At 64.7% G+C, this 54,576-nt stretch carries 60 protein-coding genes and 1 riboswitch (2 of these 61 cut by a window edge); of the genes, 41 read left to right on the plus strand and 19 right to left on the minus strand.

All coding sequences use genetic code 11. From position 1 onward, the window contains the following. The 8 genes from ureC to ACOIX3_RS04245 all read left to right on the plus strand — a co-directional run. On the plus strand, nt 1-1,618 hold the 3' portion of the coding sequence (gene ureC, locus ACOIX3_RS04210) for an urease subunit alpha (protein WP_420968526.1). The gene continues 98 nt to the left of window position 1, outside the view; 1,618 of the gene's 1,716 nt are visible here — the last part of the coding sequence; its start codon lies beyond the left edge, outside the window; its stop codon occupies nt 1,616-1,618. 49 nt (nt 1,619-1,667) lie between these two features. Next, nucleotides 1,668-1,967 carry a putative quinol monooxygenase gene (locus ACOIX3_RS04215; RefSeq protein ID WP_024581875.1) on the plus strand — a complete coding sequence of 100 codons (300 nt, stop codon included), beginning with the start codon at nt 1,668-1,670 and terminating at the stop codon, nt 1,965-1,967. Between the two features lie 114 nt (nt 1,968-2,081). Beyond that, nucleotides 2,082-2,381, plus strand: coding sequence for a putative quinol monooxygenase (locus ACOIX3_RS04220; protein ID WP_420968527.1), 300 nt, complete (start codon nt 2,082-2,084; stop codon nt 2,379-2,381). Between the two features lie 8 nt (nt 2,382-2,389). Next, nucleotides 2,390-2,998, plus strand: coding sequence for an urease accessory protein UreE (locus tag ACOIX3_RS04225; RefSeq protein WP_420968528.1), 609 nt, complete (start codon nt 2,390-2,392; stop codon nt 2,996-2,998). Continuing rightward, nucleotides 2,979-3,716: an urease accessory protein UreF gene (locus tag ACOIX3_RS04230; protein ID WP_420971970.1), complete on the plus strand. Its 738-nt coding sequence runs from the start codon at nt 2,979-2,981 to the stop codon at nt 3,714-3,716. Before ACOIX3_RS04225 ends, ACOIX3_RS04230 begins: the two co-directional genes overlap by 20 nt. Nucleotides 3,717-3,902: 186 nt before the next feature. Further along, nucleotides 3,903-4,550, plus strand: coding sequence for an urease accessory protein UreG (gene ureG / locus ACOIX3_RS04235; protein ID WP_420968529.1), 648 nt, complete (start codon nt 3,903-3,905; stop codon nt 4,548-4,550). A gap of 426 nt (nt 4,551-4,976) precedes the next feature. Continuing rightward, nucleotides 4,977-6,638: a CHASE domain-containing protein gene (locus ACOIX3_RS04240; RefSeq protein WP_420968530.1), complete on the plus strand. Its 1,662-nt coding sequence runs from the start codon at nt 4,977-4,979 to the stop codon at nt 6,636-6,638. A gap of 203 nt (nt 6,639-6,841) precedes the next feature. Then, the gene (locus ACOIX3_RS04245) at nt 6,842-7,870 is read left to right on the plus strand and encodes a cytochrome-c peroxidase (RefSeq protein WP_420968531.1); all 1,029 of its coding nucleotides are present in this window, start codon (nt 6,842-6,844) and stop codon (nt 7,868-7,870) included. A 30-nt stretch (nt 7,871-7,900) separates the two neighbouring features. Here ACOIX3_RS04245 and ACOIX3_RS04250 read toward each other — a convergent pair whose 3' ends face one another. Beyond that, nucleotides 7,901-8,029 (minus strand): hypothetical protein, encoded by a 129-nt coding sequence (locus tag ACOIX3_RS04250; RefSeq protein ID WP_275949075.1) that lies wholly within the window; start codon nt 8,027-8,029, stop codon nt 7,901-7,903. A gap of 352 nt (nt 8,030-8,381) precedes the next feature. On the opposite strand from ACOIX3_RS04250, the gene ACOIX3_RS04255 reads away from it, so the two are divergent. Continuing rightward, complete coding sequence (locus ACOIX3_RS04255) at nt 8,382-9,365, plus strand: hypothetical protein (protein WP_420968532.1); 984 nt, start codon at nt 8,382-8,384, stop codon at nt 9,363-9,365. Between the two features lie 20 nt (nt 9,366-9,385). On the opposite strand, the gene ACOIX3_RS04260 is transcribed toward ACOIX3_RS04255, so the two are convergent. After that, complete coding sequence (locus ACOIX3_RS04260) at nt 9,386-9,751, minus strand: methylamine utilization protein (RefSeq protein ID WP_092118973.1); 366 nt, start codon at nt 9,749-9,751, stop codon at nt 9,386-9,388. Between the two features lie 214 nt (nt 9,752-9,965). Between ACOIX3_RS04260 and ACOIX3_RS04265 the strand changes: the two genes are divergently transcribed. Beyond that, a complete protein-coding gene (locus ACOIX3_RS04265) occupies nt 9,966-12,875 on the plus strand; it encodes an EAL domain-containing protein (protein ID WP_420968533.1) in 2,910 nt (969 codons plus the stop codon). Between the two features lie 32 nt (nt 12,876-12,907). On the opposite strand, the gene ACOIX3_RS04270 is transcribed toward ACOIX3_RS04265, so the two are convergent. The 3 genes from ACOIX3_RS04270 to ACOIX3_RS04280 form a co-directional block, all read right to left on the minus strand. Then, the gene (locus ACOIX3_RS04270) at nt 12,908-13,354 is read right to left on the minus strand and encodes a YdeI/OmpD-associated family protein (protein ID WP_420968535.1); all 447 of its coding nucleotides are present in this window, start codon (nt 13,352-13,354) and stop codon (nt 12,908-12,910) included. 85 nt (nt 13,355-13,439) lie between these two features. Continuing rightward, a complete protein-coding gene (locus ACOIX3_RS04275) occupies nt 13,440-13,988 on the minus strand; it encodes a sigma-70 family RNA polymerase sigma factor (RefSeq protein WP_092118964.1) in 549 nt (182 codons plus the stop codon). Beyond that, nucleotides 13,988-14,191: a NepR family anti-sigma factor gene (locus ACOIX3_RS04280; RefSeq protein WP_018269610.1), complete on the minus strand. Its 204-nt coding sequence runs from the start codon at nt 14,189-14,191 to the stop codon at nt 13,988-13,990. The genes ACOIX3_RS04275 and ACOIX3_RS04280 overlap by 1 nt, the downstream gene beginning before the upstream one ends. Before the next feature lie 266 nt (nt 14,192-14,457). Between ACOIX3_RS04280 and ACOIX3_RS04285 the strand changes: the two genes are divergently transcribed. Further along, on the plus strand, nt 14,458-15,270 hold the full coding sequence (locus tag ACOIX3_RS04285; RefSeq protein ID WP_212314214.1) for a response regulator: 813 nt from the start codon (nt 14,458-14,460) through the stop codon (nt 15,268-15,270). A 100-nt stretch (nt 15,271-15,370) separates the two neighbouring features. Here the strand turns inward: ACOIX3_RS04285 and ACOIX3_RS04290 are convergent, their stop codons facing one another. Further along, nucleotides 15,371-16,582, minus strand: coding sequence for a cytochrome P450 (locus ACOIX3_RS04290; RefSeq protein ID WP_420968536.1), 1,212 nt, complete (start codon nt 16,580-16,582; stop codon nt 15,371-15,373). 216 nt (nt 16,583-16,798) lie between these two features. On the opposite strand from ACOIX3_RS04290, the gene ACOIX3_RS04295 reads away from it, so the two are divergent. The 3 genes from ACOIX3_RS04295 to ACOIX3_RS04305 all read left to right on the plus strand — a co-directional run bounded on the left by ACOIX3_RS04295 (nt 16,799) and on the right by ACOIX3_RS04305 (nt 18,692). Beyond that, nucleotides 16,799-17,524, plus strand: coding sequence for a TetR/AcrR family transcriptional regulator (locus ACOIX3_RS04295; RefSeq protein WP_420968537.1), 726 nt, complete (start codon nt 16,799-16,801; stop codon nt 17,522-17,524). Between the two features lie 84 nt (nt 17,525-17,608). Further along, the gene (locus ACOIX3_RS04300) at nt 17,609-18,490 is read left to right on the plus strand and encodes a DMT family transporter (protein WP_420968538.1); all 882 of its coding nucleotides are present in this window, start codon (nt 17,609-17,611) and stop codon (nt 18,488-18,490) included. 61 nt (nt 18,491-18,551) lie between these two features. Then, on the plus strand, nt 18,552-18,692 hold the full coding sequence (locus tag ACOIX3_RS04305; RefSeq protein ID WP_173643732.1) for a hypothetical protein: 141 nt from the start codon (nt 18,552-18,554) through the stop codon (nt 18,690-18,692). A gap of 26 nt (nt 18,693-18,718) precedes the next feature. Here ACOIX3_RS04305 and ACOIX3_RS04310 read toward each other — a convergent pair whose 3' ends face one another. After that, the gene (locus ACOIX3_RS04310) at nt 18,719-18,961 is read right to left on the minus strand and encodes a hypothetical protein (protein WP_420968539.1); all 243 of its coding nucleotides are present in this window, start codon (nt 18,959-18,961) and stop codon (nt 18,719-18,721) included. A gap of 179 nt (nt 18,962-19,140) precedes the next feature. Between ACOIX3_RS04310 and ACOIX3_RS04315 the strand changes: the two genes are divergently transcribed. The 10 genes from ACOIX3_RS04315 (at nt 19,141) to ACOIX3_RS04360 (ending at nt 23,934) form a co-directional block, all read left to right on the plus strand. Continuing rightward, nucleotides 19,141-19,317, plus strand: a complete 177-nt coding sequence (locus tag ACOIX3_RS04315; protein WP_420968540.1) for a hypothetical protein — start codon at nt 19,141-19,143, stop codon at nt 19,315-19,317. Between the two features lie 37 nt (nt 19,318-19,354). Continuing rightward, a complete protein-coding gene (locus tag ACOIX3_RS04320; protein WP_420968541.1) occupies nt 19,355-19,477 on the plus strand; it encodes a hypothetical protein in 123 nt (40 codons plus the stop codon). A gap of 57 nt (nt 19,478-19,534) precedes the next feature. Next, a riboswitch (Fluoride riboswitch) is annotated at nt 19,535-19,595 on the plus strand. 72 nt (nt 19,596-19,667) lie between these two features. After that, nucleotides 19,668-19,841, plus strand: coding sequence for a hypothetical protein (locus tag ACOIX3_RS04325; protein ID WP_420968542.1), 174 nt, complete (start codon nt 19,668-19,670; stop codon nt 19,839-19,841). After that, the gene (crcB, locus tag ACOIX3_RS04330) at nt 19,838-20,224 is read left to right on the plus strand and encodes a fluoride efflux transporter CrcB (RefSeq protein ID WP_420968543.1); all 387 of its coding nucleotides are present in this window, start codon (nt 19,838-19,840) and stop codon (nt 20,222-20,224) included. Before ACOIX3_RS04325 ends, crcB begins: the two co-directional genes overlap by 4 nt. Nucleotides 20,225-20,639: 415 nt before the next feature. Then, complete coding sequence (locus tag ACOIX3_RS04335) at nt 20,640-20,861, plus strand: hypothetical protein (RefSeq protein WP_342724787.1); 222 nt, start codon at nt 20,640-20,642, stop codon at nt 20,859-20,861. A 70-nt stretch (nt 20,862-20,931) separates the two neighbouring features. After that, nucleotides 20,932-21,612: a transglutaminase-like domain-containing protein gene (locus ACOIX3_RS04340; RefSeq protein WP_420968544.1), complete on the plus strand. Its 681-nt coding sequence runs from the start codon at nt 20,932-20,934 to the stop codon at nt 21,610-21,612. A gap of 75 nt (nt 21,613-21,687) precedes the next feature. Then, entirely contained in the window at nt 21,688-22,614 is a 927-nt protein-coding gene (locus ACOIX3_RS04345; protein WP_420968545.1) for a DMT family transporter, read from the plus strand. A gap of 82 nt (nt 22,615-22,696) precedes the next feature. Continuing rightward, nucleotides 22,697-22,876, plus strand: coding sequence for a hypothetical protein (locus ACOIX3_RS04350; RefSeq protein WP_420968546.1), 180 nt, complete (start codon nt 22,697-22,699; stop codon nt 22,874-22,876). Nucleotides 22,877-23,008: 132 nt separating this feature from the next. Beyond that, complete coding sequence (locus ACOIX3_RS04355; protein ID WP_420968547.1) at nt 23,009-23,182, plus strand: hypothetical protein; 174 nt, start codon at nt 23,009-23,011, stop codon at nt 23,180-23,182. A 356-nt stretch (nt 23,183-23,538) separates the two neighbouring features. Then, complete coding sequence (locus tag ACOIX3_RS04360; protein WP_420968548.1) at nt 23,539-23,934, plus strand: hypothetical protein; 396 nt, start codon at nt 23,539-23,541, stop codon at nt 23,932-23,934. Nucleotides 23,935-24,071: 137 nt separating this feature from the next. On the opposite strand, the gene ACOIX3_RS04365 is transcribed toward ACOIX3_RS04360, so the two are convergent. From ACOIX3_RS04365 to ACOIX3_RS04375, 3 genes are all read right to left on the minus strand, one after another. Next, complete coding sequence (locus ACOIX3_RS04365; protein ID WP_420968549.1) at nt 24,072-24,521, minus strand: hypothetical protein; 450 nt, start codon at nt 24,519-24,521, stop codon at nt 24,072-24,074. Nucleotides 24,522-24,651: 130 nt separating this feature from the next. Then, complete coding sequence (locus ACOIX3_RS04370; RefSeq protein ID WP_420968550.1) at nt 24,652-24,987, minus strand: DUF883 family protein; 336 nt, start codon at nt 24,985-24,987, stop codon at nt 24,652-24,654. Nucleotides 24,988-25,161: 174 nt separating this feature from the next. Continuing rightward, complete coding sequence (locus tag ACOIX3_RS04375) at nt 25,162-26,274, minus strand: AI-2E family transporter (protein WP_420968551.1); 1,113 nt, start codon at nt 26,272-26,274, stop codon at nt 25,162-25,164. 209 nt (nt 26,275-26,483) lie between these two features. Between ACOIX3_RS04375 and ACOIX3_RS04380 the strand changes: the two genes are divergently transcribed. The 3 genes from ACOIX3_RS04380 to ACOIX3_RS04390 all read left to right on the plus strand — a co-directional run bounded on the left by ACOIX3_RS04380 (nt 26,484) and on the right by ACOIX3_RS04390 (nt 28,328). Then, nucleotides 26,484-27,305 (plus strand): L,D-transpeptidase, encoded by an 822-nt coding sequence (locus ACOIX3_RS04380; protein WP_420968552.1) that lies wholly within the window; start codon nt 26,484-26,486, stop codon nt 27,303-27,305. A gap of 124 nt (nt 27,306-27,429) precedes the next feature. After that, nucleotides 27,430-28,059 (plus strand): DUF2865 domain-containing protein, encoded by a 630-nt coding sequence (locus ACOIX3_RS04385; protein ID WP_420968554.1) that lies wholly within the window; start codon nt 27,430-27,432, stop codon nt 28,057-28,059. Between the two features lie 113 nt (nt 28,060-28,172). Continuing rightward, nucleotides 28,173-28,328: a Thivi_2564 family membrane protein gene (locus ACOIX3_RS04390; protein ID WP_021076357.1), complete on the plus strand. Its 156-nt coding sequence runs from the start codon at nt 28,173-28,175 to the stop codon at nt 28,326-28,328. Between the two features lie 574 nt (nt 28,329-28,902). On the opposite strand, the gene ACOIX3_RS04395 is transcribed toward ACOIX3_RS04390, so the two are convergent. Further along, entirely contained in the window at nt 28,903-31,065 is a 2,163-nt protein-coding gene (locus ACOIX3_RS04395) for a malate synthase G (RefSeq protein ID WP_420968556.1), read from the minus strand. 195 nt (nt 31,066-31,260) lie between these two features. After that, the gene (locus tag ACOIX3_RS04400; protein WP_420968557.1) at nt 31,261-32,496 is read right to left on the minus strand and encodes an MFS transporter; all 1,236 of its coding nucleotides are present in this window, start codon (nt 32,494-32,496) and stop codon (nt 31,261-31,263) included. Between the two features lie 92 nt (nt 32,497-32,588). Here ACOIX3_RS04400 and ACOIX3_RS04405 point away from each other — a divergent pair, with 92 nt between their 5' ends. Continuing rightward, nucleotides 32,589-33,590 carry an AraC family transcriptional regulator gene (locus ACOIX3_RS04405; protein ID WP_420968558.1) on the plus strand — a complete coding sequence of 334 codons (1,002 nt, stop codon included), beginning with the start codon at nt 32,589-32,591 and terminating at the stop codon, nt 33,588-33,590. A gap of 138 nt (nt 33,591-33,728) precedes the next feature. Here the strand turns inward: ACOIX3_RS04405 and cysC are convergent, their stop codons facing one another. Continuing rightward, entirely contained in the window at nt 33,729-35,648 is a 1,920-nt protein-coding gene (gene cysC / locus ACOIX3_RS04410; RefSeq protein ID WP_420968559.1) for an adenylyl-sulfate kinase, read from the minus strand. A 24-nt stretch (nt 35,649-35,672) separates the two neighbouring features. Next, nucleotides 35,673-36,467, minus strand: a complete 795-nt coding sequence (gene cysD / locus ACOIX3_RS04415) for a sulfate adenylyltransferase subunit CysD (RefSeq protein WP_092118904.1) — start codon at nt 36,465-36,467, stop codon at nt 35,673-35,675. 247 nt (nt 36,468-36,714) lie between these two features. Between cysD and cysG the strand changes: the two genes are divergently transcribed. The 12 genes from cysG to ACOIX3_RS04475 all read left to right on the plus strand — a co-directional run bounded on the left by cysG (nt 36,715) and on the right by ACOIX3_RS04475 (nt 48,231). Then, nucleotides 36,715-38,166 carry a siroheme synthase CysG gene (gene cysG / locus ACOIX3_RS04420; RefSeq protein ID WP_420968561.1) on the plus strand — a complete coding sequence of 484 codons (1,452 nt, stop codon included), beginning with the start codon at nt 36,715-36,717 and terminating at the stop codon, nt 38,164-38,166. Next, on the plus strand, nt 38,163-38,480 hold the full coding sequence (locus ACOIX3_RS04425; protein WP_074131355.1) for a DUF2849 domain-containing protein: 318 nt from the start codon (nt 38,163-38,165) through the stop codon (nt 38,478-38,480). Before cysG ends, ACOIX3_RS04425 begins: the two co-directional genes overlap by 4 nt. A gap of 27 nt (nt 38,481-38,507) precedes the next feature. Continuing rightward, nucleotides 38,508-40,163: a nitrite/sulfite reductase gene (locus tag ACOIX3_RS04430; RefSeq protein WP_420968562.1), complete on the plus strand. Its 1,656-nt coding sequence runs from the start codon at nt 38,508-38,510 to the stop codon at nt 40,161-40,163. Beyond that, nucleotides 40,150-40,665, plus strand: coding sequence for a DUF934 domain-containing protein (locus ACOIX3_RS04435; RefSeq protein WP_229172086.1), 516 nt, complete (start codon nt 40,150-40,152; stop codon nt 40,663-40,665). Before ACOIX3_RS04430 ends, ACOIX3_RS04435 begins: the two co-directional genes overlap by 14 nt. After that, nucleotides 40,662-41,390, plus strand: a complete 729-nt coding sequence (locus ACOIX3_RS04440) for a phosphoadenylyl-sulfate reductase (RefSeq protein WP_420968563.1) — start codon at nt 40,662-40,664, stop codon at nt 41,388-41,390. Before ACOIX3_RS04435 ends, ACOIX3_RS04440 begins: the two co-directional genes overlap by 4 nt. Before the next feature lie 193 nt (nt 41,391-41,583). Continuing rightward, nucleotides 41,584-42,573, plus strand: coding sequence for a sulfate ABC transporter substrate-binding protein (locus ACOIX3_RS04445; RefSeq protein ID WP_420968564.1), 990 nt, complete (start codon nt 41,584-41,586; stop codon nt 42,571-42,573). Between the two features lie 87 nt (nt 42,574-42,660). Continuing rightward, nucleotides 42,661-43,446, plus strand: coding sequence for a sulfate ABC transporter permease subunit CysT (gene cysT / locus ACOIX3_RS04450; RefSeq protein WP_249132002.1), 786 nt, complete (start codon nt 42,661-42,663; stop codon nt 43,444-43,446). Nucleotides 43,447-43,454: 8 nt separating this feature from the next. Beyond that, nucleotides 43,455-44,417, plus strand: coding sequence for a sulfate ABC transporter permease subunit CysW (cysW, locus tag ACOIX3_RS04455; protein WP_420968565.1), 963 nt, complete (start codon nt 43,455-43,457; stop codon nt 44,415-44,417). After that, nucleotides 44,407-45,456: a sulfate/molybdate ABC transporter ATP-binding protein gene (locus ACOIX3_RS04460; RefSeq protein WP_420968567.1), complete on the plus strand. Its 1,050-nt coding sequence runs from the start codon at nt 44,407-44,409 to the stop codon at nt 45,454-45,456. Before cysW ends, ACOIX3_RS04460 begins: the two co-directional genes overlap by 11 nt. Nucleotides 45,457-45,662: 206 nt before the next feature. Continuing rightward, a complete protein-coding gene (locus tag ACOIX3_RS04465; RefSeq protein ID WP_076860877.1) occupies nt 45,663-46,160 on the plus strand; it encodes a CAP domain-containing protein in 498 nt (165 codons plus the stop codon). A 106-nt stretch (nt 46,161-46,266) separates the two neighbouring features. Further along, a complete protein-coding gene (locus ACOIX3_RS04470) occupies nt 46,267-47,436 on the plus strand; it encodes a DUF3734 domain-containing protein (RefSeq protein WP_420968568.1) in 1,170 nt (389 codons plus the stop codon). Between the two features lie 12 nt (nt 47,437-47,448). Further along, nucleotides 47,449-48,231, plus strand: a complete 783-nt coding sequence (locus tag ACOIX3_RS04475) for a 3-hydroxybutyrate dehydrogenase (protein ID WP_420968569.1) — start codon at nt 47,449-47,451, stop codon at nt 48,229-48,231. A 361-nt stretch (nt 48,232-48,592) separates the two neighbouring features. Here ACOIX3_RS04475 and ACOIX3_RS04480 read toward each other — a convergent pair whose 3' ends face one another. From ACOIX3_RS04480 to ACOIX3_RS04490, 3 genes are all read right to left on the minus strand, one after another. Then, a complete protein-coding gene (locus ACOIX3_RS04480; RefSeq protein WP_420968571.1) occupies nt 48,593-48,877 on the minus strand; it encodes a hypothetical protein in 285 nt (94 codons plus the stop codon). Between the two features lie 33 nt (nt 48,878-48,910). Next, nucleotides 48,911-50,302 (minus strand): oligosaccharide flippase family protein, encoded by a 1,392-nt coding sequence (locus ACOIX3_RS04485; protein WP_420968573.1) that lies wholly within the window; start codon nt 50,300-50,302, stop codon nt 48,911-48,913. A 150-nt stretch (nt 50,303-50,452) separates the two neighbouring features. Further along, on the minus strand, nt 50,453-51,289 hold the full coding sequence (locus tag ACOIX3_RS04490; RefSeq protein ID WP_420968574.1) for a protein-disulfide reductase DsbD domain-containing protein: 837 nt from the start codon (nt 51,287-51,289) through the stop codon (nt 50,453-50,455). A gap of 136 nt (nt 51,290-51,425) precedes the next feature. Between ACOIX3_RS04490 and ACOIX3_RS04495 the strand changes: the two genes are divergently transcribed. Then, a complete protein-coding gene (locus ACOIX3_RS04495; RefSeq protein WP_176528924.1) occupies nt 51,426-52,085 on the plus strand; it encodes a YqgE/AlgH family protein in 660 nt (219 codons plus the stop codon). Nucleotides 52,086-52,959: 874 nt separating this feature from the next. Here ACOIX3_RS04495 and ACOIX3_RS04500 read toward each other — a convergent pair. Both ACOIX3_RS04500 and ACOIX3_RS04505 read right to left on the minus strand, forming a co-directional pair. After that, nucleotides 52,960-53,847 carry a TauD/TfdA dioxygenase family protein gene (locus ACOIX3_RS04500; protein WP_420968576.1) on the minus strand — a complete coding sequence of 296 codons (888 nt, stop codon included), beginning with the start codon at nt 53,845-53,847 and terminating at the stop codon, nt 52,960-52,962. A 101-nt stretch (nt 53,848-53,948) separates the two neighbouring features. Next, nucleotides 53,949-54,576, minus strand: the 3' portion of a protein-coding gene (locus tag ACOIX3_RS04505; RefSeq protein ID WP_420968577.1) for an SDR family NAD(P)-dependent oxidoreductase. Its footprint extends 152 nt past the window's final position; only the last 628 of its 780 coding nucleotides appear in the window; its start codon lies off the right edge, out of view — the gene reads right to left on this strand; it ends in the stop codon at nt 53,949-53,951.

Here is a 54,576-nt window from a genome sequence, read left to right on the forward strand (position 1 = left end):
GGAGAAGGACCTCACCACCTATGGCGAGGAGGTGAAGTTCGGCGGCGGCAAGGTGATCCGCGACGGCATGGGGCAGTCGCAGGTGACCAACGCGCAGGGCGCGGCCGATACCGTGATCACCAACGCGCTGATCGTCGATCACTGGGGCATCGTGAAGGCCGACGTCTCGATCAAGGAGGGCATGATTGCCGCGATCGGCAAAGCCGGCAATCCCGACATCCAGCCCAACGTCACCATCATCATCGGCCCCGGCACCGACGTGATCGCGGGCGAGGGCAAGATCCTCACCGCGGGCGGATTCGACAGCCACATCCACTTCATCTGCCCGCAGCAGATCGAGCACGCGTTGATGAGTGGCGTCACCTCGATGTTAGGCGGCGGCACCGGCCCGTCGCACGGCACCTTCGCCACCACCTGCACGCCCGGCCCGTGGCACATGGGGCGGATGATCCAGTCGTTCGACGCCTTCCCGGTCAATCTCGGTATCTCGGGCAAGGGCAATGCCTCGCGCCCGGCGGCGCTGGTCGAGATGATCAAGGGCGGCGCCTGCGCGCTGAAGCTGCACGAGGATTGGGGTACCACGCCGTCGGCGATCGACACCTGTCTCTCGGTGGCCGACGATTACGACGTTCAGGTGATGCTGCATTCGGACACGCTGAACGAGTCCGGCTTCGTCGAGGACACTGTGAAGGCGTTCAAGGGCCGCACCATCCATGCCTTCCACACCGAAGGCGCCGGCGGCGGCCATGCCCCCGACATCATCAAGATTGCCGGCCTGAAGAACGTGCTGCCGTCCTCGACTAACCCGACGCGGCCGTTCACCCGCAACACCATCGACGAGCATCTCGACATGCTGATGGTGTGCCATCACCTTGATCCGTCGATCGCCGAGGACCTTGCCTTCGCCGAGAGCCGGATCCGCAAGGAGACAATTGCAGCCGAAGACATCCTGCACGATCTCGGCGCGCTCTCGATGATGTCGTCGGACTCGCAGGCGATGGGCCGGCTTGGCGAGGTGATCATCCGCACCTGGCAGACCGCCGACAAGATGAAGAAGCAGCGCGGAGCGCTGCCGCAGGACAAGGGCAACGACAACGACAATTTCCGCGTCAAGCGCTACATCGCCAAATACACCATCAACCCGGCGATCGCGCATGGCGTGTCGAAGCTGATCGGTTCGGTGGAGAAGGGCAAGATGGCCGATCTGGTGCTGTGGTCGCCGGCGTTCTTCGGCGTCAAGCCGGACTGCATCATCAAGGGCGGCTCGATCGTGGCAGCTCCGATGGGCGATCCCAACGCATCGATCCCGACGCCGCAGCCGGTGCATTACCGGCCGATGTTCGCCGCCTTCGGCAAGGCGCTGACCGCGTCCTCTGTGGTGTTCACCTCGAAGGCTGCGGTCACCGGCGGCCTCGCCCGCAAGCTCGGGATCGGCAAGAAGCTCTACGTGGTGCAGAACACCCGCGGAAAGATCTCCAAGAAGAGCATGATCCACAACGATGCGACGCCCAAGATCGAGGTCGATCCGGAGACCTATGAGGTACGCGCAGACGGCGAGCTCCTGACCTGCGCGCCGGCCGAGGTGCTGCCCATGGCACAGCGCTACTTTATGTTCTAAAACCCGTCCCGGTATCCAAAGCCAGAACAGAAAACCGGGAGGAATTTCCGTGATTTACGTCGTTGCCACGCTGACCATCAAGCCCGAGACCCGCGCCGAATTCATCGCTGCGGCGACGGCCTGCATCAAGGAAACCCGCAAGGAGCCCGGCAACATCGCCTACGACTTGCACGAGAGCGTCACCGACCACAGCAAGATGGTGTTCGTCGAGCAGTGGGAGAACGCCGAGGCGCTGGTGCCGCATCGTACCGCCGAGCACATGAAGACCTTCGGCCGGGTCGCGGTGAAGTGCATGGCCGCGCCGCCGAAGATCGAGGTGATCACGCCCGAGAAGGTCGACGTTCGCTAAAGCATGATCCGGAAAAGTGTGAAGCGGTTTTCCGGAAAGATCATGCTCAAACAAAAAGGAGGCTTCGAGCGCGACCCTCGCGCTTGAAGCAAGAACAAGAACGGGAGAAACACCATGATCTATGTCATCGCCACCACGCCGATGAAGCCTGAGAACAAGGACGACTTCATCAGGGGACACAAGGCGTGCATCGCCGAGACCCACAAGGAGAAGGGCTGCCTCTCCTACGAGGGCCATGTCAGCGTCAACGATCCCAACCTGTATGTGGTCGTCGAACGCTGGGAGACCCGCGACGACCTGACCGCGCACAGCAAGGCGCCGCACATCAAGGTGTGGCGCGAATATTCTGCCGAAATGAAGACCGGCCCGACGGTGATCGAGATCATCAGCGACGCCAAGGTTCAGAAGATCTGAGGCAATCGATGATCCGCGCAACCAAAGTCCTGGGACAGCATCGCTGGACCGAAGCGGCAGCCGACACCGTCGTGCTCGATTTCGACGACCGGCATCGGCGGCGGATGGCGATGTCAGGGACGCGCGGGCTCGAATTCCTGCTCGATCTCGAAAATGCCGTCGCGCTGCGCGGCGGCGACGCGCTGGTGCTGGAGGACGGCCGCCTCGTCGAGGTGGTCGCAGCTCCCGAGCCGCTCGCGGAAATCCGCGGCAGCGATCCGCATCATCTGATCCGGGTCGCCTGGCATCTCGGCAACCGCCATCTGCCGACGCAGATCATGCCGAAGGGCCTGCGCATTCGCAGGGATCACGTGATCGAGGCGATGGTGAAGGGGCTAGGGGCCCGTGTCATCGAGATCGAGGCGCCATTCGATCCCGAAGGCGGCGCCTATGCCGAGCACGCCCATGCCGACGCACCCGCGCATGGTCACGCCGGGCACGATCATGCCCATGGCGACGCGCACGATCATGGTCACCATCACGGCGATGGACATCACCATGGGCACCATCATCATGATGAGCATTGCGACCATGCCCATCATCACCACGACCACTCCCATGCTCATGACCACAAATGAGCCTGATCCCGCTGCGGTGCGCGGCGGGATAGCGGAGGACGAGGCGGCGGCGCTGTACCGGCTGATGACGTGGCTGTCGCCGTCCTTCCCGGTCGGGGCGTTCGCCTATTCCAGCGGCATCGAATGGGCGGTCGAGGCCGGTGACATCACCGATGCCGCGTCGTTGCGCGGCTGGCTCGCGGCGATGCTCACCGACGGCAGCGGCTTTTGCGACGCCGTGTTCCTCGCGCAGAGCCATCGCGCGGCGTCGGAGCCCGGCCACGCCGGATTGAAGGAGATCGCCGAGCTCGCGGCCGCCTTCGTGCCGTCGCGGGAGCGACAACTCGAGACCACGACGCAGGGGCGCGCCTTCATCGAGATCGCCCGCGCGGCCTGGAATTCGTCCGGCCTCGACGCGATGATCGCGGCCTGCGACGGGCCGATCGTGTACCCGGTCGCGGTCGGCGTCGTCAGCGCTGCGCATGGCATCCGCCTGGCGCCGTCGCTGCATGCCTTCCTGCATGCCGTGCTCTCCAACTGGATTTCCGCAGGCAGCCGGTTGATCCCGCTCGGGCAGACCGACAGCCAGCGCGTGCTGGCCGGTCTCGAGCCGGTCGTTGCCGCAACGGCGGCGCGGGCCAACGCGGCCTCGCTTGACGATCTCGGCAGCGCGACCTTTCGCGCCGACCTCGCAAGCCTGCGTCACGAAGCGCAGTATACGAGGCTGTTCCGGTCATGATGCGCGATCGAGCGACGATGTTGGCGCGGCGTCCGCCTCCTCAGCCGTCGTCCCTGCGAAAGCAGGGACCCATAACCACAGGCGCTTGTGGTCGTGCAGAGCTGCGGCCCCAGCGCGTCGCAACAATTCAATTCAGTGGTTATGGGTCCCTGCTTTCGCAGGGACGACTAGGAAAGAGCACCTGATATGGCAACTTCTCATGGCCCGTTGCGCGTCGGCGTCGGCGGTCCGGTCGGCTCCGGCAAGACCGCACTGATGGACCTGCTCTGCAAGGCGATGCGCGAGCGTTACGACATCGCCGCGATCACCAACGACATCTACACCAAATGGGACGCCGAGTTTCTGGTGCGCTCCGGCTCGCTGACACCGGATCGCATCGCCGGCGTCGAGACCGGCGGCTGCCCGCACACCGCGATCCGCGAGGACGCCTCGATGAACCTCGCCGCGGTCGCGGACATGCGGGCGAAATTCCCCGATCTCGATCTGGTGCTGATCGAATCCGGCGGCGACAATTTGGCTGCGACCTTCTCGCCGGAATTGGCGGATCTGACGATCTACGTCATCGATGTCGCCGCCGGCGACAAGATCCCGTCCAAGGGCGGCCCCGGCATCACGCGATCCGACCTTCTGGTGATCAACAAGATCGACCTCGCGCCCCATGTCGGTGCGTCGCTGGAGAAGATGGACACCGACGCCAGGCGGATGCGCGGCGAGCGGCCCTTCGTGATGACCAATCTGAAGAAGAGCGAGGGCCTCGACCGCATCATCAGCTTCATCGAGACCAAGGGTGGCCTTCGGTCGCAAGGCCCGGGCAAGGCGGCCAAGGCAGGCTGACGTTAATCATTGTGGCAGCGGCGGCCAGTCCCGGCATCCCCCGCGCAAAGGCTTCGCCTTTGTCGCTGGAGGTGCGAGCGGAGCGAGCCTCGAAGGATGCACGGCCACCGGGGCCGTTCACCCTTCGAGACGCGCTTCGCGCTCCTCAGGGTGACGGTGAACGGAAGGGCACGCACCCCGCCGCAAAAAAGCTGCGCAATCGCCGGAACAATTTCCAACTTTGACGATTAGCAACCTTTGGTGCCGCCAAAGACCGCCGGATGGCGTCGTCGTTAATGTTGCCGACCGGCTCCTGTTGCGTACCGATGATCGCTATTCCATATTCCTTTGCGGCTGGCGTTCATCGCACCCTGATTTGTCGCCGCCCCCGCAGAAGCCAGATGCCTACCGTCCCCTTTCGCCACCCCCTGATTGCCGAGTAAGCGTGTGGTTCGACTGGGCTTCATCGTTGCATTGATTGCGCTGATCGGAGTTCTGCTCTCCGGTCTTGCCGCCTATCGGGTGCACGATCAGGAGCTCGCAATCGACGGGATCGCGCTGGCGCGGGCGATCGACGTCCATGCCAGCCTGGTGCAGGACCGCCTGACCGAGCGCGAGCTGCTGGCGCGGGTGGCCTCGGGACTGTTCCGGACCCCGTCGATGGTGAAGGCCAATATGCTGCAGCCGCTGCGCTCGGCGATCTACGCCTTCAAGACCGATTTCGTCGTCGCCGCCTGGATCGCGCGGCTCAAGCCGAACGAGCTGACCGCGGCCGAGGCGGAGCTGAAGGCCGCCGGCTTCACCAATCCCTCGATCCGCGATTTCGACGACCAGGCGCTCGACATCAAGGCGCTCGACAAGCCCATCAACGTGCTGATGGACGTCGAGCCGCGCAATCCGGAGACCCTGAGCATCCCGGGCCGCGCGTTCGACCGCCACTCCGTGGTCGGTCCGATGCTGGCGCGGGCGTTGGAGAACGCCAAGCCCGTGGCCTCGGACCCGGTGCCGCTGCTGCGGCAGAACGGCCCGGTCGGGGTCGTGCTCGCCGCGCCGGTGTTCCAGGAGGGTGGGTCCGAGCCGGCCGGCTTCATCACCTTTTCCTACGAGCTGTCGTCGCTGATGCTGACCAACGACGATTCCTCGCTGTTCGCGGTGGCGTTGAAGGACCCGCGCGATTCCAATGACGAGTTCACCGCCAACGAGCAGGGCATCGTCACCTCGCGCGCGGTGCGCCAGGACGGCCCGCTGCCGTCGATGGTGCGCACGGTGACGTTCGGCGGCCGGGACTGGTCGCTCGACTACTACGCCAAGAGCAACGCCACGGTGCGTGCGCAGCAGACCGCGACCATCGTCGCGGCGATCGGCCTCGCACTGACCGGCATCGTCTGCGGCCTGTTCGGCTATGTCGCCTACAACAATTTGCGCCTCAGCCGCGAGATCGAGGTCCGGATCGGCTTCGAGCGCCGGCTGACTGCGGTCATCGACGAGCTCAACCATCGGGTCAAGAACATCCTCGCGGTGATCCAGTCGATCGTGACCCGCACGCTGCGGCACGGCGCCGACATCGACGTCGCGCGCGAACTGTTGATCGGGCGCATCCACGCGATGTCGAACGTCGTCACGCTGCTCAGCGAGAGCCAGTGGCAGGGCGTCAAGCTGAAGGGCCTGTTCGAATCTCGCGCGATTCCGCATGCCGACCGGATCGCGGTGAACGGTCCCGACATCACCGTCAGCGCCCGCGCCGCGCAATCGCTGTCGCTGCTGTTCTTCGAGCTCGCCTCGCATTCGGACGAAGGGCTGTCGCTGGTCGGCAAGCATCCGCACATCGTCGCCAACTGGGAGGTCGCCGGCGAGGATGCGGACGCGGTGTTCCATTTCCGCTGGGAAGAGTTCAACACCAGCCAGGCGACGCGGCGGGCCGACAGTGATTTCGGCCTGATCCTGCTCGACCGCGTCGCGCCGGAGGCCCTCGGCGGCACCGCGAAGCGCTACTTTACCGACGTCTCCTACGTCTATGAGCTCACCGCGCCGATGGGCACCGTGGTCGACATGACCGAGCGCGACCGCACCGAGCAGCTCTCCGCGCCGGTCCGTCCGGCGAAGAAGTAGAGCGGCCCAAGAAGTAGACCGCCGCGGCCGCCTCAGGTTGAGTGGCTATGTTATTGCACGGATTGATCGAACCCAGGTGCGCCGGACGACGCTAAGGTCATCTGGGTCGAAATCCGGCATCCGTAATAGCCCGCAACCGAGTGTTAAAACTTCGTTGAACATGCTTGGGCATATACCGAGCAGGATACCGTCTGAGGACCCCCATGAGGCTTTGGGTCAGCCTGACCTTGCTCGCGGCAGTTTTGCCTGTCGGGCTGTCGCTTGCCTTGACCCCGGCGACGGCGCCGCGCGACCCTGCGACAATTCGAGCCAGCTATCGCCGGCCCGACGTCGTTCCCTTCCCGAGCAGCAATCCCTATTCGGAGGCGAAATCCGCGCTTGGGCAGATGCTGTTCTTCGATCCGCTGCTGTCGCGGTCCAAGACGCATTCCTGCGCGAGCTGCCACAAGCCGAGCCTGTCATGGGGCGACGGCCTGCCGCGCGCCATCGGTGAGGATCCGAAAGGCTTGCCGATCCGCTCGCCGACGCTGATCGATGTGGCCTTCTTCGAGCCGCTGGGATGGGACGGCAAGTTCAAGGATCTGGAATCCGTTGCGTTCGGACCGATTCTGAGCCCGATGAACCTGAATATGACCGAGCCGGAATTGATCGCGCGTCTCGCGGCGATCCCCGGCTATGTCGATGCCTTCACCCACGCGTTCGGCGACGGCGCGATCACGCGGCCGAGGATCGAGCAGTCGCTGGCGACCTTCGAGCGCTCGATCGTTGCCGGCGAAGCCCCGTTCGACCGCTGGATCAAGGGCGACGCGAACGCGATCAGCGCAACGGCCCAGCGCGGCTTTGAGCTTTTCAACGGCAAGGGACGCTGTTCGTCCTGCCACAGTGGCCCGTCCTTCTCCGACGGGTCCTTCCAGGATATCGGCACCGCCAAGGGCCACGACATCGGGCGCGGACGTTACTTTCCGACCTCGGCGAAGCTGAAATATGCGTTCAAGACCCCGACATTGCGCGACGTCGCGCGCCGTGCGCCCTACATGCACGACGGATCGGTCGCAACGCTGGAAGATGTCATCGAGCTCTACAACAAGGGCGGGATCGAGCGGCCGAGCCGGTCGCCCGACATCAAGCCGTTGTCTCTGACGGCAGGCGAGAAGAAGGACCTCATCGCCTTCCTGCAAAGCCTGACCGCCACGGCCCCGCCGGTGGCGGGGATACCCAAATTGCCGCGCTGAGCGCAGCAGAGGGTCTGGAACGGGGGCTTGTCAGGCGAGGTGCGGCAGTGCGGCCCCAAGCAGGCCGAGCCCGACGACCAGGAACGCGCCCGCGCAGGTCTCGAGGGCCGCCGTGCGCGACGGGGACGATTTTGTCACATAGGCGAGGGCTGACCCCACCCCGATACTCACGACGCTCAACACTCCGAACATTTAACCGGCCTCCCGATCCGATTTGTCCGGGTTTCACTACGACAGTTGAATTGAGCGCCCGTGCCGGAATTAGCTAAAATTCGATGGAACCGCCCGGAAAAGATGCAATGAGGGACGGGTTGGGGTCTGCCTGCCGCAATTAACCACAATGCAACCAGCGGATGTCCAGAGGCAGGCGCAAAGCGTAAAATTTGATATAAGTTAAACAAGTCCTTAAGCGTATGTGTGTGTGTGGGCGGTTGGTTCAATGTTTAATGGGCGGGAGCGAGATGCCGCGTCGGCTGTGCGCTCCTTTTTCGCCACGTGCCTTGCAGCGGTTTTGTTTTGCGTCGTAGCCGCGCGCAGTGCCGAGGCACATGTCAAATGGTTTTGCGCTTACGATGTCGCCGGTCAGCCCCGCGGACTCGAGAATGTCCTTTGCCTCGATTTTGAACTGCTGCTCGGTGTCGCCGTCTTCTGGCTGTTTGCGGGCTGCCTGATCGAGCCGACATCGCTGGGCGATGCGACCATTCGCGTGCTGGACCGCATTACCGAGGCACTTCGGCTGCACACCGAACTGATGATGCGCGCGGTCTGCGCGTTCTTCTTCATCTCGATCTGGGCCGTGGGCGGGATCCTGCTGACCCCCGAGTTGAAGACGTCGTCACCGCTGGTGGGCGCGTTGCAACTCGCCATCGCCGCCGGCATGCTGTCGCGGCGCACGCTGCCGCTGTCGGCCGTGGGGATGGCGATCCTGTTCGGCATCGGCGTTCGCGGTTACGGCGTCTTCCATCTCGCCGACTACCCGATTTTTCTCGGCGTTGCCGCCTATTTTGCGCTGATCGGGCTGAACAAGGATCTGTTCGGAATCCGCCCGATCGACGTGATGCGGTACGCCGCGGCGGTGACGCTGATGTGGGCCTCGATCGAAAAATGGGCCTATCCGGAATGGAGCTTTCCGCTCCTGATCGAGCATACCGGGATGACCCTCGGCTTCGACAATGAGTTCTACATGCGCGCCGCGGGCATGGTGGAATTCACGCTCGCCTTTGCCCTGATCTGGACGCCGCTGATCCGGCGCTGCGCCGCCGCCGTGCTGACCGGGATGTTCATCAGCGCGTGCTTCGAATTCGGCAAGATCGACACCATCGGACACTCGGCGATCATCGCCGTGTTGTTTGCGATTCTCGCCGACAACAAGGTGTTGCCGCGCGATCGTCGCGCGGCGTGGCTTGCCCCGGTCGCGCTTGTCGCCGCGCTGTCGCTGACGCTGTTCGTCTACTATTTCGGCCACGCCGCGATCTTCAAGACCTCGGTTCTGTAGATCGTTGATCCCCGAGGGGACTATTTGGCGACGTGGACGGCAAGCTTCATCTTCGGATGAATACCGCACAGCACGGTGTAGTCGCCGGGCACGGAAAAGGTGACGTCGAACTTGCTGCCCGGCTGCTGGTCGCCCGAGTCGAAACTGAACGTATCGGTGCTCAAATAAGCGTGATGCAGCAGTTCGCCGTCATCGTTAATGAATCGTAAAATCTCGCCGCGTTTGATCGAGATCTCTGCGGGCTTGAATTCGCGATCCTTCTGCGAAATGACGTAAGGCGCCGCACCCAGAGCGGCGCCGGCCAGCGCTCCCGTGACAATCGCGGCCACTAAAGGCGCGCCTCCGGACCGGCCGAGGCGCAGGATGCGCAACAAGCCTGACTGCATGAGACCCCCGCTTGGAATTCCGACACCGGCTACTCTGGCGTGCAAATGATGCGTCCCGCATTACCTGTAAGGGTGATTATCGCCAGCTGATCTTAACGATTTCAGCATGAGTTGCAGTCACTACTAAAGCAATTTTGAGCAGACAGTCATTTTTCCGCAAGCGCTGCGCGTTTCTGCGTAGCTTGAACATCGAGCACTACGGCGAAACGCGGGTATGGATAGCCTATTAGGCAATCTCAAGGTCAAGAGCGGTGCAGCCTTTCGGCTCGCGACCGGCGGCCTGTCGCGTCTTGCCCTGACCACGGGTTCGATCCGCACCCAGATTCTGATTTTTTGCGTCGCGATGAGCGCCGTTGCCGTCGCGCTCGGCGGATACTCCATCCTTGGCATCCGCCATGCCGGCGATCTGGTGGCCAAGACGTTCGACGAATCCCTGATGTCGATCAACTACGCCCGCGCGGCCGGTGCGGACTTCGCCACAATGCGGGTCGCGTCGTCGCAGCGTCTCTTGACCACGGATCCGGAAATTCGCGCCAGCCTCGACAGCCAGATCGAAAAGCTCGCCAAGACGCTCTCGGAAGACCTGACGATCGCCGCCGACCGCTCGCAGTCCTCGCGCGCCGCGCAAGCCGCGGCAAAGGTTCAGGAAGCCGCCGACGCCTGGATGGCGCTGCATCGCCGGGCGATCGGATCGTCGCTCGAGGGGAATTCGGCGGCTGAGCCGCATGCATCGGGGACGACGGTCGGCGATGTCGATCGCTACTCCAAGATCGTCAGCCAGCAGGTCGAGCTCTTGGTCAACTATACCGCCGGCGACGGCTTTCTGTTCCGGCAAAAGGCGCTCTCGACGATCAAGCGGGATCTGCAGCTCAACGTCGCCGGGCTGACCGTTGCACTGTTCCTGTCGGCGCTGTTCTCATGGTTGTTGGCACGCCGGATCATCGGGCCTGTCGCCATTGCATCGCGGGCTGCGCGGAGCATCGCCGGCGGCGACCTCGACGCGACCGTCCCCAAGGGCGGCACCGACGAGCTCGGCACGCTGCTGACCGCCATGGAAACCATGCGCGACAACATCAGGCGGATGGTCGATCAGGAAGTGTCGCAACGCCGCTCCGCGCAGGCGCGGCTTTCCGATGCACTCGAAACGTCGCACGAAGGTGTCGTGCTGCTCGATGCGGATGGCCAGATCGCGCTGGCCAACTCGCGCGCCAGCGAATTCATCCGTCTCTCGCCGCAGCTTCTGCAGTCGGATCGGCTCGATGCGCCCAGCCTGGCGCCGGCCGACGGTGACTTCGATGGCTTCGCGAGCGAGGCGCAGCTTTCCGACGGGCGCTGGCTGCGTGTCAGCCGCAGCGAGACGCAGGAGGGCGGCGTCGTTCTCGTCTACAGCGACATCTCCGCGTTGAAGCAGCAGAAGGCCGAGCTGCATGAAACCAATCTGCGGCTCGACGCGGCGCTCACGCACATGTCGCAAGGGCTGTGCCTGTACAACAGCGAGGCGCGGCTGCAGGTCGCCAACCGCAGGTTCTGCGAGATCTTCGATATTTCGCCGGAGCTCGTCGTTCCCGGAATGACCATGGAGGACGTGCTCGGCCTCAGCGTCGCCGCCGACAATCACGGTGACCAGACCGTCGCCGACCTGCTGGCGGAACGCGATCGATCGATGGCCCAGCACGAGGGCAACTATCTGCAGCATCTCAGCGACGGACGGATCATTGCCATCGCGCAACGGCCGACATCCGACGGCGGCTGGCTCGTCACCTGCGAGGACGTCACCGAACAGCAGCGGGCCGAGTCGCAGATCGCGTTCATGGCCCGGCACGATGCCCTGACCCGGCTGCCGAACCGGACGTTGTTGGCCGAACGGATCGAGCTGGCGGTCGCTCAGGTCGGCCGTGGATCCGGCTTCGCGGTGTTCTGCCTCGATCTCGATAATTTCAAGCAGGTCAACGATACGCTCGGGCATCCTGTCGGCGACGAATTGCTGTGTGCGGTCGCCGACCGCCTCAACGCCTGCGTCCGCGAGGTCGACACCGTCGCGCGCCTGGGCGGCGACGAGTTCGCGGTCATCCAGTGTGGCGTCCAGGCCGGAGAGGAGGCCGAGCGCCTCGCCCGCCGCATCGTGGAATGCGTCGGCGCTCCGTACGAGCTGAACGGGCATCGCGTCGTGGTCGGCTGCAGCGTCGGCATTTCAATGTCGCCGGTCGACGGCAGCACCGGAGAGAAGCTCCTGAAGAACGCCGACGTCGCTCTGTACCGCGCCAAGATGGAAGGCCGGGGTACCTGGCGCTTCTTCGAGCCGGCGATGGACGCCAGCCTGCAGCGGCGCCGGGCGATCGAGCTCGATCTCCGCGAGGCGATGGCCAAGGACGAGTTCTCGTTGTACTACCAGCCGCTTTACGATCTCCATCTCGACCGCATCTGCGGCTTCGAGGCGCTGCTGCGCTGGCATCACCCGAAGCGCGGAATGGTGGCGCCGGACCAGTTCATCCCGATCGCCGAAGAGATCGGCCTGATCGGCCCGTTGGGAGAATGGGTGCTCAATCGCGCCTGCGAGCAGGCCGTCACCTGGCCCAGCGAGATGAAGCTCGCGGTCAACGTCTCCGCGGTCCAGTTTCGCGACCCCGACTTCATCGACGTCGTCGTCAACGCGCTCACGGCGTCGAAATTGTCGCCGCGCCGGCTGGAGCTCGAAATCACCGAATCGGTCTTCCTTGCGAACAGCAGCGAGACGCTTGCAACGCTGCACAAGCTGAAGGCGCTGGGACTGCGCATCGCGCTGGACGATTTCGGCACCGGTTATTCGTCGCTGAGCTATCTGCGCAGTTTCCCCTTCGACAAGCTCAAGATCGACAAATCCTTCGTGCGCGACGCGACCGCGACGCATGGATCGAAATCGATCGTGCGCGCCGTCATCAGCCTTGGCAGAAGCCTCGGCATGACCACGATAGCCGAAGGCATCGAGACCGTCGAACAGCTGGACCACATGCGCGCCGAAGGCTGCAACGAGGCCCAGGGCTTCCTGTTCAGTCATCCGGTGCCGGTGACCGAGATCGCGGGCAAGATCCTCGAATTGAGAAACGGCTTCAAGCCGACTGCCGTCAAGCAGGCGATGGCGGGCTGACGGCGCGACCGTCGCGCAACGCGGCGGAAGCTCTAACCTGACGACGGTCGATCGAGACGGGCGACAGTCTGCTCGATCCGGCGTGCGCGCGTCTCCGGCTTTTTGGCTTCGTTGATCGCCTCGACCTGTTCTCGCTGGTGCGTGTAGCTCAGCTGATCCCAGCGGGCTCGCGCAGCGGGGGTGAGTGCCTCGTCCAGGTCTGGCGGGATGTCGACAGTGCGTTTCTCGGCATCGAGTTCGAGCGTGACCTGTAATGTCTCGCCGCCCTTTAGGCCCGCCGCCTCGCGGTTGCTCCCTCGCAAGGGAATGCAGACCTGCCCGCCCATCGAGGCGATGGTGCTTCGATAGGTGTAGCCGTTCAGCGTGACGAGGACCGGAGCGCGAACCTTCCCGAAAACAACTTTCGGATCGAACGTCACCGGTATGAAGCAGGCGCTGCCTTCCAGGACGATGGTGGCTTCAAACGTCTTCCTGGTCATGCTGCGCGATACCGTTATGGACCATCGCCGAATGAAAAAGGCGGCCCGATCGGGGCCGCCCTTCCAATTCTAGCATCGCGCCTGGCTAGCCGCCATTGCCGCCGATCACGGCGCGCACGGTGTTGTCGGGACCGAAATCCTCGGCGCTATCGACATAGAGCAGCGCGGAGAGCTTCGATCGCGCGCGGTTGACGCGGCTCTTGATGGTGCCGACCGCGCAGCCGCAGATCGCCGCGGCATCCTCGTAGGAGAAGCCTGAGGCGCCAACCAGGATCAGCGCCTCGCGCTGGTCCTGCGGCAGCTTTTCGAGCGCAGCACGGAATTCCTCGAACTCCAGATGCGCTGTCTGCGACGGCTGGCTCTTCAGCGTCTTGGCATAGTTGCCCTCGGCATCCTCCACCTCGCGCCGCCGCTTCCGGTAGTCGGAGCGAAACAGGTTGCGCAGGATGGTGAACAACCACGCGGGCAGGTTCGAGCCGGGCTGGAACGAGTCGATATTGGCGATCGCGCGCAGCAGGGTCTCCTGCACCAGATCGTCGGCGCGGTCACCATTACCGGACAGCGAGATCGCGAACGCGCGCAGGCTCGGGACCGACGCCAGGATGTCGTCGCGAAGTTCATTCGTGAGAGGCATTAGTCCCCTCCATTGTTCTTGTCAGTATCGCCCCCGGCCACAGCCGCCGCGGCAGCCTCGGGTCCGTCGAGTTTGCGGATCAGCTCCGCAAAGCGGTCGGGCACCCCCTGCCGCACCACGTCGTCGTACATGGCGCGAAGCTGGTGGCCGATTCTCGATTGAATCTCGGCGTTGAGACCGCCCTGCTTCTTTACTTCCTTCATGATGTGATCCACGCTTCCCCGGGAGTGAAGTCTCTGATTTTCAAGTCGATTCCTCGAAAAAAGAGGCTGGCCGCGTTGCCTCGTCGGTCAGGAGCTAATGCAAAGTTGCGCAGAAAGTTCCGGAAGGCTGGAACTATTTCGTGGAACTTTTTTGGCGCTCGCGCGTAGTCGGGCATGCAGGGGAACCTGGGGCGCCCCAAAATGGTACGCCGCCCCAGAGTACGGGTTTCAGGCCGGTTGGCCTCACGAACAAGGATGGAGTGGGAATGTCCCGATCACAGATCGTTGCCGAACACCTTCCGCTGCTGCGCCGTTATGCGCGCGCACTGACCGGAAACCAGGCGTCCGGGGACGCCTATGTCGGGGCCATGCTCGAGGCCCTGTTGCAGGACGGATCATTGCTGGACCAGAGCCACGGTCCGCGCGCCGGCCTGTTTCGGCTGTTCACCCAGATCTGGAATTCGGTGTCGGTGAACAACAACGACAATGCCGACGTGGCGACGCTCTCGCTGCCGCCGGAGCGCCGGCTCTCCAACATTACGCCGCTGCCTCGGCAGGCCTTCCTGCTGCTGTCGCTGGAAGGCTTCTCGGAGGAGGAGGTCGGCTACATTCTCGGCACCGACATCGCCGAGACCCGCAAGCTGACCGATGCCGCCGGCCGCGAGATGGCCGCCGAGATCGCCACCGATGTCCTGATCATCGAGGACGAGACCTTCATCGCCATGGACCTCGAGAGCCTGGTGAAGAATCTCGGCCACAACGTCATCGGCGTCGCGCGCACGCATTCCGATGCGGTGGCGCTCGCCAAGAACAAGAAGCCCGGCCTGATCCTCGCCGACATCCAGCTCGCCGACGGCTCGTCCGGCCTCGATGCGGTCAATGAGCTGCTGCGCACCTTCGAGGTGCCGGTGGTGTTCATCACGGCCTATCCCGAGCGCTTCCTGACCGGCGAGCGGCCTGAGCCGGCGTTCCTGATCTCAAAACCGTTCCAGCCGGCGATGGTGTCGGCGGTGGCGAGCCAGGCGCTGTTCTTCCAGCGCAACTCGCGCAACCGCACGCCGCGCGCGGCGTCGGCATGACCTGAGTTTAGTTTACGCAAGAGGGCAAAGTGCAAGCCGGCGTACCGAGAGGTACGCCGGCTTTTTCTTGAGCAAGGCTGCGTCGCGCGCGATGTCGAAGCTATTTGCGGGTGACGTGCACCGGCATCGTGCTGAGCGCGCGCAGGCCCGAACTGTCGCGGAAGGCTGTGGGACCCGCAATGTCGAACTGCTTCACGCGGCTGGCGAGCGCTGCGATCACGGCCTCCGCCTCCAGCCGCGCCACCATCTGGCCGACACAGCCGTGGATGCCGACGCCGAAGCCCATGTGTCCGGACAGCCGCCGTCTGATGTCGAACTGGTCGGGATGCTCCCAGCGCGTCGCGTCGCGGTTGGCGGAGGCGAGCAGCAGCAGCACCTTCTCATGCTTGCCGATCGCAACGCCCGCGATTTCGGTGTCGTGCGGCGTGGTGCGGAATACGAACGGCGCCGGTGAATCGAAGCGCAGCGTCTCGTCGAACGCCGCGCGCGCTAACGACGGGTCGGCCGCCAGCAATGCCCATTGCTCCGGATGGCGCGCGAGCGTGTACAGTGCCATGCCGATCGCGCTGATCGTGGTGTCGAGCCCGGCCGAGAGCAGCGAACGCACCAGCAGCGGAGCTTCCTCCGCGCTGATCTCGCCGCTGTCGGCCGCCTCGTAGACCTGCGCACCAAAACTGCCCGGCCGCAGCGCCTCGCGCCGGCAGCGCGCCGCCACCCAGGGCAGCACGCGCGGCGCCTCTTTCATCAGGTCGCGAAAATAGTCGTTCTCGGGCCCGAAGCCGGCGAACACCATCGCGCCATAGGTCAGGAAGTTCTCGCGGCCCTCCTGGTCGATGCCGAGCGCGTCAGGAAACACGCTGACCGGAAACACCTCGGCGATGTCCTTGATCGCATCGAACGATCCGCGCTCGACCAGCCCGTCGATCAGCCGCGTCGCCGTGGCCTTGAAATCATCGGCGAGCCGCCGCATCGCGCCGGGCGAGAGGATCCGCGCCAGCACCGCGCGGGTCCGCGTATGCAGCGGCGGATCGGCTTCCAGCACGATGCTCGGCGGCCGCCACGGCGTTTCCTTGAAGTGGTTCGCAAGCCCGGCGCCGCCGGCATTGCTGAAATTGACTTGGTCTCCGAAGATCGTCTTGACCTCGGCAAAGCGCGGCACCGCCCAGATGTCATATCTGGTCAGGCGAACGACCGGCGCCGCGGCACGCAGCTCCGCATAGGTGCCGTAGGGATCGGCCCGTGTCGCAGGGCTGAACGGATCGAAATCGCTGCGGACGATTTCTCCGGCGAGGGGGCTCGCAAGGGCGCTCATTGCATCCTCCCGTTTCATGATCAGTTAATTGACCATAGTCAATTAACTGGGCTATGGCAAGGGGGAGCCTGGTTTCGATTCCATCGGGGCGGAAAAGGCTCTAGAGCGTTTTCGAGCGAAGTGGGCACCGGTTCGCGTGAAGAAAACGCGTCAAAACGAGAAGCTAGAGCTTCGGTTCTGATTCAATCAGAACCGAAAGTGCTCTAGGAGACGGCCATGTCGATCGAGGAGCGATCCAGCAAGGGTGCGCGGCGCTTTCAGCGCAGGGCGCGTCAGGAGGCCGACAAGGAGGCGCTGAAGGCGTTGATCCTCGAGACCGCGCGCAAGGAGTTCGCCGCCGGCACGCTCGAGACCGTCTCGATCCAGAAGATCGCCGACGCGATCGGCTATTCGAAGGGCACCGTCCTGAAATATTATCCGACCAAGCTGCTGCTGCTGCTCGCAGTGAAGCAGCAGAATCTCGAGGCGGTTGCCGAACAGCTCGAACGGGTCCGCGCGCAGACCGCCGACAGCGATGCGCGGCTGCGGCGGGTGATGGAAACCTATCTCGACTATTGGGCCGACAATCCCGATCACTTCCGTTCGCTGTTCTCGATGTCCGGCACGGTCGAGGACCGCCGTTTTCCCGACGGCGTCTATTTCGGCGAGACCGAGATCGCGCGCCGCAGCTACGAGCTGTTCGTGATCTCGGTGCGGGAGTATCTCGCGGCGCAAGGCGCCGAGCCGGCATCCGGCCTGCCGCCGCGGCTCGCAACTGCGCTGCTTGCGGCCGTGCACGGCGTGGTCGCGCTTACGCTCGGCACGCCGACCATGAAACTGCCCGACATGCGCGGCACCGGCCGTCTGCTGATCGCAAGCCTGATCGATGCCTGGACCAGCAAGCTTGCCGCCGCGCGGAAAAGCGAGGGCTGGCCGCGCGTCTCGATCGGCACCTTTGCCTGACGGAATGGTATCCGAAGGTACACGCCGATGCGGCATGCGCGCTGCGAAGTGGAATCGCGTGCCTCCGCCTGCTAAGCGCGGCCGATGGACAAGGCGCAACGCGACAGGTCGATCGGCTTTCTCTGCCTGGTGGTGACGGCCTTCGGCTGGGCCTTGAACTGGCCGCTGATGAAGCTGTTGCTGCAGCAATGGCCGCCGCTGTTCGCCCGCGGGCTGGCGGGCACCTGCGCGGCGGTGATCCTGGGCACGCTGGCGCTGGCCCGCGGCCAGTCGCTCGCGGTGCCGCGCGAGGCGGTCCCGCGGCTGTTGTTCGCCTCCTTCACCAATGTCTTCGCCTGGATGGGCTTTGGCACCATCGCGATGAAATTCGTCACGGTCGGTGAGGGCGCGCTCCTCGCCTACACCATGCCGATCTGGGCGATGCTGTTCGCCTGGCCGGTGCTGCACAGCCGCCCGACGCTGCGTGACCTGGCGGCGCTGGTGCTCGGCGTCGCCGGGGTTGCGCTCCTGCTCGGCGGAGGCGGCTTTGCGTTCAGCGCCGACAAGCTCACCGGCATCGCGCTTGCGCTTGCCTGCGCCATCCTGTTCGCGCTCGGCAACGTGCTGAACCGCAAGCCGCTGCCGATGCCGCCGCTCGCGGTGGTTGCCTGGCAGGTCGGCATCGGCTGTCTCGTGATGCTGCTGCTCGGCGTTCTGTTCGAGCACCCGAATTACACGGCGATCACGCCGTTCGGCCTCGGTTGCTTCGCCTATATGACGCTGATGCCGATGGGCATCTGCTATCTCACCTGGTTCGAGACGCTGCGCCGCCTGCCGCCGACGTCGGCGTCGACAGGCATGCTGCTGGTGCCGGTCATCGGCGTGATTTCGGCTGCGATCATCCTCGGCGAGGCCTTGGGGCTGCGTGAGATCGGCGCGATGGCGCTGACGCTTGGCGGTGTGACGCTGGCGCTGCAGCGGGCGTGAGGAGGCGGCCGAGGGAACCGACGTTCACGCGACGCGTTCTCCTGAAAAAGGGAGCTTGGCCATGCGCAAGGCGATCGCGCGGCTTGATGCGGAGCAGAAGGCGCAGCTGCTTTATCTCGCAGATCTCGGTACGGCGATGTTCACCTCGGCGCTTGTGGTCTGCACGCTGAAAGCGGTCGTGGACCTCTTCGTCGCCGGCTGAACCGCCGCATCAGCGCCAACGCGCCGTCACTCCTCTTGCGGCGCGTCGCCTAGGGTGTGCCCATCCGGCCCCCGGTTAAACACCCCATACTCGCTCGACTTCACCCCGGCCCCTCCATCGACGCCGTTGCCGGCCAGACCGAGCCTGAGCAGCTCGCGCACCGCCGCGGCGCGGGTCGGCATGCGATGCTTGAAGCGGAAATCGTCGAGAGCCGATAATTCTTCAGGAGAAAGCATGACTTGAAGACGTTCAGCGCGAAGCTCATTCATCGCAAATCGCCCAGAATTAGTTAGTTGAGTAATTTGCTAAACGAACCAATTCGCGGTGGGTTCCACAGCTTGAGATAAAAACGTCGATTGAGTAAGTTAATCAAATAAAATCAATGGCTTACACGAGAAACTAGCGGAACGATCCGGCTGCCTCTCCGTTGTCTGGCGGGAGTGATGCCATGACCAACCACGTCAAGCTGCCCCGCAAACTATCCGAGGAGCCGGAAGCGCCGGAACCGCGGCGCCCGAGCCACGCACGGGTGATCGATCAACTGGACCGCTGGGCCAACCATCCCGGTCTGCAACCGCCAAGGGTGAGTGATGCAGAAGACGATTCAGAAGCGGAAGCGATCTGAGCCCCACACCTTCGAGCAGCGCCTCGAAGAACACCGGATGCGGCTCGAGCGCCAGCTCGCGGAATTGCCGCGCGGCGCCAAGCGCGAGCAGATCGCCGCGCGCATCGAGCAGCTGCGGACCGCCGTCGAACTGAACACGATGCTGTCGATGAGCGAGTGAACCAGCACCGGCGCGGGACGCCCACTTGCTCCCGCTGCTCCGTTTGCCTACCATCCCTGCCTTGATGGGGATGGAGTCCCCCGATAACCGCCGCAAGGCTGATGACTCCTACCGGGCGCGACAGCGTCGGTAGGAGCATGCGCCACCGCCGATCCGCAGCGCGCGCCCCGCGAATGAGAAGGGGCAGAGCATGATGGGTCTTCCTGGTTCACTCTCAATCGCATTGTCGCTGGTCGGGTCGATCTGGCTCGTCGGTGTCGTCGCCCTATTGGTCGGCGCCCCGGGCGAGCTGGTCGCCGCGACCTTCGTTGTTGGGCTTGTGACAGGCATCGCCGAGTGGCAGGGCGGAAAGGTGGAGCATTGAACGCTCAATTGTTGGCGGCGGTCGCGATCGGCGGTTCGCTGGGATCGGTCGCGCGCTATCTGGTGGCGATCGGCGCGGGGCGCCTGGTCGGCACCGATTTTCCATGGGGCACGCTGGTGATCAATATCGTGGGCTCGTTCCTGATCGGCGTCTTCGCGGAGTCCTTCGCGCTGACCTGGAATGTCAGCCAGGCGGTGCGGGTGTTTCTCACCGTCGGCATCTGCGGCGGCTTCACCACCTTCTCGACCTTCTCGCTCGATGCGATCGTGCTGATGCAGCGGGGCGAGCTATGGCCGGCCGCTGCCTACATCGCGGCCTCCGTTGCGCTCTCGATCCTCGCGCTGTTCGCCGGCCTGCTGCTGGTGCGGGCGTTCGCGGCTTAGCCGGTCAACGACGCGCTCCCCTTTCCGTCATCCCCGCGCAAAGGCTTTGCCTTTGTCGCTGGAGGAGCGCGGAACGCGCGTCTCGAAGGATGCCCGGCCCGGCTGGTGGCCGTCGACCCTTCGAGGCTCGCCCAGCGGCGCAATTGCGCCGCAAGGCTCGCACCTCCAGCGACAAAGGCGAAGCCTTTGCGCGGGGATGACGGGTCGAATAGACGAACGGGTATGCTAGTCGCGCAGGCGCCAATCAGTGGGATGGCGGCCGGCGTGCGGGTTGGTCGTCTGGTCCGCGTGGGCGCCGTTCCAAAAAAGTGAAGAAGTGGAGGTATCCTCTGCCGCCGGAATCCTTGGCGTGCCCGGGGCCAGCCGGTAGGATGGAACCCGGATCGAGCTTAGGGACCAAGGGAAAGACTGGGGAATGAAGCATGTCGACGTCGCGGTGATTGCTGCCACGCTGTGGCTGCTGGCGTCGATGGTGCTGGACATCCTGACGCCGAAGTCGATCACCGCGCTGATGATCGCCGCCGCGCTCGCGCCGCCGTTCCTGATCGGGATCGGCATCCATTTCGCACGCGAATATTTCAAGGCGAAGCGGCGCAGCTACCCGCCGCCGCAGTGGGACGAACGCTTCAGGAACTAAGCGGGGCAGGGCTGCGAGAAGGCTGCATCGGCTGCATTGAACTGCGCCTATGGCTTGCTAAGGTTGCGCCATGACCGAGCATCTCCCCGATACGATCAGCCGCCTCTACACCGACCCAGGCGAATATGTCGACAGCGACCATCCCGCCGTCGAGGCGTTCGCCCGCGCCGCCGTCCCGGCCGACGCCAGCGTGCGCGACATCGCGAGCCGGCTCTACACCGCGGTACGCGACGGCATCCGCTACAACCCCTATGTCAGCATGCGCTCGCCCGAGAGCTACCGGGCCTCCAGCGTGCTCGCCGCCGGCAATGGCTACTGCGTCGGCAAGGCGGCGCTTTATGCCGCCGCCTGCCGGGTCCACGGCATCCCGGCGCGGGTCGGCTTCGCCGATGTCCGCAACCATCTCACCACCGAGAAGCTGCGCCAGAGCATGGGCTCGGACCTGTTCACCTGGCACGGCTTCACCGAAGTGTTCGTCGACGGCGCCTGGCGCAAGGCGACCCCGACCTTCAACGACACGCTGTGCGCCAAGCTCGGCGTCAAGCCGCTCGATTTCGACGGCCATTCGGATGCGCTGCTGCATCCGTTCGACGGGGCGGGGCGCGCCTACATGCAGTACGTCAACGATCACGGCACCTATCACGACGTCCCGGCCAAATTCCTGATGCGCGAGATGGCGCGCGAATACGCCAACATGCAGGGCGAGGACATGTCCGGCCGCGACATGGAGCGCGAGGCGGCGGAGCAATAGCGCGGGCGTGCCGCGGAACGTGGCGCGCTGACGGGCCGTGCTAGGTGAACGTGCGCCGGCTGAGGGGGCGGTGTCATGGATGCGGAGCTGCCGAAAGGTGAGGTCAGCCGCCCGGCCACGGGCTGGGAGGACGCGGTCGCGCTGACCGGGTTCATCCTGGTCGCGGTCGGGCAGGCCTCCAATCAGGTGCTGGCGCGCGGCCTGGCCGGCTCGGTGCCGCCGTTCTCGTTGGCCTTCTTCCGCTGGAGCATCATCGCCATCGGCCTCGCGCCGTTTGCGATCGCGGCAATCCGGGACGGCAAGATCCCGCTGGCGCAGAATTTCTGGCCGATCCTCGCCGCGGGCTTCCTCGGCATGTTCCTGTGCGGCGGCCCGGTCTACATCGCCGGCATCACCACCACCGCGATCCATATCGCGCTGATCTTCGCGCTGTCGCCGATCATGGTGCTGTTGATCTCGGCCGCGCTCGGCATCGAGCATATCGGTCCGCTGCAATGGCTGGGCACGGCGCTGGCGCTCGCCGGTGCGCTTTTGATCGTCTCGGGCGGGCATCTGGAAAACCTGACGCAATCGAGCGCGGCCTGGGGCGATCTCCTGGTGGTGTGCGCGATGCTCGGCTGGTCCGGCTACACGCTGGTGCAATCGCGCGTCGCGCCGCGCGCCTCGCTGCTGGCGCGGGTCAGCCTGTTCTCGGCGGCCGGCGCGCTGTGCTCGCTGCCGCCGGCGCTTCAGGAGATGTGGACGACGCCGGCAGCGGTGTTCAACGCCCGGGCGTTCGAGGCCTATGTCTTCGCCGGCCTCGCGCCGGGCCTCGCCGCCTATGCCGGCTTCGCCTGGCTCGGCGCACGGTTCGGCTCGGTACGGACGTCGCTCGTCCTCTACGTCGCGCCGATCGCAAGCGCGCTGCTGTCCTGGATCATCCTTGGCGAGCCGCCGACACTGATCCACCTAGTTGGCGGTCTTTTGATCCTCGGCGGCGTCTGGGCGAGCCTGCGCAAATAGATCCAGCTCCTTCTTGGGGGGAACCTTCTTCGGCCTCGTGCGTTGAATCCAGCGTTGATTCAAGAACTTAGTTGGAGGTCGTATGAATCTTACTCCCCAGCAGCGCAAGGTTCGTAGCGAGCAGCGTCAGCAAGACGCATCGCAGGCGATGAAGGAGCATCTCGCCCACGAGAAGGCGTTCTACAACAACTTCCACCGCCTCAAGGCCGAGCGGCAGGCGCGTGAAGCCGCGGAATCACGGAAGCCATCCGCTACAAAATAAGCGCCGAGAGCCCCATCCATCGTCCGGATTGGACGGATCTGACAGACCGAGAAGGAGCCGAAGCGAGGGGCGAGCGCAAGCGAGTTCGCCCGAATGACGCGATGAAATCTCCGGGCTTATGGAGGACGTCAGATGTATTTTGCCGATCAGAAAACGGTCACTTGCAAATGCGGCGAGCCCTTGAGCGAATTGATGCTCGTCGACGACCAGACGACTGGAATCAAGTTTCATGTCGGTCGTTGCCTGTCCTGCCGTGAAGTGACGGTCGTTCGATCCCAGGACATGCCATCAAACGACAATGCCTGAAGCAGACAGCCCTCTCGCTCGGCGGAAGGGCCGCTCCTTCAACGCCGGGCTTCAATTGCGACGGCTGAGTGACAGGCCGGCTGACGCATCGTTTGCGGCAAACCCCGAAAACAACCGCCGAAAAAAGAGCAGGGCGCGACCGGCATCACCACGGTCGCGCCCTACGTCGCCGGTCAATGGGGCAGGGGGAATAACCGGCTCTTCCAATGACTCGCAGACCCCCGGACTCGTTCCGCGGGAATCAAAATTTTTTCGTACACGGTTAAGTGATGGCCGGACGCGAGAACCCCACAGGTTTCGCTCGCGTTGTGTCCGTGATCGCCAACGGGAATTTCCATGGGGCGAGGGACATCACCATGTCAAAGATTCAAAAGGGAATTTTCGCTGCGTTGGCGGCTGGATTGACGCTTGGCGCGGTCCAACTGGCGTCCGGCCACGATCTCATTGGCGGACAGCAGGTCACCACCCAATTGGCGCCGGAGAGCGCGGTCAATCGCGCCGCCAAGACCGACCGTGCCGAGGTTCCGATGGCCGCCCTGCCGAGCCGGACCGTCGCGCTGAAGGTTGATCGGCTTCCCGATACGTCGGTCCTGGTCCGTGTTCCCGTGGCGCGGGAAGAGGCCCGCAATCACCCCCTCGCAGCGCCGGCGCGTGCGCGTCCCGGCGACACCCGCAAGGTGGCCTGCGAGCCCGTCGTCAGCGTCCTGACCGAAGTGGCCAAGCTGCTGCAGCCCGGCCGCTGCGTGACCTGAGAAGGGGGCGCCCACCTCCATCGTCGTCATTCCGGGGCTCGCGAAGCGAGAGCCCGGAATCCATCAGGCCGCATCTCTGGTGGTGAAATGGATTCCGGGCTCGCGCTTCGCGCGCCCCGGAATGACGATGATGGGTCTTATTCCTCTTCGTCCGGCTCGCTGCTGCCGGCGGCGCTGCGGCTTGCCATCAGGCCGAGCGCGAGGCCGCCGACCGCCAGGATCGGGATCAGCCGCTTCACGCCGATGGCCCGCACGATCTGCAGGCCGGTGGCGATCAGTGCGGGGTCGGCGAACATTGTCGCTGCGGCCGATTTCGCGGCCTTGGCCGCTTTCTCCGCGCGGCGGCGCATCTCTCGCTTGCGCGCCGTGTAAACGGCAATCGCGATCAGCGTGACGACCAGGAACACCGCGGCGCCGGACAGGCACGCTTCCACCGGACCATAGTGCTGCAGCACATAGACGAAGGCGGCCGCGCACAGGAAGGCGGTGGTGATGAACAGCGCCACCGCGGCGGCGGCCGCGAGCGAGGTCAGCCGCAGCGCGCTCCCAGTGGATTGCTTGACGTCATCGATCAGCCGCTGAAGCATTGACCAGCCTTGTCCTGAAAAGCCTTGCTTTGAATCTTGCCTTGAATCTCGCCTTGAAAAGCGCATCGACAAACGAGGCGGCGGCGCGCCAGCGCTGCCATCGCGTCCAGAGCGGTGGTTTGCGCATGACCTAGCGCCGCCAGGTGAGGCCGATCAAAAAGCCGAGGCCGAGCGCAAGGCCGACGGTCGCCAGCGGCCGCTGCGTGATCACCTCTTCCAGCGATTCCTCGATCGAGGATGCCGCATCCTGCGCCGCGCCCATCATCGCGCTGCCGCGCTCCGACATGTCGTCGAGCGTCGATTCGGCGTTGGCGCGCGCATCCTTGTAGTGGCGGCGGGCCTGCTTGCCTGCGTTGTTGGCAAACGAATTGAGCGCGTCGGTGATCTGTTCGGTGAGGGCTGCGATATCGTTCTTCACGGCAGTGACATCCTTTTCGAGGCGTTCGTAGGTCGCGTTATCCGTCATGGTCCTGATCCCAAATGCGCTGTCCGTGCTCGAAACCGAAAGCTCCCGGAGCACGCGCGTGTCAGGAGAAAAACGCTTCGCACCATGCAAAGGTTCCAGATGCGAAACCGGGCTCTGTTGTTCGACGCGTTTTCTTCACGCGAACCGGTGCCCACTTCGCTTGAAAACGCTCTGTTAATCCTCAGGTAGCTGCGGCGAACTGTCAGGCATCAAATGCTCTTTCACGATCAACGCCACGATCAGCAGCGGTGACGACAGGAAGGCGCCCATCGGGCCCCACAGCCAGGTCCAGAATGCGAGCGCGAGGAAGACCGCGAGCGCATTCAGCGACAGCCTGCGGCCGACGATCGTCGGCGTCACGAAATGCCCTTCCATGAAGGTCACGACGGCAAAGCACGCCGGCGCGATCAGCCCGGCGCCGATGGTCGGCGAGGAGACGATGCCGACCGCCACCAGCACCACGAACATCGCGACCGGGCCGATGATCGGAATGAAGTTCAGCGTCGCAGCGAGCGCGCCGAGCCCGGCCGGGTTCGGCATTCCCGTCGCCGCGCAGATCGCACCGGTGACTATGCCGATGCCGACATTGATCATCGTCACCGTCAGCAGGTAATTGCCGAGATTGGTCTCTACCTCGTTGAGGATACGCAGCGTGCGCAATCGTGCCGCGCGGTCGCTGAAGGTCATCACCAGCCCGCGGCGCAGATCCTTCCAGCTCGCGATGAACAGGATCAGGGTGGCGATGAACAGCAGGAATTCGGCGAAGGTCGGCGACACGAATTCCAGCGTCGGCTGCACCCATTCGAATTTCGGCAGCTGGAGGTTGGCGAGCGTGTCGGGGCCGCCGACCATGCTCTGCAGCTCCTGCCACAGCGCGAGCGGCCGGTCGAACACATGCAGCTTCTCCTTCATGATCGCCCCGAGCTCGGGCAGCCGCGAGCTCCATTCCATCACCGGCGAGGCGATCAGACCGACCATGAAGCTGACGGCGGCGCCGACCGCGATCACGATCAGCACGGCGCCGAGCGCGCGCGGGATCCGGTAGCGCTCGAGCAGGCTCGCCGCCGGCGACAGCATGGTGCCGACGATGAAGGCCATGGTGATCGGCAGGAAGAAGGCCCGCGCCAGATAGAGCACCCCGACGATGACGATCACCAGCAGCGCGACCAGCGCGAAGGCGACGGCTTCGGCGCGGCTGATCACCGGGGGCGTTTCGGCTGTGCTGTCGGGGAGGGGCGTGCCTTCGGGCGCGTTGCCAAGCATACGTTCACCCGGAAAGGCGCGCACCAGACTCCTCCCGAATGGGACAAATGAATTTCGCGTCAAATTGCGCGTGACAACGGCCTTGCCCCGGCAAAGGTTCCATCGCGCGTTCGTGAGATGCGGCGGGTTGACAATCGCGGCTTCGCGACGATTCGCAGCGGAACTGTCTCACGGCTACGTGCGTTGGTTGGACATCGCATCACCATGATGCGCATCCCGTCCAGGGGCAGCACATGACACAGCAGTCTCTCTCCAGCCGCCGGCTTGCGTCGCGCGCCGCGCGCACCCTTGTCCGCACCTTTGCTTTCGCCAGCGTCCTGCTCGCGACGCCGTTCATTGTCGCCAATTCGGCGAGCGCTCAAGTGCGCTCCTCCGCGCTCGGCTATGCGTCGACGCAGCCGGGCGGATTCCCCTCCGACGAGGTGATGAACGATCCCTCGACCGAGGACGGCGCGCTGCCGGAGCGGCTGCGCCGCACCACCGTCGCGCTCAACACATCAGAGGCGCCCGGCACCGTCATCATCGATACCGGCAACACCGCGCTCTATTACGTGCTGGGCGGCGGCCGAGCGATCCGTTACGGCGTCGGCGTCGGCCGCGAGGGGTTCACCTGGGCGGGTACCCAGACCATCAGCCGCAAGGCCGAGTGGCCGGACTGGCATCCGCCGGCCGAGATGATCAAGCGCCAGCCCTATCTGCCGCGGTTCATGGCCGGCGGCCCCGGCAACCCGCTTGGTGCCCGCGCAATGTATCTCGGCTCCAGCGAGTATCGCATCCACGGCACCAACGATCCGTCGACGATCGGCAAGTTCGTGTCGTCGGGCTGCATCCGCCTGACCAACGAAGACGTCTCCGACCTGTTCAGCCGGGTCGACGTCGGCACCAAGGTGGTGGTGCTGCCGAAGAACGCACCGCATCTTGCCGCGCGCGAGCTCGGCCCGAGCACGACGCAGATCTCGGTCCGGCCGGCGCCGATGCAGCCGCGCCCAGCGGTGATGACGCTGCCTTCCGGCCGTCAGGCGTTGAACATCCCGGCGACTTCCTCGTTGTACTAGAGCGTTTTCGAGCGAAGCGGATACCGGTTCGCGTGAAGAAAACGCGTCAAACAAGAAACTAGAGCCTCGTTCCGATTCAATCGGAACGGGGCTCTCGGGATCGGCGTTGGACTGAGGGTTGGTGATGGTGAAGCGGCACGTGAGGCGGTGGGTGTTCGGGACGGCGGCATTGCTCGGCCTGTCCCTTGCGTCCGGGGCGCAAGCCCAGGATTTCTTCTCGCAATTGTTCGGCGGCTTCATGCACGGCCGTCCGCCGGTGATCCGGATGCCGTTCGATGATGGCCCGGCGCCTATGCCGCGGGCCGAACGCCGCGCGCGCTATGACGGCGGCCAGGCCTATTGCGTGCGCACCTGCGACGGCCGCTATTTCCCGCTAGCTGCGACCGGCAACCAGAGCAAGGCAGAGAGCTGCAACAGTTTCTGCCCGGCGAGCGCGACCGAAGTGGTCTATGGCGGCAACATCGACAGCGCCGCGACCGAAGACGGCAAGCCGTATTCCGAGCTGCCGAACGCATTCCGCTATCGCGACGAGATCGTTTCGGGCTGCACCTGCAACGGCAAGGACACTGTCGGGCTCGCCACGGTGAAAATCGAGGACGATCCGACCTTGCGCAAGGGCGACATCGTCGCCGGCAAGGACGGGTTGATGTCCGTCGGCCGCCCGGACCGGCGCGGGGCATCTCTCAATTTCACGCCGGCGCCGGATCGCATCCGCGCCAAGTATCAGCGCGCGCCGGTGCTGGCGCGCGAATAGCGTCGATCAAGCGAGGTCGGCCACTTTCGGTTCCGTTCGCTGGAACCGGCCTTGCTCTCGCACGTTAGCAACAAGCGAACAGCACATTCACCGATGCCATCAGGGGGCCCCGCATGCTCGTCGGCGTACTTGTCACCTTCCTTGTCATTATTCTCGTTCTTTATCTCATCAACATGCTGCCGCTCGACGGCCGCGCCAAGCAGATCGCGCGCGTCGTCGTCATCATCATCGGCATCGTCTCGCTGCTGAAATATCTCGCGGTGTTCTAGAACGCGATATCCAGTACGCTGCGGCTTCTCGATTCAAGCACTGTGGTCTCTGGAATACTGGATCACCCGCATGCGCGAGGGCTTTGCGAAAGCGGGTGATCCAGTATTTGAGAGGCAGCAGTGTCTGAGCCGAGAGGCCGCCGCTTGTCCCGGTGTCGTCCCTGCGAAAGCAGGGACCCATACTCCGCGGCTCTTATTGTGAACGGGATGCGTCGTTCCGGCATTATCCAACAACTACCATTCGTGGTTATGGGTCCCTGCTTTCGCAGGGACGACGATGCGGGTGGGGCGCGATTCAAGTTGTCAAACCGCCTCTCGGGGGTCATCACCCGCGCACGCATGGCGGATGATGACTCCGAGAGGGCGTCCGCATGATTTCTGGATAATAGAAGTATGCAGCTGATTTGCCCGACGAGTCAAGTTGCCGTGTCCGCCGGCAGCCGCCGGCTACTGTGCATGGGGTTGTTTTCGATATTTTGGCAGTGCGTCCATCCGGCTGTTCCAGCATCACGCGCAGCGCCAACAAAAAAGCCCCGGCTCATCGCCGGGGCTTTTGTTTGTCGACTTCGCGGGATCAACCCACGGCCTTGGCCTCGCGGCGGCGCGCGGTGAGGATGTATTCGGTGTAGCCGTTCGGCTGCGTCCGTCCCTCGAACACGAGGTCGCAGGCCGCCTTGAAGGCCACGCCGTCGAACGCCGGCGCCATCGGCTTGTAGAGGGCGTCGCCGGCGTTCTGCTTGTCGACGACGACGGCCATGCGCTTCAGCGACTCCATCACCTGATCCCTGGTGATGACGCCCTGATGCAGCCAGTTCGCCAGATGCTGGCTCGAGATGCGCAGCGTGGCGCGGTCTTCCATCAGGCCGACATCGTGGATGTCGGGCACCTTGGAGCAGCCGACGCCCTGGTCGATCCAGCGCACGACGTAGCCGAGGATGCCCTGGCAGTTGTTGTCGATCTCCTGCTTCACATCGTCCGGCGCCCAGTTCGACTGCGACACCGGAATGGTGAGGATGTCGGAGAGTTTGGCGCGCGGCCCGCCCTTGGTGAGCTCCTGCTGCCGGGCGCTTACGTTGACCTGGTGATAGTGCAGCGCATGCAGCGTGGCCGCGGTCGGCGACGGCACCCAGGCGGTGGTGGCGCCGGCCTGCGGATGGCCGATCTTCTGCGTCAGCATGTCGGCCATCTTGTCGGGCGCCGCCCACATGCCCTTGCCGATCTGGGCATGGCCGGGCAGGCCGTCGATCAGGCCGTTGTCGACGTTCCAGTCCTCATAGGCCTTGATCCACGGCTGCGCCTTCATGTCGTTCTTGCGGATCATCGGACCCGCTTCCATCGAGGTGTGGATCTCGTCGCCGGTGCGGTCGAGGAAGCCGGTGTTGATGAACATGATGCGCTTGGAGGCGCGCTGGATGCAGGCCTTGAGGTTGACCGTGGTGCGGCGCTCCTCGTCCATGATGCCGACCTTCAGCGTGTTCTCCGGCAGCGACAGCATCTTCTCGACCTCGGCGAACAGGTCGCAGGTCAGCGTCACCTCGTCGGGGCCGTGCATCTTCGGCTTGACGATATAGGCCGAGCCGGTGCGGCTGTTCTTGACCTTGGAATTGCCCTTGAGGTCGTGGATCGCGAGCAGGCCGGCGACCGCGGCGTCGAGCAGGCCTTCGGGGATCTCCTCGCCCTTGGCATCAAGCACCGCGTCGGTGAACATGTGGTGGCCGACATTGCGCATCAAGAGCAGGCTGCGGCCGTGCAGCTTCAGCTCGCTGCCGTCGGGCTTCTTGTAGACGCGGTCGGCATTGAGCGAACGGGTCAGCGTCTTGCCGCCCTTGTCGAAATCGGCCGACAGCGTGCCGTTCATCAGGCCCAGCGTGTTGCGATAGACCAGCACCTTGTCCTCGGCGTCGACGGCGGCGACGGAGTCTTCCATGTCCAGAATGGTCGAGACCGCCGATTCCAGGATCATGTCGGCGACGCCGGCCGGATCGTCCTTGCCGATGACGTTGCTGCGGTCGATCTTGACCTCGACATGCATGCCGTTGTTGACGAGCAGGATCGCGGTGGGCTGGGCGGCGTCGCCCAGATAGCCGGCGAACTGGGCGGCGTTCTTCAGCGCGGTCGAATTGCCGCTCTTCAGCTTGACCGAGAGCTGGCCTGCGATCACGGCGTAGGAGGTCACGTCGGTGTGGCTCCCGGTCGCGAGCGGCACGGCGGCGTCGAGGAACGCCTTCGCCTTCGCGATCACCTTGTCGCCGCGGGCCTTGTTGTAACCCTTGCCACTCTCGCTCGGATCGTGCGGGATCGCGTCGGTGCCGTAGAAGGCGTCGTACAGCGAACCCCAGCGCGCGTTGGCGGCGTTCAGCGCGTAGCGGGCGTTGGTCAGCGGCACCACGAGCTGCGGGCCGCAGATCTTGCCGATTTCCTCGTCGACATTTGATGTCTCGACCTTGTGGGTCGCGGGCTCGGGCAGCAGATAGCCGATGTCCTTGAGGAACGCGGTGTAGGCGTTGATGTCGAACGCCTTGCCCTTGTTGGCGCGATGCCAGTCGTCGATCTTGGCCTGCAGCGCGTCGCGGACCCCGAGCAGCTCGCGGTTCTTCGGGCCGAGCTTCTGGATGATGGCGGCGAGTCCTGCCCAGAACGCGTCAGGCGCGATCCCGGTTTTCGGCGTCGCCTCCTTGGCGATGAAATCGAACAGGACAGGGGCGATCTTCAATCCATGGGCATCGACACGAGTCATGATGGGCTTTCTCAAAGAAATGGGGCGTTTAGGGGCTGTTTTCGAAAGAAATCAGCAAAAAACGCGCCAAAGGCGGCGTTCACGGCCCTTTTTGCCCTAAAGCCACGGCTCTGAGAAGGCCCCCTTTCCCCCGGGCGCTGCACCGGCAGCCGCCGTGGAATTTCCAAAGCCAGACCCAGTCTCGTAAGGACGCCGTTACGGCGCCCTGGTCCGTACCTTGGTGGCGATCAGCAATGCGGCGAGCAACAAGGGAATTGCGCCCGCCACAAACACCGCCGCCGCGCCCATCAAATCGAGCACCAGCCCGCCGCCCGCCGCGCCCATGGTGATGCCGAGGAAGATCGAGGCCACCGTCAGGCCGGTGCCGCTTTCGGTCTCATCGGGCACCATGCGGGTGATCCAGGTCGTCGTCGCCACCGGTACGCCGCTGAAGGCGAATCCCCAGAGTGCGACCAGCACCAGCGCCGGAATGACGTCCTTGCCATAGAGCGAGAGCAACAGACCGATCACGCTGATCGCCAGCGGCATTGCGATCAGCGTGAGCTTGAGTTTGCGCTCGGCCATCAGCCCGCTCGCAAACGAGCCGATATAGTTGGCGACGCCGAAAGCCAGCAACGTCGCCGCAACGCCGGCCGCGCCAAGCCCGGTCACGCTTTCAAGGAAGGGACGGATGTAGCCGAAATAGCCGAAGTGTCCGGTGAAGACCAAGGTTGCCGCGAAGATGCCGGCGCCGATCCCCGGCCGTGTCAGGATGTCGACCAGGGTGCCGAGCCCGGCTTCTCCTCTCGGCGCCAGACGCGGCAAAGCCAGCGCCTGGACGACGAACACCGCTGCGCCCAATGCCGTCGCGAGCAGGAACACGGAGCGCCAGCTCGCGACCTCGCCGAGATAGCTGCCAAGCGGAACGGCGATGATCATCGCGGCGGGAATGCCGCTCATCACGATCGACAAGGCCCGTGCAACCAGCGACGGCGGCACCAGCCTGATCGTCGTCGCTGCCGCCATCGCCCAAAAGCCGCCGATGGCGAGGCCGAGCACGATCCGCGCCGCCAGCAGGAACGTGATGCTCGGCGCCAGCGCCACCAACAGGTTGGAGATGACCAGCAGAATCGAGAAGCTGAGCAGCACCGGCTTGCGATTGAAGCTGCGCGTCAGTCTCGGCGTGAACAACGCTCCGACCAGGCCGGCCAGCGAGGTCGCCGTCACCGCCTGACCGGCGAGGCCCGGACTTACACCGAGGTCCCTCGCCATCGGCGTCAACAGGCCGGACGGCAGGAACTCCGCGGTCAGAAGCGCGGTGACACCCAGCATCATGGCGACGACGGCGCCCCAGGCGGACTTCTCCGACGCGGCCGGCTTGTCACCAGCCTTGAGAGCGACTTCGCCCGGCATCAGCGCAACGGCATCGGCCTGCGCCAAATCGGGGTTCACTTCTTGATCCATTGTCAGAAACTTCCATCTTATGCTGCGCTGCCGCAGACATAGGCTGGAGGTTTTGGACAATCTATGCCATAAACACCCAAATGTTTGATCGTTCGTCCAGATCGCCCGCCGCCGATACGACCGATCCCGCCGTCGATCTGGTGAGCGAATTGTTGCTCGGCATGCGGCTTGAGGGCGTTCACTACCGTCGGGTGGAGACGCGGGCGCCGTTCGGCTTCCGCTTCGAGACGCCGTACGGACGCGCGCAATTCCACTTCGTTGCCCACGGCCCGGCGCTGCTGCGCTACGCCGATGCGACGCTGCTTCCTCTTGGATGCGGTGACGCAATTTTCCTGCCGCGCGGCGGCGCGCATGATCTCGTCTCGGCCCCGGACGAGCCGAGCTGCGACGTCGATCGTTTCGAGACCGAGACGCTGTGCGGCAATGTCGATGTGACATCGGCCTGCCCTGACGGATGCCCGCAGGACGAGTCGGTCCTGGTCTTCAGCGCTTGCATGAATTTCGATCTCGGCGGCATGCGCCCGCTGATCGCGCTGATGCCGGAAGTGATGCGGGCCGACACGTTGCTGGTGCGCCAGCCGGAAATCGAACCCATGCTGAAGGCGATGGAGCGGGAGACCTGTACGCCGCGGGCCGGCTCCGTCGGCGTGATGGCGCGGCTCGCCGATGTTCTCGCCGCGTCGATCGTGCGCGGCTGGGTCGAATGCGGCGGCGCCAACGCCATGGGCTGGTTCGAGGCCTTGCGCGATCCGCGTCTCGGCCGCGCCATCGGCGCGCTGCATCGCGCTCCCGGCCGCAACTGGACGGTTGCTGAATTGGCGGCGGAGGCGGGTTGCTCGCGCTCGCTGTTCGCCGAGCGCTTCCAGTCAATGACCGGTCAATCGCCGCTGCGCTACCTTGCCGAACTGCGCATGCGCCTCGCGACACAGTGGATTGAGCATGAGCGCCAGCCGATCGATGTGATCGCGCAACGGCTCGGCTATGCGTCACAGGCGGCGTTCAGCCGCGCGTTCAAGCGTGTCACCGGGCAATCGCCGGGGATGGTGCGGCACGCGGCTGGAAGCCAACGCGCGGCGGAATAGGCATCAGCCGAACCGACACCGCTGTCATGCCCCGCTTTAAGCGGGGCATCCAGTACGCCGCGGCCCATCGGCTCAATAACGGCTGTCTCTGGAATACTGGGTCGTCCGGTCGAGCCGGACGACGACAGTTGAGCAAGGTCAGATATTCGCCGCGAGGTCGGTCAGTTCGTCGAACAGGATGCCGGTGGTGGCCAGCATCCGCTCGATCTCGTCGGTGGCTTCAGTCACCGAGCGGTTCGAGGTGTCGATGGTGAGTTCATTGCCGGTCGGCGGCTGATAATCGTTGCCGATGCCGGTGAAGCCCTGCAGCGCGCCCGAGCGCGCCTTGGCGTAGTGGCCCTTGGGATCGCGGGTCTCGCAGACCTCGGCAGGTGTGGCGACATAGACTTCGCGGAACGCGCTGTCGGCGATACGGCGAGCTGCCGCGCGGTCGGTGGTCGACGGCGAGACCGCGGCGACGATGGCGATATGGCCGTTGCGCGCCAGATGGGTCGCGACCTCGGCGAGGCGGCGGATATTCTCGGTGCGATCCTGCGGCGAGAAGCCGAGGTCGCTGTTCAGCCCGGCGCGGAAGGTGTCGCCGTCGAGCAGGATCGGCGACCCGCCATTGCTGAACAGCCGCCGTTCCAGCGCGCGCGCCAGCGTCGACTTGCCCGAGCCGGGCAGGCCGGTCAGCCAGATCACCGCGCCATTGTGATGGTAGCGCGCCGAGCGCTCGTCCGGCCGCAGCGCGGATTCCACCGGCACGATGTCGATCGGCACCGCGGGCCGGCCGGCATCGACCGACAGCACGAGGCCGCCGCCGGCGATGCGCCCGTTGACCTCGATCACGAGGCGGCCGGTGCGCGGATTGTCGGTGTAGGGATCGGTCGCAACCGGCTGCGCCAGCGAGATGTCGATTTCGCCGACATGGTTGCGCGCGATCGCGGTGTTCTCTTCGTTGGACAGCGCGCCGGGATCGATCGCCTTTTCGATCGCGACCACGGTGGCGCGGCTTTCCCTGGTGCCGAGCCGGATCAGGATCTGCTCGCCCTTGGTCAGCGGCTTGTCGTGCAGCCAGAAAATACGCGCACGGATGCGGCGGGTGTCGCGCGGGCTCTGCCCGCTATGTCCGATGACGTCGCCGCGCTCGAGGAACAGCTCGCGATCGAGCGTGATGCCGACCGAGCGCCCGGCGCCCTGTGGGCCGTGCACCGGCGTCACCGGCCAGCTCTCGACCGTCTTGATCTTCGCGATCTTACCCGTGGGCATGATGACGATCTCGTCGCCGGCCTTCAGGCTGCCGGACTCGATGCGGCCGGCAACGATGCGGCGGTCGTCGAATTTGTAGATCGCCTGCACCGGCAGCCGCAGCGGCAGCTCCGCCAGCTGTGGTGCCGGCTCGAGCGCATCGAGCGCCTCGACCACGGTCGGTCCCTTGTACCATCCGATCCGCGGCGTGTGCTCGGCAACGCCGTCGCCGTCGCGCGCCGAGATCGGGACGACCGCGGTCGGCGTCACGCCGAGGCCGATCAGATGCGCGGAAATCTCGTCGCTGATCTCCTTGAAGCGGTCGGCACTGAAATCGACCCGGTCCATCTTGTTGACGACGACCGCGACCTGCTTCACGCCGAGCAGATGCAGGAGATAGCCGTGCCGCCGCGTCTGCGAGCGGACGCCTTCGAGCGCGTCGATGATCAACACCGCGCCGTCGGCCTGCGAGGCGCCGGTGATCATGTTGCGCAAGAACTCTGCGTGGCCGGGCGCGTCGATCAGCACGACGTCGCGCGAGCGGGTGCGGAAGCGGATCTGGGTGGTGTCGATGGTGATGCCCTGGTCGCGCTCGGTCTGCAGCGCGTCGAGCAGGAACGACCATTCGAACGGCATGCCGCGCCGCGCGCTGACCGCCTTCAGCATCTCCAGCTTGCCGTCCGGCAGGCTGCCGGTCTCATGCAGCAGGCGGCCGACCAGGGTGGACTTGCCATGGTCGACATGGCCGACGATGACGATGCGCACCTGGGGACGTGTGGTGCCGTTGGGGGTCGCCGAGATCGAGGCGGTGGGAAGGATCATGTTCATCAGAGCACTCACGCCAAACTGGGATCAGAGATAGCCGGCGACACGCAGTCGCTCGAACGCATCCTCGGTTTCGTGATCGAGTGCGCGGCCGGCGCGCTCCGGGATCTTGGTGTTCTCGAGCTCATCCAGGATTTCGTCGATGCTGGATGCGGTCGAAGCCACCGGGTTGGTGATGTCCTGATCCCCCAGTGAGCGATAGCGCTTGCCGTCCTTGGCGAGATAGAGCGGGATGATCGGAATGCCTTCGCGCTTGGTGTAGGCCCAGATGTCGGCTTCGGTCCAATGCAGGATCGGATGGATGCGCAAATGCGCACCCTGCGGCGGCGAGGCGTTGAAGTGATCCCAGAATTCCGGCGGCTGGTCGCGGACGTCCCATTCGCCTTCGAGGCCGCGCGGCGAGAACACGCGCTCCTTGGCGCGCGTTGCCTCTTCGTCGCGGCGGATGCCGGCGATCAATCCGTCAAAGCCGAATTTATTGAGCGCGAGCTTCAGGCCCTCGGTCTTGCGTGCGGCGGAGCGCGCGGCCGGCGGCAGGGTCGGGTCGACGCTGTCGATCGGCGGGCAGGGCTCGACGCGCAGGTCGAGGTCCCATTCCTTGCCGAAGCGATCGCGGAACGCATACATCTCCGGAAACTTCTTGCCGGTGTCGACATGTAGCGCCGGGAACGGGACCCGGCCGAAGAACGCCTTGCGCGCCAGCCAGATCATCACATTGGAGTCTTTGCCGAGCGACCACAGCAGCGCGAGCTTCTTCAGCCGGGCGAACGCCTCGCGCAGAATGTAGATGCTCTGCGCCTCCAGCTCATCGAGATGATCCATGGACGGGGGGGCCTGATTGGCAGGAATCCCCGGCACGGAAGATGCACTGCGAAGGGCTGCGGACCGCGTTCCGGCAGCGGCGGATTCGTTGTCGAGAAGATGCATCTCTTGGCCTTGGCCTGTGGAGTTGAAAATTCTAAAGTTGCGCTGCAATAGAGAAGAAATAATTTTCTCTTTGCTGGGCTTGATCGAGAGATAAATAGAAAATAATTTCAGTCAACCCCCAAATTGGGGAAGCGAGTGTCTGATGCGATATCTGCCGGTGTTTCTGGATCTGCAAAGCGGCAAGGTGCTGCTCGTTGGAGCGGGCGAGCTCGTGCGCGCCAAGCTGCGGCTGCTCGCCGCTGCCGGCGCCGCGGTTCGCTGGTACGCGACCGACGGTGATCATGAGCTCGCCGGCATCGCGGCGGAGGACGCCGCGCGCATCGAGCGCGCCGAGGGCGATCCGCTCGCAGCCGATCTGTCCGATGTCATCGCGGTGCTCTGCGCCGGCGCAGGCGAGGTCGGTGTTGCGATGTCGGTCCGCGCCAAGGCGATTGGCCTGCCGGTCAACGTGATGGACGACCTCGTGCACTCCACCTTCATCATGCCTGCGATCGTCGATCGCGGCGATGTCGTGGTCGCGGTCGGAACCGGCGGCACATCGCCGGTCGTGGCGCGTCGCATCCGCGAGAAGATCGAGGCGGTGGTGCCGGCGCGGATCGGAGATCTCGCGGGTTTCATCGGACACTTTCGTAAATCGATCCATGCTCGCATCGAAGAGTTTCCGCTGCGCCGCCGGTTCTGGGAGCGCATCGTCGACGGCCCGATCGGCGCGTTGGTGCTGGCCGGCCGCAAGGACGAGGCCGAGCAGGCGTTGAACGCGATCGCGAATCCCGCCGCATTCGCCGGCGCGAACCTGGACGGCAAAGCCATCGGCCATGTGACGCTGGTCGGCGCCGGTCCGGGCGATCCGGACCTGCTCACCGTGAAGGCGCTGCGCGCGCTGCAGGACGCCGACGTCGTGTTCTATGACGAATTGGTGTCACCAGAAATTCTCGACCGCATCCGGCGCGATGCCGCGCGGATTCCGGTCGGCCGCCGCATCGGCAAGCCGGGCATCGGCCAGGACGCGATCAACCGCCTGATGATCGAGGCGGCGCAGTCGGGCCAGCGCGCGGTGCGGCTGAAGGGCGGCGATCCCTTTGTGTTCGGCCGCGGCGGCGAGGAAATCGAGGCGCTGCGCGATGCCGGCGTCGCCTACTCCATTATTCCCGGGATCTCCGCCGGTCTGGGCGCGGCCGCGCAGTTCGAGGTGCCGCTGACCTTCAGGCACGAGGCGCTGCGCATCACCTTCCTGACCGCGCACAAGGCGCGCGATGCCGAAGTCGTCGACTGGTCGGTGCTGACCGACACCAAGATGACCGTCGTCGTCTACATGGGCATGACCGCGGCGCCCTCGATCCGCGAAGGCCTGCTCGCCGCCGGCCGCTCGCCGGAGACGCCGGTCGGCGTGTTCGCGCGCGTGACGCGGCCCGACGCCAAGGCCGCGGTCGGAACGCTGGCGCGGCTGCCCGAGCTGGTCAAACAGGTCGATGGCGGTCCCGCCGTCCTCATCATCGGCGACGTGGTCGCGCATTCCGCGCCGTGGAGCCGATCCAACGTCACCCAACTGTTCTCCAACCAGATGTTCTCCGAACTGCTGAAAGCTGCCGAATGACCTCTCCGCTCGAACAGAAGAAAATCAGGATCACAGGCCCCTCGATGGTGACCGCCAACCGGACCTGGGATGGCGCTGTCGTGTACCGAACCGCCAAGCAAGGCTGGTCCACCGAACTCTCCGACTCTGCGATCGTGACCACGTCTGACGAGGCCCGCGCGCTGCTGGCTGAAGCCACCGCCGACGACGTCGGCGCGGTCGGCCCCTATATCGCGCCGGTCGAGCTCAAGGACGGCGGCAAGGTCAAGCCCGGCAACCTTCGCGAACATATCCGCGCCAAGGGCGTCACCATCGATCTCCAGGTCCCCGCGTAAGGCGCGCCGGCGTAAGGCTCATCGAACATGTATGCTTATGACGAACTCGACCGCACGCTGATCAACGAGCGTGTTTCGGAATTCCGCGATCAGGTGAAGCGCCGCCTTTCCGGCGAGCTCACCGAGGACGAATTCAAGATCCTGCGCCTGCAGAACGGCGTGTATTTGCAGCTGCACGCCTACATGTTCCGCGTCGCGATCCCATACGGCACGCTGTCGTCGAAGCAGCTGCGCCGGCTCGCCCATGTCGCGCGCCGCTACGACCGCGGCTATGGCCACTTCACCACGCGGCAGAACATCCAGTTCAACTGGATCAAGCTCGCCGAGCTGCCGGACGCGCTGTCCGATCTCGCCGAGGTCGGCATCCATGCGATGCAGACCTCCGGCAACAACATGCGCAACGTCACCTCGGACCAGTGGGCCGGCGTCGCGCCGGGCGAGATCGAGGATCCGCGGATCTGGTCGGAGCTGATCCGCCAGCACACCACGCTGCATCCGGAATTCTCGTTCCTGCCGCGCAAGTTCAAGATCGCGATCACCGCCGCAGAACATGATCGCGCCGCGATCAAGATCCACGACATCGGGCTGCGCCTGCACAAGAACGCCGACGGCGAGACCGGTTTCGAAGTGCTGGTCGGCGGCGGTCTCGGCCGCACCCCGTTCATCGCCAAGACCATCAAGCCGTTCGTCCCCGGCCGCGATATCCTCAGCTACATCGAGGCGATCCTGCGCGTCTACAACCAGTACGGCCGCCGCGACAACATCTACAAGGCGCGCATCAAGATCCTGGTGCACGAGCTCGGCATCGAGAAGTTCGCCAAGGAAGTCGACGAGGAGTGGAAGGCGATGGGCGATGTCGGGCTGACGCTCGATCACACTGCCATCGAGGAGGTCCGCTCGCGCTTCTCCTATCCGGCCTACGAAAAGCTGCCGCACATGCCGGACGAGCTGAAGCAGGCCGCCCACGACAAGCTGTTCGAGCGCTGGCGCAAGAACTCTGTGTCGGCGCACAAGGTGCAGGGCTATTCGATCGTGACGCTGTCGCTGAAGCCGGTCGGTGGCCCGCCCGGTGATGCCACCGCCGAGCAGATGGACGCGGTCGCCGACCTCGCCGACAAATATTCGTTCGGCGAGATCCGCGTCGGCCACGAGCAGAACCTGGCGCTGCCGCACGTCGCCAAGCGCGACCTGCCTGCGCTGTTCAAGGCGCTGGACCGCCTCGGCCTCGCGACGCCGAACGTCAATTTGGTGACCGACATCATCGCCTGCCCGGGGCTGGATTACTGCTCGCTGGCCAATGCGCGCTCGATCCCGATCGCGCAGGAGCTGACGCGCCGTTTCGCCAACCACGACACCGCCGACCTGATCGGCCGGCTGCACATCAATATCTCCGGCTGCATCAATGCCTGCGGCCATCACCATGTCGGCCACATCGGCATTCTCGGCGTCGAGAAGAACGGTGAGGAGTTTTATCAGATCACGATCGGCGGCCGCGCCGACGAGAACGCGCAGATGGGCACCCTGATCGGCCCGGCCGTTCCCTATGCGGAAGTCGCCGACGTGATCGAAGACATTGTCGAAGCCTATCTCGCGCTGCGCGACCGTCCCGAGGAATTGTTCGTCGACACGGTGAAGCGTCTGGGCGTCGAGCCTTTCAGGGAGCGCGTCTATGCCACTCGTTAAGCAGGGAAGACTGACCACCGATCTGTTCGTACATGTCGCCGACGGCGCCGAGCTGCCGGGTGACGGCGCAGTGCTGGTGACCGCCGAGCGCTTTCTCGCCGATCCGGAGGCGCTGCTGCGCCGCCCCGGCAAGCTCGGGGTGATCTGGCCGAACAACCGCAACCTCGACGAACTCGTGCCGCATCTCGATCGGCTGGCCTCGGTCGCGCTGGTGTTCCCGACCTTCCGCGACGGCCGTGCCTACAGCCAGGCCCGCCTGCTGCGCGAGCGCTATGGTTACGACGGCGAGCTGCGCGCCACCGGGCAGATCCTGCGCGACCAGTTCGTGTTCATGACGCGCGCCGGCTTCGACGCCTTCGAGGTGAAGAAGGATGCTGACGCCGACGCGTTCGCCCAGACCATGAAGCGTTATTCGGTGTTCTACCAGCCCACCGGCGACGGCCGCGTCACCGCGCTCAACCGCCGCATGCAGTTGCGTCACTCGGAGAGCGCCGGCCAGTGAGCACGCTTGCACCAGAGCTGACGGCACAGCCGAGCGGATTGCCGCCGGCGGATGCGCTCGATCGCGCGCTGCGCAAGGCGTCGCCCGCCGAGGTGATCGCGGCCGCGCTACAGACGGTCGGCCGCGAGAAGCTGGCGCTGGTGTCGTCGTTCGGCACCGAGTCCGCCGCGCTGCTCAAGGTGATGGCGGACGTCGATCCGGCGATCCCGGTGGTCTTTCTCGACACCGGCTGGCTGTTCGAGGAGACGCTGGCTTATCGTGACACGCTAATCAAGACGCTCGGCCTCACCGATGTGCGCTCGATCAAGCCCGATGAGCAGGCGCTGTCGCGCCTCGATCCGGACCGCGAATTGTGGTTCAGCGATCCCGACGCCTGCTGCCGCATCCGAAAGGTGGAGCCTTTGGCGCGCGCACTGAAGCCGTTCGCCGGCTGGATCAACGGCCGCAAGCGCTTCCAGGGCGGCGCCCGCGCCGACATCGCTGTTGTCGAGGACGACGGCGTCAGGCTGAAATTCAATCCGTTCGCCAACGTCTCGCGCGAGGAGATCGAGGCGATCTACACGCTCGGCGGACTGCCGCCGCATCCACTTGTCGCATCGGGATATCAGTCGGTCGGGTGTATGCCTTGCTCGAGCCGGGCTGCAGCCGGCGAGGATGCGCGCGACGGCCGCTGGCGGGGCCGGGCGAAGACGGAATGCGGCATCCACACAATGAAATTGCCGTAGAGCGCTTCGCCAGATTGCAATGGTTCATCGCGATTTGGCGACGTGACAAAGCCTTCGCGGTGCGGCGGCTTCGTAGCACAAGCGCGCTGCGCCGCTGAAAACAAAGAAAACCGGTTTCGTTGACTTCGGGCCACTTCACCGTGAGTTATGTCTTGCGTGTTCCCTGACATGCTCAGGTTGAATGGAGACAGAAATGATCCGTCGTATGCTGCCGCTGGTCGCGGGATTGTTGTGGGCGAGCTCGGCCTTCGCGGCCGACTATTCGCTGCTCAACGTGTCCTACGATCCGACGCGCGAGCTCTATGTCGATTTCAACAAGGCGTTCGCCGCGGCCTATCAGAAGGAAACCGGCAAGAGCGTCGAGATCAAGCAGTCGCATGGCGGCTCGGGCTCGCAGGCGCGCTCGGTGATCGACGGATTGCAGGCGGATATCGTCACGCTGGCGCTGGCCTATGACATCGACGCGATCGCGGGCAAGGGCCTCATTGCCACCGACTGGCAGAAGCGGTTGCCGCTCAACGCCTCGCCCTATACCTCGACCATCGTGTTCCTGGTTCGCAAGGGCAATCCCAAGGGCATCAAGGATTGGGACGATTTGATCAAGCCCGGTGTTGCCGTGATCACGCCGAACCCGAAGACTTCGGGCGGCGCGCGCTGGAACTATCTCGCCGCCTGGGGCTATGCGCAGAAGAAGTTCGGATCAGTCGACAAGACGAAGAAGTTCGTCGCCGATCTCTATCAGAACGTCCCGGTGCTCGACACCGGTGCGCGCGGTTCGACCGTGACCTTCGTCGAGCGCGGTGTCGGCGACGTGTTGCTCGCCTGGGAGAACGAAGCCTTTCTGGCGCTGCGCGAATTCGGTCCGGACAAGTTCGAGATCGTGGCCCCGGCGCAGTCGATCCTGGCCGAGCCGCCGGTCGCCGTCGTCGACACGGTTGCCGACAAGAAGGGCACCCGCGCCGTCGCCGAAGCCTATCTGAAGTACTGGTACACCAAGGAAGGCCAGGAGATCGCCGCGCGCAACTCCTACCGGCCGCGCGATCCCGAGATCGCCAAGGAGTACGAAAAATCCTTCGCCAAGGTTGAACTTTTCACCATCGACGACGTTTTCGGTGGTTGGACCAAGGCGCAGAAGGAGCACTTCGCCGAGGGCGGCATCTTCGATCAGATCTACAAGAACTGATCGAGATATCGCGCTTTTGGTCGAACAGGGGGAATTGTGAGCACAGCGGTTGCAAGGCGCAGTAGCCTGCCGGGGTTCGGTCTCACCATGGGACTGACCCTGACATGGCTCTCCGTTATCATCCTGATTCCGCTGGCCGCGCTGTTCCTCAAGACGTTCGAGCTCAGCCTCGACCAGTTCTGGGGCATCGTCACCAGCCGCCGCACCCTGAACGCCCTGAAGATTTCGTTTGGGCTTTCGTTTGCGGCCGCGTGCGTCAATCTGGTGATGGGCACCATCATCGTCTGGGCGCTGGTGCGTTACCGTTTTCCGGGCCGGCGGTTGTTCGACGCCATCGTCGACATTCCGTTTGCCTTGCCGACCGCGGTTGCAGGCGTGGCGCTGACGCAGCTGTTTGCCCAGAAGGGCTGGCTCGGCGCGCCGCTCGCCGAGCTCGGCATCAAGGTCGCGTTCACGCCGATCGGCATCTTCATCGCGATGGTCTTCATCGGCATTCCCTTCGTGGTGCGCACGGTGCAGCCGGTGCTGATCGATCTCGATCCCGAGATCGAGGAGGCGGCCGCGAGCTTAGGGGCCAATCGCTGGCACACGGTGTTTCGCGTCATCCTGCCGAGCCTGATCCCGGCGCTTCTCACCGGCTTTGCGCTGGCCTTTGCCCGCGCCATCGGTGAGTACGGCTCGGTGATCTTCATCGCCGGCAACCTGCCGAACGTCTCCGAGATCGCGCCGCTGTTGATCGTGATCCGGCTGTCCGAGTTCCGCTACGCCGACGCCACCGCGATCGCGGTCGTGATGCTGGTGGCCTCGTTCCTGATCATCTTCCTGATCAACCGGCTGCAGCGCTGGGCGCAAGCCCGCATTCCCGTGCATTGAGGTTCGAGATGTCGATGCAGACGGGATTGGCGACCTCGACCACGCAACTGCGGACCTACGCACCCGCGACCGATGTCAGCGTTGCGGCCCCGGCGCCGCGGCTCGAGATCGCGCGCGCCGAGCCGGTCGCGGCGCGGCGCAACCCGCGCACCGAGCCGGGTCCGATCCGCCTCATTATCATCGCGCTGGCGATCGCCTTCCTCAGCATCTTCGTCGTGCTGCCGCTGGTCGTCGTGTTTGCGTCGGCCTTCTCGAAAGGCATCGTCGCCTATTTCGCGGCGCTGGCCGAGCCCGAGGCGCTCGCTGCGATCAAGCTGACGCTGCTGATCGCCGCGATCTCGGTCACGCTCAACCTCGTGTTCGGCGTGGTCGCGGCCTGGGCGATCTCGAAATTCGAATTCACCGGCAAGACCTTCCTGATCACGCTGATCGACTTGCCATTCTCGGTCTCGCCCGTGATCTCGGGTCTGGTCTTCGTGCTGCTGTTCGGCGCGCAGGGCTATTTCGGAACATGGCTGCAGGCGCACGACGTCCACATCCTGTTCGCGGTGCCCGGCATCGCGCTGGCGACGATCTTCGTCACCTTCCCCTTCGTGGCGCGCGCGCTGATCCCGCTAATGCAGGAGCAGGGCACCCAGGAAGAGGAGGCGGCGATCTCGCTCGGCGCCTCCGGCCTGCAGACCTTCTTCCGCGTCACGCTGCCGAACATCAAATGGGGCCTGCTCTACGGCGTCTTGCTCTGCAACGCGCGCGCGATGGGCGAGTTCGGCGCGGTGTCCGTGGTCTCCGGCCATATCCGCGGCGAGACCAACACGATGCCGCTCCTGGTCGAGATTCTCTACAACGAATATCAGTTCGTCGCCTCGTTCGCGATCGCGTCGCTGCTGGCGATGCTGGCGCTGATCACGCTGGTGGCGAAAACCGTTCTCGAGCGGCGGCTCGACGAGGCTGAGGTGCCCGATGGCGATTGAAGTCAAGAATATCGTAAAGAAGTTCGGTAGCTTTGCCGCGCTCGACAATGTCGATCTCAAGGTCGCCGACGGCGAGCTGCTGGCGTTGCTCGGCCCGTCCGGCTCCGGCAAGACCACGCTGCTGCGGATCATCGCAGGGCTGGATTGGCCTGACTCCGGCGAGGTCGCGATCGACGGCGAGAATGCGCTGTCGCGCGGCGCCAGCGAGCGTCAGGTCGGCTTCGTGTTCCAGCACTACGCGCTGTTCCGCCACATGACGGTGTTCGAGAACGTCGCGTTCGGCCTGCGCGTGCAGCCGCGCGCGATCCGCAAGGACGAGGCGACGATCCGCGCCCGCGTCAAGAACCTGCTCGATCTGGTGCAGCTCGACTGGCTCGCCAACCGCTATCCGAGCCAGTTGTCCGGCGGTCAGCGTCAACGCATTGCGCTGGCCCGCGCGCTTGCGATCGAGCCGCGGATCCTGCTGCTCGACGAGCCGTTCGGCGCGCTCGATGCCAAGGTGCGCAAGGAGCTCAGGCAATGGCTGCGCTCGCTGCACAACGAGATCCACGTCACCTCGATCTTCGTTACCCACGACCAGGAGGAGGCGCTCGAAGTCGCCAACCGCGTGGTGGTGATGGACAAGGGCAAGATCGAGCAGATCGGCTCGCCCGGCGAGGTCTATGACAACCCGGCGACCGCCTTCGTGCACGGCTTCATCGGCGAATCCATCGTGCTGCCGGTCGATGTGGCCGGCGATGCCGTCCGGCTCGACGGTCGTCCCCTGAACATTCCGGCCCTGGGCGCGGCGTCCGGCGCGGCCAAGCTGTTCGTCCGCCGCCACGACATGGCGGTCGGCCCGGCGGGAACCGGGGCGCTGGAAGGCGCCATCCGGCATGTCCGCTCGTTCGGTCCGATCCAGCGCGCCGAGGTGGCCCTCGCGGGGAGCGAGGGCAGGACCGTGATCGAGATCGACGCCCCCCGCGACCGCGAGCTGCAGGCCGGCGAAATCGTCTCGCTGCAGCCCCGCCGCTACCGGATCTTTGCCGCCCAGGATTAGGGCCGTAGCCCGGATGAAGCGCAGCGAAATCCGGGGGCGTTCCGCGGATGGGCTGCCCCGGATTACGCTCCGCTCCATCCGGGCTACGCGGCCGCGCGGCGTCCCCGGAGATCGGTGGCTATTGATGGCCAAAAGTTAGCCCCTGTTCACCATTCAGCCACGGTTGGTATGCAACAACGGCGGGCCAACCTTGGGGGTTTTCAGTAGTGAAACGGACGACGGTCGCCCTGTTCGGGCTTCTGGTGCTTGCCGGCTGCGGCACAGACACCAAAATCCCGGAAGAACCGGCCATGTATCTCAATATGGCGCAGCCCGGTGCCGTGCTGGACAGCCAGGCCGCCGCGATCATGTTTTCGCAGTACCGCCAGAACAATGGCCTCGGCACCGTGGTGGTGGACCCGGACCTGACCAGGCTCGCCGAGCAGCAGTCGCAGGCGATGGCCGCCCGCAACAAGATGGACCATGACGTGAAGGCCCCGCTCGGCAAGCGGCTGGAGGCCGGCGGCTACCCGGCGACGGTTGCGGTCGAGAACATCTCGGCCGGCTATCACACGCTCGCGGAGGCATTTTCGGGCTGGCGCGATTCACCGCCGCACAAGGCCAACATGCTCAAAAGCGGTGTCACAAAAATGGGCATCGCGGCCGTTTATGCTCCGAATACCAAATACAAGGTGTTCTGGACGCTCATTTTGGCGGCAACCTGATCTCGATAAATTCCGCGTGATCTCCCCTCCATATCTCGTTGATTGACGCGGCTGCGAACAGCCGCCACGGTGCGCCCTCAAGTCATTTCGAACCGAACGGTTACGAATGGATACTTCGGATTCCGCGCCCGGCTCGACGCCGGCGCAAGGGCAGCGTGTGCTGGTTCTTCAGGGCGGCGGTGCGCTCGGCTCCTATCAGGCCGGCGCCTTTCAGGCGCTCTGTCATGCAGGCTTCGAGCCGGAATGGATCGCCGGCATCTCGATCGGCGCCATCAATGCCGCGATCATCGCCGGCAACGAGCCGGACAAGCGCGTGCCGCGGCTCAAGGAATTCTGGGAGATGGTATCGGCGCCGGTGCCCTGGAATCCGGTCTCCAAGCATGAGCGCGCCCGCTCGCTGTTCAACGAAACCAGCGCCGCCATCATCGCGACCTTCGGCGTGCCCGGCTTCTTCACGCCGCGGATTCCGCCGGCGCCGCTGTGGCCGCCCGGCACTTCGCAATCGCTGAGCTATTACGACACGGCGCCGCTGAAGAAGACGCTGGAGCGGCTGGTCGACTTCGATCGCATCAACGATCTGAGGACCCGGCTGTCGGTCGGCGCGGTCGGCGTCACCTCGGGCAATTTCCGCTATTTCGACAATTACGAGTTCAAGAAGCTCGGCAAGAAGATCGGCCCCGAGCACATCATGGCCTCGGGCGCGCTGCCGCCGGGCTTTCCCGCCGTCGTGATCGAGGGCGAGCATTACTGGGACGGGGGCATCGCCTCCAACACCCCGCTCGACTTCGTGCTCGATGAGGAGACCAGCCGCGATCTCCTGATCTTCCAGGTCGACCTGTTCAGCGCGCGCGGACCGTTGCCCGAGACGTTGCTGGAAGCCGCCGAGCGCGAAAAGGACATCCGCTATTCCAGCCGGACGCGGATGAACACCGACAAGAACAGGCAGATCCACAACGCCCGCATGGCGGTGCGCGACCTGATCGGCAAGCTGCCCGATTACCTGAAGAACGATCCGTCGGTCGAACTGCTGCGCAAGGCGTCCAAGGAGAACACCGTCACGGTGGTTCACCTGATCTACAAGAGCAAGAACTACGAGACCTCGTCGAAGGACTACGACTTCTCCCATGTCGCGATGGTCGAGCACTGGGGCGCGGGCGTCCGCGACGTGCATTTGTCGATGCGTCACAAAGAATGGCTAGAACGGCCGCAGTCCGGGGAAACCATGGTGACTTACGACCTCACGGGGGATGAACCCACGCCCCCCGCAAGCAAATAGGAGCGAAGAACAATGGGTACGTTGACAGGCAAGACCGCCGTTGTGACCGGCTCGACCAGCGGCATCGGATTGGCTTATGCGCGCGCCTTCGCCGGCGCCAATGTCGTCATCAACGGCATGGGCGTTCCGGCCGACATCGAGAAGGAGCGTTCCGGCATCGAGACCGACTTCAAGGTCAAGGCGGCCTATTCGCCGGCCGACATGACCAAGCCGGCCGAGATCGCCGACATGATCGCGCTCGGTGAGAAGACCTTCGGTTCGGTCGACATCCTCGTCAACAATGCCGGCATCCAGTTCGTGTCGCCGATCGAGGAATTCCCGCCGGAGAAGTGGGAAGCGATCATCGCGATCAATCTGTCGTCGGCGTTCTACGGGATTCGCGCCGCGGTGCCCGGCATGAAGAAGCGCGGCTGGGGCCGCATCATCAACACGGCTTCCGCGCACTCGCTGGTCGCCTCGCCGTTCAAGTCGGCCTATGTCTCGGCCAAGCACGGCATCGCCGGCCTCACCAAGACCGCCGCGCTCGAGCTGGCGCAGTTCAAGATCACCTGCAACTGCATCAGCCCGGGCTATGTCTGGACGCCGCTGGTCGAGCACCAGATTCCGGAGACCATGAAGGCGCGCAACATGACCAAGGAGCAGGTCATCAAGGACGTGCTGCTCGCCGCCCAGCCGACCAAGGAGTTCGTCACCTCCGAGCAGGTCGCAGCGCTGGCGCTGTTCCTGTGCGGCGACGACGCCGCGCAGATCACCGGCGCCAATCTCTCGATCGACGGCGGCTGGACCGCGGAGTAGTTTTCCGGCGGGATTTGCCGCAGGATTTGTCAACTAGAGCAAAGCCGGCCCTGATTGGATCAGGGCCGGCTTTTGCTTTTATGCATCCGACAAACGCGGTCTCACTTATTGTCCACTTCAAACCCTCGGGCCGAGGCATCTTTTCGAAGATCGTCACGGAGAGTGGCGAGGTGGCGCTCCAACGCATCGACGTCGGGGCGATCATACGGATTGAATTTCTCATAGAGCAGGTCGGCCAGCGCCCGCCGGGTCTTGTCGTCGGCCAGTGTCGCAATCTCGGACGAGAGCCGCGGCGATGGGCGAATAGATATCGGCCTTACCGAACACGATATCGGTGTATGGGTGATCGCCTGGCTTACCGTTAGGCATCCGGCTTGCTTTCTCTCGGAGGATTTGGCTTCTCAGCCACCAGCCGCTGCATGCTCTCCACGATGTCGATCTCATCCGCGCTCGAGCCGGCGTCGGGGGTGGCTTCGATGGAAGTTATCACGGCCTCGCTTATCTGCAGCTCATCGTCGGAAGCGACGTGCTGGTGGGCCTGGAATGCGTTTTCGATCGCGGTTGCCAGCGACAGCAATTCTTCCTGCGCCGCCTTCGGCCAGGATTGCACGCGATCAAACAATTCCTTCAGGTCGGCGGCGCTCATGACGGCAAAATATACACCGCATCCGGCGGAAAGCTACGGCTCCGACCGGGCCTTCCCGAACGCCAGCACGTGCAGCCCGAGGCGCGAGCGCACCACGTAGAACAGCAGGATGGTCTCGAAGATCAGCGACAGCGAGGTCGAGGCGGCGGCACCCATGCCGCCATAGCGCGGCACCAGCGCCATGCAGAGCCCGACATTCATGAAGAACGACACCGCGTAGGCGGTGGCGCAGATGCTCTGGTGGCCGAGCATGTTCAACAGCCGTTCCACAGGCCCGATTGCCGAGCGCACCACGAGGCCGATCGCGGCGACGAACATGATGCTGTAGCCGTCGACGAATTTCGGGCCGAACAGCCACAGCAGCGGCTTGCCGAAGGCGAGCAGGGCGATGGTTGCGAGCAACGAGGGCCAGAACGTCCAGCTGATGGCGTGCGCGACATAGGCCGACAGCCGCTCCTTGTCGCCGAGCGCATTGTATTCGGCGAAGCGATGTGCCGTCGTCGCCGACATCGCGTAGTGCACGAACGACACCAGCGCCAGCGTCTTCACCACGGCGAAGTAGATGCCGACCTCCTCGGAGGAGCGGAATTGCTGCAGCATCAGCACATCGGTGTAGCCGAGCAAGAGATAGAAGCTCTCGACCAGCATGATCGGCAGCGAGATCGCGAACCAGCCCCTGACGTCGTAGGTCTTCTCGCCCGGCCCGAGATGGGCTTTGAGGCGGCGGTTCAGCACGATCATCTGGCCGATCGCCGCGATATACACCGCCGCGGCGCTCGCGATCATCGCAGCCGTCGCGCCGAGATTGAGGCCGAGCGCCAGCGCGCCGGCGGTGAGCGCGATGATCAGTCCCTGCCGCACGATGAACTGCGGCATCAGGCCGAGCTGCATCCAGTCATGCGCGCGCGAGATGCCGTCCTGGGTGTTGGCGACCACGAAGGGCGGCAATGTCAGGCAGCCGATATAGAGCGGCACCACCGCATTGGCATCGATCCAGGGCGAGGCGAGGTGGATCACGCCGGCGAGCAGCAGCGCGACCGTGCTGGACGCGGCAAGCACCACCCAGCGGCCGCCGGAGAGGAAGCCGCGCAGCGCGGCGAGGTCGCCGCGCGCGCGATATTCCGGGATGATCTTCTGCGAGGACGGCGCGATGCCGAAATCCATGGTGCTGCCGAGCAGCAGCACCCAGGTCCAGACATAGACATAGATGCCGTAGTCCGAGCCGCTCATCCAGCGCGCCAGCAGGATCTGCGCGAGATAGGCGATGGCGGCGCTGACGACGCGGATGACGAAGATCATACCGGCGAGGCGCTTGGTGACCGACGCCTCCTTGGTGCCGCCGAGCAGGCGCGCAGCGAGGCCGCGCAGGCGTGCGGCCGGACCCGATGGCGCAGGGGTTGCGGGTTGTGCTTCCATCACAGCCAAGGCGGAAAATTCCTAAAGCGCCGCAAGGCGGCAATGGCCCCCGATCTATCAACGAAACGTTAAGATTGGGTTGGGTGACGGATGTTCCCATCTTGCGTCATCTCGGCCTAGTGCGCGATTGCGCACGGGAGCCGGGACGACGCTGCGCCGTCAGTTCAAATTGATATTGAATTCGTAGCTTTTGTCGCCGCCGACCAGCGTCAGCTTCAGCGCTGCGCCGTCCGCTTTGGCACCCGGCGGCAAGCCGTCGAGCTCGAACGAGAAGCGCTTCACGCCCGGCGGCGCGTGCTCGACGAGCTTGGGGACGGGCAGCGCCCAGTCGGGCGTCGGTCCCTCGACGAACAGGCTGAGGTCCTTGGACTCGGGCGCCGCGACATCGACCAGCACGTTGTTGCCGTCGCGCTTGACGTCGCGGATCGTGAACGGGGTGGGGTCGCCGATATTGGCGGGCTTCGGCACCGCGTTGAGCGCTTCGGACAGCGCGGCGTCTTCGGTCGAGGCGACGCTGGCGAACGCAAGCTCGGCCTTCGCTTCCACCGGGACGCACAGCTTCTCGCACACCGCGTAGTTGATGTCGGCGCGCAGCACCAGCGGCTTGTCGGGATTCTTTGCGACGATGCGCAGCGGCAGCACCACCTGGTGCTTGTAGCCGAGCGAGGTACCTCCGGCGCCGTCGTCGAACTGGCGCGGCGCCGGCCACATCACCGTGACCGCATCGACATTGTCCGATTTGGAGAAATCGAACCGCGGCGGCACACCGGAATCGCCCGGCGTGCGCCAGTAGGTTTTCCAGCCGTCCTGCAACTGGATAGCGATGCCGCCGAGCAGCACCGCGCCGCTGCGCGATCCCGCCAGCAGCCTGACCGCCGAATGCGTGTCCTGCTGCCACGGCGAGGCGTCGTCGGCGCGGGCCTCCGTCGCCACGGATGCGACGGAAAACAAGGCGGCGACGGCAAATGCGGCACGCATGGGAACTGTGACGATCATGAGACGTCTTTACCTGCAACTTTCGTTGCAAACCATTGAATTGCTTGTGATGCATCGCCGCACTGCGGCCGAAGGTTGATTGACAGAACCGCGACCCAATATCAGGATGCCAAATCAGCAGGAAAGGCCTTTGCGGATGCGCCCTGAAGGCAAAACAGGCAAGACTCGCAAGACCGCCGCCGGAAGAAGCCCGGCCGTCGGTCCCCATGCCACCGAAGATGGCTATCTCGATGGCCAGATGCTGATCGCGATGCCTGTCATGAACGACCCGCGCTTCGAACGCTCCGTGATCTACATGTGCGCGCATTCCTCCGAGGGGGCGATGGGGATCATCGTCAACCGCCCGGCCGGCAGCATCGATTTCCCGGGGCTACTGGTGCAGCTCGACATCATCGAGAAGTCGGACCAGATCACGCTGCCCGAAAATGCCGAGATGATGAAGGTGATGAAGGGCGGCCCGGTCGACACCGGGCGCGGCTTCGTGCTGCATTCCAGCGACTTCTACATCCAGGATGCGACGCTGAACATCGACGACGGCATCTCGCTCACCGCGACCGTGGACATCCTCAAGGCGATCGCCAAGGGCTCAGGCCCCAAGCACGCGATCCTCGCGCTGGGTTACGCCGGCTGGGCGCCGGGCCAGCTCGAGAACGAGATCCAGCACAATGGCTGGCTGCATTGCGACGCCGATCCGGAGCTGATCTTCGGCACCGATGTCGACGAAAAATACGCGCGCGCCCTGCGCAAGATCGGCATCGAGGCCGGCATGCTGTCGAACGACGCCGGGCACGCGTAGCGCCACACCCACGGTGTCGTCCCTGCGAAAGCAGGGACCCATAACCACAACACGTTGTGGCGACGCCGCGCTGGGGCCACAGCCTTCGCCATCACATGCATTCGTGGTTATGGGTCCCGGGTCGCGCTTCGCTTGCCCGGGACGACGGCCGTGGGATTGGCTGCGACCACGCCTCCATCTCGGTGTCGTCCCTGCGAAAGCAGGGACCCATAACCACAGGACGTTGTTGCGACGCCGCGCTGGGGCCGCAGCGTCGCGCAACACGACGCCCTGTGGTTATGGGTCCCGGGTCGCGCTTCGCTTGCCCGGGACGACGGCAGTGATTTTGGCTACGACCGCGCCTCCATCTCGGTGTCGTCCCTGCGAAAGCAGGGACCCACAACCACAGGGCGTCGTGGCGACGCCGCGCTGGGCCGCAGCGTCGCGCAACACGACACCCTGTGGTTATGGGTCCCGGGTCGCGCTTCGCTTGCCCGGGACGACAGCCGTGGGTTTGGCTGCGACCGCGCCTCCATCTCGGTGTCGTCCCTGCGAAAGCAGGGACCCATAACCCCAACATGCAGTTATGACACCGCGCTGGGGCCACAGCGTCGCGCCACAACGACGCCCTGTGGTTATGGGGCCCGGGTCGCGCTTCGCTTGCCCGGGACGACGGCGGTGGGTTTGGCTACGACCGCGCCTCCATCTCGGTGTCGTCCCTGCGAAAGCAGGGACCCATAACCTCAGGACGTTGTTGCGACGCCGCGCTGGGGCCGCAGCGTCGCGCAACACGACGCCCTGTGGTTATGGGTCCCGGGTCGCGCTTCGCTTGCCCGGGACGACAGCCGTGGGTTTGGCTACGCCAGCGGTGGGTTGGCTACGATGGCGGCGCCCGCTACTCCGCCGCCTCCTGCGCCACCGTCGGCTGGGTGCCGGCTACGGTGGCGCGGCGCATGTCGCGGGGCTGCGACTGGTCGTAGCGGCGCACGCGGTGCACGGTCTGGCGGTTGTCCCACATCACGAGATCATGCACCGTCCATTTGTGCACATAGACGAATTCCGGCTGCGTGGCGTGCTCGGTGAGATCGCGCAGCAGCAGCCGCGCCTCGGGCATGCTCATGCCCCTGACGGCGCCGGCATGCGAGGACAGATACAGCGATCTGCGGCCGTGCACCGGGTGGGTGCGCACCAAGCGCTGCAGCACCGGCTTGAACATCTCCTTCTCCTCGTCGGTATAGTCGAGGAAGCCGAGCGAGCCGCGCGAATACATCAGCGAGTGCTCGCAGATCATGTCGTCGATCTCGGCCTTGGTCTCGTCGTCGAGTGCGTCATAGGCGGCGCGCATGTCGGCGAACTCGGTGTTGCCGCCCTTCGGGTTGACGATGCGCGCCGACAGCAGCGAGAATTTCGCGGGGATCGGCCGGAACGAGCTGTCGGAATGCCACAGGCAGTTGCCGAGATTGAACAGGTGGGTGCGGTGATCCTTCGGCAGCGGCTTGCCGTCCTTGCCGAGATTGGAGACATCGTTGAGCCCGGAGGAGAGGCGATAGTCTTCCTTCTTGGTCACCGTGCCGCCGCGCGCGTTCTCGCGCTCGCCGAAGTTCAGCGCGAACGCCATCTGCTGCTCGTCTGATATGTCCTGGCCGTGGAAGATGAGCACGGCGTATATGTCCATGCCGGCCTCGATGTCGACGGCTTCCTGCTTCGTCAGCGGCTTGCGCAGATCGACGCCCGAGACCTCGCCGACGAAATGCTTGTGAAGCTGCCGGATCAGGACCGTCATTGGCGCATCTCCCCGTATCCCGCGGGCGGTTGTCCCGCTTCGTTTGACGAGAAGGCTACTCCCGGCGCGCGCCCTGTCAACGCTTCGCGACCAGACGCGGGTCAGGCATTCCGCGCCATCAATCCGCCGTCGACGGGAATCACCGCGCCGGTCAGGAACGATGCGGCGGGCAGGCACAGGCTCAGCGTCATGTGCGCGACCTCTTCCGGATCGCCGTAGCGCGCAAGTGCGGTGCGGCGCTTGGCGTAGATCGTCTTGTGCTCCTCGGAGATGCGGTCGGTGATGGCGGTGCGGATCGGGCCCGGGCAGATGCAGTTCACCGTGATGCCTTCGCGTCCCAGTTCCACGGCGAGCGAGCGGGTCAGGCTGGTGACGCCGCCCTTGGCCGCGGAGTAGGGGCTGTGCAGGCCTGTTGCACCCAGAGCTTCCGTGGAGGCGATGTTGACGATGCGCGGCGATCGCGACTTGCGCAGATACGGCAGTGCGGCGCGGATGATGCGCGGATGCGCCGTCAGCATCACCGCGATGCCCTTGGCCCAGGCGTCTTCGTAACCGGGATCGTCGATCGCCACGCGCACCGAGATGCCGGCATTGTTGACGATGATGTCGAGCCCGCCGAAATGCGCGGCGACATCGTTGACGACCCTGGTGATGGCGTCGCGATCGCTGACGTCGAGCGTCCAGGGCTTTGCCGAGCCGCCGCTTGCTGCGATTTCCTTCGCTACCGCT

This window comes from Bradyrhizobium sp. B120 (genome assembly GCF_049075665.1).
Taxonomy (GTDB): domain Bacteria; phylum Pseudomonadota; class Alphaproteobacteria; order Rhizobiales; family Xanthobacteraceae; genus Bradyrhizobium.

What these genes read in the sequence shown, in the direction of transcription:
- ACOIX3_RS04220 (WP_420968527.1), top strand. Translation starts at nt 2,082, where the DNA reads ATGATCTATGTCATCGCCACCACGCCGATGAAGCCTGAGAACAAGGAC.
- ACOIX3_RS04225 (WP_420968528.1), top strand. Translation starts at nt 2,390, where the DNA reads ATGATCCGCGCAACCAAAGTCCTGGGACAGCATCGCTGGACCGAAGCG.
- ACOIX3_RS04230 (WP_420971970.1), top strand. Translation starts at nt 2,979, where the DNA reads ATGCTCATGACCACAAATGAGCCTGATCCCGCTGCGGTGCGCGGCGGG.
- ureG (WP_420968529.1), top strand. Translation starts at nt 3,903, where the DNA reads ATGGCAACTTCTCATGGCCCGTTGCGCGTCGGCGTCGGCGGTCCGGTC.
- ACOIX3_RS04245 (WP_420968531.1), top strand. Translation starts at nt 6,842, where the DNA reads ATGAGGCTTTGGGTCAGCCTGACCTTGCTCGCGGCAGTTTTGCCTGTC.
- ACOIX3_RS04260 (WP_092118973.1), bottom strand. Translation starts at nt 9,751, where the DNA reads ATGCAGTCAGGCTTGTTGCGCATCCTGCGCCTCGGCCGGTCCGGAGGC.
- ACOIX3_RS04265 (WP_420968533.1), top strand. Translation starts at nt 9,966, where the DNA reads ATGGATAGCCTATTAGGCAATCTCAAGGTCAAGAGCGGTGCAGCCTTT.
- ACOIX3_RS04270 (WP_420968535.1), bottom strand. Translation starts at nt 13,354, where the DNA reads ATGACCAGGAAGACGTTTGAAGCCACCATCGTCCTGGAAGGCAGCGCC.
- ACOIX3_RS04275 (WP_092118964.1), bottom strand. Translation starts at nt 13,988, where the DNA reads ATGCCTCTCACGAATGAACTTCGCGACGACATCCTGGCGTCGGTCCCG.
- ACOIX3_RS04280 (WP_018269610.1), bottom strand. Translation starts at nt 14,191, where the DNA reads ATGAAGGAAGTAAAGAAGCAGGGCGGTCTCAACGCCGAGATTCAATCG.
- ACOIX3_RS04285 (WP_212314214.1), top strand. Translation starts at nt 14,458, where the DNA reads ATGTCCCGATCACAGATCGTTGCCGAACACCTTCCGCTGCTGCGCCGT.
- ACOIX3_RS04290 (WP_420968536.1), bottom strand. Translation starts at nt 16,582, where the DNA reads ATGAGCGCCCTTGCGAGCCCCCTCGCCGGAGAAATCGTCCGCAGCGAT.
- ACOIX3_RS04295 (WP_420968537.1), top strand. Translation starts at nt 16,799, where the DNA reads ATGTCGATCGAGGAGCGATCCAGCAAGGGTGCGCGGCGCTTTCAGCGC.
- ACOIX3_RS04300 (WP_420968538.1), top strand. Translation starts at nt 17,609, where the DNA reads ATGGACAAGGCGCAACGCGACAGGTCGATCGGCTTTCTCTGCCTGGTG.
- ACOIX3_RS04305 (WP_173643732.1), top strand. Translation starts at nt 18,552, where the DNA reads ATGCGCAAGGCGATCGCGCGGCTTGATGCGGAGCAGAAGGCGCAGCTG.
- ACOIX3_RS04310 (WP_420968539.1), bottom strand. Translation starts at nt 18,961, where the DNA reads ATGAATGAGCTTCGCGCTGAACGTCTTCAAGTCATGCTTTCTCCTGAA.
- ACOIX3_RS04315 (WP_420968540.1), top strand. Translation starts at nt 19,141, where the DNA reads ATGACCAACCACGTCAAGCTGCCCCGCAAACTATCCGAGGAGCCGGAA.
- ACOIX3_RS04320 (WP_420968541.1), top strand. Translation starts at nt 19,355, where the DNA reads ATGCGGCTCGAGCGCCAGCTCGCGGAATTGCCGCGCGGCGCCAAGCGC.
- ACOIX3_RS04325 (WP_420968542.1), top strand. Translation starts at nt 19,668, where the DNA reads ATGATGGGTCTTCCTGGTTCACTCTCAATCGCATTGTCGCTGGTCGGG.
- ACOIX3_RS04335 (WP_342724787.1), top strand. Translation starts at nt 20,640, where the DNA reads ATGAAGCATGTCGACGTCGCGGTGATTGCTGCCACGCTGTGGCTGCTG.
- ACOIX3_RS04340 (WP_420968544.1), top strand. Translation starts at nt 20,932, where the DNA reads ATGACCGAGCATCTCCCCGATACGATCAGCCGCCTCTACACCGACCCA.
- ACOIX3_RS04345 (WP_420968545.1), top strand. Translation starts at nt 21,688, where the DNA reads ATGGATGCGGAGCTGCCGAAAGGTGAGGTCAGCCGCCCGGCCACGGGC.
- ACOIX3_RS04350 (WP_420968546.1), top strand. Translation starts at nt 22,697, where the DNA reads ATGAATCTTACTCCCCAGCAGCGCAAGGTTCGTAGCGAGCAGCGTCAG.
- ACOIX3_RS04355 (WP_420968547.1), top strand. Translation starts at nt 23,009, where the DNA reads ATGTATTTTGCCGATCAGAAAACGGTCACTTGCAAATGCGGCGAGCCC.
- ACOIX3_RS04360 (WP_420968548.1), top strand. Translation starts at nt 23,539, where the DNA reads ATGTCAAAGATTCAAAAGGGAATTTTCGCTGCGTTGGCGGCTGGATTG.
- ACOIX3_RS04365 (WP_420968549.1), bottom strand. Translation starts at nt 24,521, where the DNA reads ATGCTTCAGCGGCTGATCGATGACGTCAAGCAATCCACTGGGAGCGCG.
- ACOIX3_RS04370 (WP_420968550.1), bottom strand. Translation starts at nt 24,987, where the DNA reads ATGACGGATAACGCGACCTACGAACGCCTCGAAAAGGATGTCACTGCC.
- ACOIX3_RS04380 (WP_420968552.1), top strand. Translation starts at nt 26,484, where the DNA reads ATGACACAGCAGTCTCTCTCCAGCCGCCGGCTTGCGTCGCGCGCCGCG.
- ACOIX3_RS04385 (WP_420968554.1), top strand. Translation starts at nt 27,430, where the DNA reads ATGGTGAAGCGGCACGTGAGGCGGTGGGTGTTCGGGACGGCGGCATTG.
- ACOIX3_RS04390 (WP_021076357.1), top strand. Translation starts at nt 28,173, where the DNA reads ATGCTCGTCGGCGTACTTGTCACCTTCCTTGTCATTATTCTCGTTCTT.
- ACOIX3_RS04395 (WP_420968556.1), bottom strand. Translation starts at nt 31,065, where the DNA reads ATGACTCGTGTCGATGCCCATGGATTGAAGATCGCCCCTGTCCTGTTC.
- ACOIX3_RS04405 (WP_420968558.1), top strand. Translation starts at nt 32,589, where the DNA reads ATGTTTGATCGTTCGTCCAGATCGCCCGCCGCCGATACGACCGATCCC.
- cysC (WP_420968559.1), bottom strand. Translation starts at nt 35,648, where the DNA reads ATGAACATGATCCTTCCCACCGCCTCGATCTCGGCGACCCCCAACGGC.
- cysD (WP_092118904.1), bottom strand. Translation starts at nt 36,467, where the DNA reads ATGGATCATCTCGATGAGCTGGAGGCGCAGAGCATCTACATTCTGCGC.
- cysG (WP_420968561.1), top strand. Translation starts at nt 36,715, where the DNA reads ATGCGATATCTGCCGGTGTTTCTGGATCTGCAAAGCGGCAAGGTGCTG.
- ACOIX3_RS04425 (WP_074131355.1), top strand. Translation starts at nt 38,163, where the DNA reads ATGACCTCTCCGCTCGAACAGAAGAAAATCAGGATCACAGGCCCCTCG.
- ACOIX3_RS04430 (WP_420968562.1), top strand. Translation starts at nt 38,508, where the DNA reads ATGTATGCTTATGACGAACTCGACCGCACGCTGATCAACGAGCGTGTT.
- ACOIX3_RS04435 (WP_229172086.1), top strand. Translation starts at nt 40,150, where the DNA reads ATGCCACTCGTTAAGCAGGGAAGACTGACCACCGATCTGTTCGTACAT.
- ACOIX3_RS04445 (WP_420968564.1), top strand. Translation starts at nt 41,584, where the DNA reads ATGATCCGTCGTATGCTGCCGCTGGTCGCGGGATTGTTGTGGGCGAGC.
- cysT (WP_249132002.1), top strand. Translation starts at nt 42,661, where the DNA reads ATGGGACTGACCCTGACATGGCTCTCCGTTATCATCCTGATTCCGCTG.
- cysW (WP_420968565.1), top strand. Translation starts at nt 43,455, where the DNA reads ATGTCGATGCAGACGGGATTGGCGACCTCGACCACGCAACTGCGGACC.
- ACOIX3_RS04460 (WP_420968567.1), top strand. Translation starts at nt 44,407, where the DNA reads ATGGCGATTGAAGTCAAGAATATCGTAAAGAAGTTCGGTAGCTTTGCC.
- ACOIX3_RS04470 (WP_420968568.1), top strand. Translation starts at nt 46,267, where the DNA reads ATGGATACTTCGGATTCCGCGCCCGGCTCGACGCCGGCGCAAGGGCAG.
- ACOIX3_RS04475 (WP_420968569.1), top strand. Translation starts at nt 47,449, where the DNA reads ATGGGTACGTTGACAGGCAAGACCGCCGTTGTGACCGGCTCGACCAGC.
- ACOIX3_RS04480 (WP_420968571.1), bottom strand. Translation starts at nt 48,877, where the DNA reads ATGAGCGCCGCCGACCTGAAGGAATTGTTTGATCGCGTGCAATCCTGG.
- ACOIX3_RS04490 (WP_420968574.1), bottom strand. Translation starts at nt 51,289, where the DNA reads ATGATCGTCACAGTTCCCATGCGTGCCGCATTTGCCGTCGCCGCCTTG.
- ACOIX3_RS04495 (WP_176528924.1), top strand. Translation starts at nt 51,426, where the DNA reads ATGCGCCCTGAAGGCAAAACAGGCAAGACTCGCAAGACCGCCGCCGGA.
- ACOIX3_RS04500 (WP_420968576.1), bottom strand. Translation starts at nt 53,847, where the DNA reads ATGACGGTCCTGATCCGGCAGCTTCACAAGCATTTCGTCGGCGAGGTC.